The organism is Elizabethkingia bruuniana, assembly GCF_002024805.1.
Taxonomy (GTDB): Bacteria; Bacteroidota; Bacteroidia; order Flavobacteriales; family Weeksellaceae; genus Elizabethkingia; species Elizabethkingia bruuniana.
Genome location: NZ_CP014337.1, coordinates 2998916 through 3056586, shown reverse-complemented (window position 1 = coordinate 3056586; position 57671 = coordinate 2998916). Strand labels below are relative to the sequence as shown.

General features: G+C 36.0%; 54 protein-coding genes (2 of these 54 running past the window's edge). 26 read left to right on the top strand and 28 right to left on the bottom strand.

The features are described 5' to 3' along the window. From AYC65_RS14160 to sucC, 5 genes are all read left to right on the top strand, one after another. A protein-coding gene (locus tag AYC65_RS14160; protein WP_034870615.1) for an ABC-F family ATP-binding cassette domain-containing protein crosses the window boundary here: on the top strand, nucleotides 1-360 show its final stretch. Its footprint begins 1575 nt before the window's first position; 360 of the gene's 1935 nt are visible here — the last part of the coding sequence; its start codon lies off the left edge, out of view; the stop codon is at nucleotides 358-360. A 103-nt stretch (nucleotides 361-463) separates the two neighbouring features. After that, nucleotides 464-1792 (top strand): hydroxymethylglutaryl-CoA reductase, encoded by a 1329-nt coding sequence (locus AYC65_RS14155; RefSeq protein WP_034870597.1) that lies wholly within the window; start codon nucleotides 464-466, stop codon nucleotides 1790-1792. 11 nt (nucleotides 1793-1803) lie between these two features. Further along, nucleotides 1804-2193, top strand: a complete 390-nt coding sequence (locus tag AYC65_RS14150; protein ID WP_034870598.1) for a DUF423 domain-containing protein — start codon at nucleotides 1804-1806, stop codon at nucleotides 2191-2193. 9 nt (nucleotides 2194-2202) lie between these two features. After that, the gene (locus tag AYC65_RS14145) at nucleotides 2203-2760 is read left to right on the top strand and encodes a PsbP-related protein (RefSeq protein WP_034870599.1); all 558 of its coding nucleotides are present in this window, start codon (nucleotides 2203-2205) and stop codon (nucleotides 2758-2760) included. 78 nt (nucleotides 2761-2838) lie between these two features. Continuing rightward, nucleotides 2839-4032, top strand: a complete 1194-nt coding sequence (gene sucC / locus AYC65_RS14140; protein ID WP_009085002.1) for an ADP-forming succinate--CoA ligase subunit beta — start codon at nucleotides 2839-2841, stop codon at nucleotides 4030-4032. A gap of 54 nt (nucleotides 4033-4086) precedes the next feature. Here the strand turns inward: sucC and AYC65_RS14135 are convergent, their stop codons facing one another. The 3 genes from AYC65_RS14135 to AYC65_RS14125 form a co-directional block, all read right to left on the bottom strand. Continuing rightward, nucleotides 4087-4941 (bottom strand): mechanosensitive ion channel family protein, encoded by an 855-nt coding sequence (locus AYC65_RS14135; protein ID WP_034870616.1) that lies wholly within the window; start codon nucleotides 4939-4941, stop codon nucleotides 4087-4089. A gap of 71 nt (nucleotides 4942-5012) precedes the next feature. Further along, complete coding sequence (locus AYC65_RS14130) at nucleotides 5013-5597, bottom strand: outer membrane beta-barrel protein (protein WP_034870600.1); 585 nt, start codon at nucleotides 5595-5597, stop codon at nucleotides 5013-5015. A gap of 240 nt (nucleotides 5598-5837) precedes the next feature. Next, nucleotides 5838-8078 carry a TonB-dependent siderophore receptor gene (locus AYC65_RS14125; protein ID WP_034870601.1) on the bottom strand — a complete coding sequence of 747 codons (2241 nt, stop codon included), beginning with the start codon at nucleotides 8076-8078 and terminating at the stop codon, nucleotides 5838-5840. A gap of 219 nt (nucleotides 8079-8297) precedes the next feature. Here AYC65_RS14125 and AYC65_RS14120 point away from each other — a divergent pair, with 219 nt between their 5' ends. Both AYC65_RS14120 and AYC65_RS14115 read left to right on the top strand, forming a co-directional pair. Beyond that, on the top strand, nucleotides 8298-9353 hold the full coding sequence (locus AYC65_RS14120) for a Gfo/Idh/MocA family oxidoreductase (protein ID WP_034870602.1): 1056 nt from the start codon (nucleotides 8298-8300) through the stop codon (nucleotides 9351-9353). A gap of 74 nt (nucleotides 9354-9427) precedes the next feature. Next, nucleotides 9428-10573 carry a pepsin/retropepsin-like aspartic protease family protein gene (locus AYC65_RS14115; protein WP_034870603.1) on the top strand — a complete coding sequence of 382 codons (1146 nt, stop codon included), beginning with the start codon at nucleotides 9428-9430 and terminating at the stop codon, nucleotides 10571-10573. Nucleotides 10574-10641: 68 nt separating this feature from the next. On the opposite strand, the gene deoD is transcribed toward AYC65_RS14115, so the two are convergent. Both deoD and AYC65_RS14105 read right to left on the bottom strand, forming a co-directional pair. After that, nucleotides 10642-11349 carry a purine-nucleoside phosphorylase gene (gene deoD, locus AYC65_RS14110; RefSeq protein WP_034870604.1) on the bottom strand — a complete coding sequence of 236 codons (708 nt, stop codon included), beginning with the start codon at nucleotides 11347-11349 and terminating at the stop codon, nucleotides 10642-10644. A gap of 58 nt (nucleotides 11350-11407) precedes the next feature. Continuing rightward, complete coding sequence (locus AYC65_RS14105) at nucleotides 11408-13303, bottom strand: ABC-F family ATP-binding cassette domain-containing protein (RefSeq protein ID WP_034870605.1); 1896 nt, start codon at nucleotides 13301-13303, stop codon at nucleotides 11408-11410. Nucleotides 13304-13441: 138 nt separating this feature from the next. On the opposite strand from AYC65_RS14105, the gene AYC65_RS14100 reads away from it, so the two are divergent. The 3 genes from AYC65_RS14100 (at nucleotide 13442) to AYC65_RS14090 (ending at nucleotide 16002) form a co-directional block, all read left to right on the top strand. Next, complete coding sequence (locus tag AYC65_RS14100) at nucleotides 13442-14596, top strand: TlpA family protein disulfide reductase (RefSeq protein ID WP_034870606.1); 1155 nt, start codon at nucleotides 13442-13444, stop codon at nucleotides 14594-14596. After that, entirely contained in the window at nucleotides 14593-15111 is a 519-nt protein-coding gene (locus tag AYC65_RS14095) for a 5' nucleotidase, NT5C type (protein ID WP_234300349.1), read from the top strand. Before AYC65_RS14100 ends, AYC65_RS14095 begins: the two co-directional genes overlap by 4 nt. A 69-nt stretch (nucleotides 15112-15180) precedes the next feature. Beyond that, on the top strand, nucleotides 15181-16002 hold the full coding sequence (locus tag AYC65_RS14090) for a carboxypeptidase-like regulatory domain-containing protein (protein WP_034870607.1): 822 nt from the start codon (nucleotides 15181-15183) through the stop codon (nucleotides 16000-16002). Nucleotides 16003-16054: 52 nt separating this feature from the next. Here AYC65_RS14090 and AYC65_RS14085 read toward each other — a convergent pair whose 3' ends face one another. Continuing rightward, nucleotides 16055-16912, bottom strand: coding sequence for a GH25 family lysozyme (locus tag AYC65_RS14085; protein WP_034870618.1), 858 nt, complete (start codon nucleotides 16910-16912; stop codon nucleotides 16055-16057). 122 nt (nucleotides 16913-17034) lie between these two features. Between AYC65_RS14085 and AYC65_RS14080 the strand changes: the two genes are divergently transcribed. The 5 genes from AYC65_RS14080 to deoC are packed head-to-tail and all read left to right on the top strand — an operon-like array spanning nucleotide 17035 to nucleotide 21171. Continuing rightward, nucleotides 17035-18288: an NAD(P)/FAD-dependent oxidoreductase gene (locus AYC65_RS14080; protein WP_034870608.1), complete on the top strand. Its 1254-nt coding sequence runs from the start codon at nucleotides 17035-17037 to the stop codon at nucleotides 18286-18288. Beyond that, nucleotides 18285-18962: a tRNA (guanosine(37)-N1)-methyltransferase TrmD gene (gene trmD / locus AYC65_RS14075; protein WP_034870609.1), complete on the top strand. Its 678-nt coding sequence runs from the start codon at nucleotides 18285-18287 to the stop codon at nucleotides 18960-18962. The genes AYC65_RS14080 and trmD overlap by 4 nt, the downstream gene beginning before the upstream one ends. Nucleotides 18963-18972: 10 nt before the next feature. Continuing rightward, nucleotides 18973-19953: an endonuclease/exonuclease/phosphatase family protein gene (locus AYC65_RS14070; protein ID WP_059333850.1), complete on the top strand. Its 981-nt coding sequence runs from the start codon at nucleotides 18973-18975 to the stop codon at nucleotides 19951-19953. Beyond that, nucleotides 19950-20420, top strand: coding sequence for an Lrp/AsnC family transcriptional regulator (locus AYC65_RS14065; protein ID WP_009087955.1), 471 nt, complete (start codon nucleotides 19950-19952; stop codon nucleotides 20418-20420). Before AYC65_RS14070 ends, AYC65_RS14065 begins: the two co-directional genes overlap by 4 nt. A gap of 7 nt (nucleotides 20421-20427) precedes the next feature. Continuing rightward, nucleotides 20428-21171 carry a deoxyribose-phosphate aldolase gene (gene deoC, locus AYC65_RS14060; RefSeq protein ID WP_034870610.1) on the top strand — a complete coding sequence of 248 codons (744 nt, stop codon included), beginning with the start codon at nucleotides 20428-20430 and terminating at the stop codon, nucleotides 21169-21171. Between the two features lie 45 nt (nucleotides 21172-21216). On the opposite strand, the gene AYC65_RS14055 is transcribed toward deoC, so the two are convergent. Further along, complete coding sequence (locus AYC65_RS14055; protein ID WP_034868572.1) at nucleotides 21217-21576, bottom strand: T9SS sorting signal type C domain-containing protein; 360 nt, start codon at nucleotides 21574-21576, stop codon at nucleotides 21217-21219. A 104-nt stretch (nucleotides 21577-21680) separates the two neighbouring features. Between AYC65_RS14055 and hemB the strand changes: the two genes are divergently transcribed. Continuing rightward, a complete protein-coding gene (gene hemB / locus AYC65_RS14050) occupies nucleotides 21681-22670 on the top strand; it encodes a porphobilinogen synthase (protein WP_034868575.1) in 990 nt (329 codons plus the stop codon). Between the two features lie 51 nt (nucleotides 22671-22721). Here hemB and murB read toward each other — a convergent pair whose 3' ends face one another. Genes murB through AYC65_RS14035 form a run of 3 tightly spaced genes read right to left on the bottom strand, consistent with a single transcriptional unit; the run spans nucleotide 22722 to nucleotide 25431 of the window. Continuing rightward, on the bottom strand, nucleotides 22722-23741 hold the full coding sequence (gene murB / locus AYC65_RS14045) for a UDP-N-acetylmuramate dehydrogenase (RefSeq protein WP_034868577.1): 1020 nt from the start codon (nucleotides 23739-23741) through the stop codon (nucleotides 22722-22724). Next, nucleotides 23741-24220: a hypothetical protein gene (locus AYC65_RS14040; RefSeq protein WP_034868578.1), complete on the bottom strand. Its 480-nt coding sequence runs from the start codon at nucleotides 24218-24220 to the stop codon at nucleotides 23741-23743. The genes murB and AYC65_RS14040 overlap by 1 nt, the downstream gene beginning before the upstream one ends. Before the next feature lie 17 nt (nucleotides 24221-24237). Further along, nucleotides 24238-25431 (bottom strand): pyridoxal phosphate-dependent aminotransferase, encoded by a 1194-nt coding sequence (locus AYC65_RS14035; RefSeq protein ID WP_034868581.1) that lies wholly within the window; start codon nucleotides 25429-25431, stop codon nucleotides 24238-24240. 105 nt (nucleotides 25432-25536) lie between these two features. On the opposite strand from AYC65_RS14035, the gene AYC65_RS14030 reads away from it, so the two are divergent. Genes AYC65_RS14030 through AYC65_RS14020 form a run of 3 tightly spaced genes read left to right on the top strand, consistent with a single transcriptional unit; the run spans nucleotide 25537 to nucleotide 28554 of the window. Continuing rightward, nucleotides 25537-25983 (top strand): DUF1801 domain-containing protein, encoded by a 447-nt coding sequence (locus tag AYC65_RS14030; protein ID WP_078674676.1) that lies wholly within the window; start codon nucleotides 25537-25539, stop codon nucleotides 25981-25983. Between the two features lie 19 nt (nucleotides 25984-26002). After that, entirely contained in the window at nucleotides 26003-26557 is a 555-nt protein-coding gene (locus tag AYC65_RS14025; RefSeq protein WP_034868586.1) for a LemA family protein, read from the top strand. Between the two features lie 2 nt (nucleotides 26558-26559). Continuing rightward, entirely contained in the window at nucleotides 26560-28554 is a 1995-nt protein-coding gene (locus AYC65_RS14020; RefSeq protein WP_034868588.1) for a DUF2207 domain-containing protein, read from the top strand. 54 nt (nucleotides 28555-28608) lie between these two features. Here the strand turns inward: AYC65_RS14020 and murA are convergent, their stop codons facing one another. The 4 genes from murA to AYC65_RS14000 all read right to left on the bottom strand — a co-directional run bounded on the left by murA (nucleotide 28609) and on the right by AYC65_RS14000 (nucleotide 31557). Next, nucleotides 28609-29916 (bottom strand): UDP-N-acetylglucosamine 1-carboxyvinyltransferase, encoded by a 1308-nt coding sequence (murA, locus tag AYC65_RS14015; protein ID WP_034868590.1) that lies wholly within the window; start codon nucleotides 29914-29916, stop codon nucleotides 28609-28611. After that, nucleotides 29916-30575 (bottom strand): DUF4290 domain-containing protein, encoded by a 660-nt coding sequence (locus AYC65_RS14010; RefSeq protein WP_034868592.1) that lies wholly within the window; start codon nucleotides 30573-30575, stop codon nucleotides 29916-29918. Before AYC65_RS14010 ends, murA begins: the two co-directional genes overlap by 1 nt. Nucleotides 30576-30650: 75 nt before the next feature. Further along, a complete protein-coding gene (locus AYC65_RS14005; protein ID WP_236708674.1) occupies nucleotides 30651-31133 on the bottom strand; it encodes a thiol-disulfide oxidoreductase DCC family protein in 483 nt (160 codons plus the stop codon). Further along, nucleotides 31078-31557, bottom strand: a complete 480-nt coding sequence (locus AYC65_RS14000) for a heme-binding domain-containing protein (protein ID WP_034868598.1) — start codon at nucleotides 31555-31557, stop codon at nucleotides 31078-31080. Before AYC65_RS14000 ends, AYC65_RS14005 begins: the two co-directional genes overlap by 56 nt. A gap of 227 nt (nucleotides 31558-31784) precedes the next feature. On the opposite strand from AYC65_RS14000, the gene der reads away from it, so the two are divergent. Beyond that, nucleotides 31785-33095 carry a ribosome biogenesis GTPase Der gene (gene der / locus AYC65_RS13995; RefSeq protein WP_034868925.1) on the top strand — a complete coding sequence of 437 codons (1311 nt, stop codon included), beginning with the start codon at nucleotides 31785-31787 and terminating at the stop codon, nucleotides 33093-33095. 55 nt (nucleotides 33096-33150) lie between these two features. After that, nucleotides 33151-33795, top strand: coding sequence for a 4'-phosphopantetheinyl transferase family protein (locus AYC65_RS13990; RefSeq protein WP_034868601.1), 645 nt, complete (start codon nucleotides 33151-33153; stop codon nucleotides 33793-33795). Nucleotides 33796-33815: 20 nt separating this feature from the next. Here the strand turns inward: AYC65_RS13990 and AYC65_RS13985 are convergent, their stop codons facing one another. Genes AYC65_RS13985 through AYC65_RS13975 form a run of 3 tightly spaced genes read right to left on the bottom strand, consistent with a single transcriptional unit; the run spans nucleotide 33816 to nucleotide 39125 of the window. Further along, entirely contained in the window at nucleotides 33816-34658 is an 843-nt protein-coding gene (locus tag AYC65_RS13985) for a carboxylesterase family protein (protein WP_034868928.1), read from the bottom strand. Between the two features lie 16 nt (nucleotides 34659-34674). Next, complete coding sequence (locus AYC65_RS13980) at nucleotides 34675-35160, bottom strand: GNAT family N-acetyltransferase (protein ID WP_157757829.1); 486 nt, start codon at nucleotides 35158-35160, stop codon at nucleotides 34675-34677. 44 nt (nucleotides 35161-35204) lie between these two features. Beyond that, entirely contained in the window at nucleotides 35205-39125 is a 3921-nt protein-coding gene (locus AYC65_RS13975; RefSeq protein ID WP_034868606.1) for a Pls/PosA family non-ribosomal peptide synthetase, read from the bottom strand. A 109-nt stretch (nucleotides 39126-39234) separates the two neighbouring features. Here AYC65_RS13975 and upp point away from each other — a divergent pair, with 109 nt between their 5' ends. Then, on the top strand, nucleotides 39235-39885 hold the full coding sequence (upp, locus tag AYC65_RS13970; RefSeq protein ID WP_034868609.1) for a uracil phosphoribosyltransferase: 651 nt from the start codon (nucleotides 39235-39237) through the stop codon (nucleotides 39883-39885). Between the two features lie 5 nt (nucleotides 39886-39890). On the opposite strand, the gene AYC65_RS13965 is transcribed toward upp, so the two are convergent. After that, nucleotides 39891-40544: a ComF family protein gene (locus AYC65_RS13965; RefSeq protein WP_034868612.1), complete on the bottom strand. Its 654-nt coding sequence runs from the start codon at nucleotides 40542-40544 to the stop codon at nucleotides 39891-39893. A gap of 21 nt (nucleotides 40545-40565) precedes the next feature. Continuing rightward, on the bottom strand, nucleotides 40566-42071 hold the full coding sequence (locus AYC65_RS13960; protein WP_034868614.1) for a helix-turn-helix domain-containing protein: 1506 nt from the start codon (nucleotides 42069-42071) through the stop codon (nucleotides 40566-40568). 79 nt (nucleotides 42072-42150) lie between these two features. Here AYC65_RS13960 and aceB point away from each other — a divergent pair, with 79 nt between their 5' ends. The 3 genes from aceB (at nucleotide 42151) to aqpZ (ending at nucleotide 45903) form a co-directional block, all read left to right on the top strand. Further along, the gene (aceB, locus tag AYC65_RS13955) at nucleotides 42151-43716 is read left to right on the top strand and encodes a malate synthase A (RefSeq protein WP_034868617.1); all 1566 of its coding nucleotides are present in this window, start codon (nucleotides 42151-42153) and stop codon (nucleotides 43714-43716) included. Between the two features lie 38 nt (nucleotides 43717-43754). Continuing rightward, nucleotides 43755-45029 (top strand): isocitrate lyase, encoded by a 1275-nt coding sequence (gene aceA, locus AYC65_RS13950; RefSeq protein ID WP_034868618.1) that lies wholly within the window; start codon nucleotides 43755-43757, stop codon nucleotides 45027-45029. A 154-nt stretch (nucleotides 45030-45183) separates the two neighbouring features. After that, nucleotides 45184-45903 carry an aquaporin Z gene (gene aqpZ / locus AYC65_RS13945; protein WP_009087912.1) on the top strand — a complete coding sequence of 240 codons (720 nt, stop codon included), beginning with the start codon at nucleotides 45184-45186 and terminating at the stop codon, nucleotides 45901-45903. 90 nt (nucleotides 45904-45993) lie between these two features. Here aqpZ and AYC65_RS13940 read toward each other — a convergent pair whose 3' ends face one another. From AYC65_RS13940 to pfkA, 9 genes are all read right to left on the bottom strand, one after another. Beyond that, complete coding sequence (locus tag AYC65_RS13940) at nucleotides 45994-46545, bottom strand: GNAT family N-acetyltransferase (protein ID WP_034868621.1); 552 nt, start codon at nucleotides 46543-46545, stop codon at nucleotides 45994-45996. An 81-nt stretch (nucleotides 46546-46626) separates the two neighbouring features. Continuing rightward, entirely contained in the window at nucleotides 46627-47631 is a 1005-nt protein-coding gene (locus tag AYC65_RS13935) for a LuxE/PaaK family acyltransferase (RefSeq protein WP_034868623.1), read from the bottom strand. Nucleotides 47632-47678: 47 nt separating this feature from the next. Continuing rightward, nucleotides 47679-48599 carry an NAD-dependent epimerase/dehydratase family protein gene (locus tag AYC65_RS13930; protein WP_034868626.1) on the bottom strand — a complete coding sequence of 307 codons (921 nt, stop codon included), beginning with the start codon at nucleotides 48597-48599 and terminating at the stop codon, nucleotides 47679-47681. A gap of 59 nt (nucleotides 48600-48658) precedes the next feature. After that, the gene (locus tag AYC65_RS13925; RefSeq protein WP_034868629.1) at nucleotides 48659-49240 is read right to left on the bottom strand and encodes a Crp/Fnr family transcriptional regulator; all 582 of its coding nucleotides are present in this window, start codon (nucleotides 49238-49240) and stop codon (nucleotides 48659-48661) included. A 3-nt stretch (nucleotides 49241-49243) separates the two neighbouring features. Further along, nucleotides 49244-50011 (bottom strand): UDP-2,3-diacylglucosamine diphosphatase, encoded by a 768-nt coding sequence (locus AYC65_RS13920; RefSeq protein ID WP_034868632.1) that lies wholly within the window; start codon nucleotides 50009-50011, stop codon nucleotides 49244-49246. Nucleotides 50012-50016: 5 nt separating this feature from the next. Beyond that, complete coding sequence (locus tag AYC65_RS13915; RefSeq protein ID WP_034868635.1) at nucleotides 50017-50469, bottom strand: 6-pyruvoyl trahydropterin synthase family protein; 453 nt, start codon at nucleotides 50467-50469, stop codon at nucleotides 50017-50019. A gap of 142 nt (nucleotides 50470-50611) precedes the next feature. Then, nucleotides 50612-52846 carry a TonB-dependent receptor gene (locus tag AYC65_RS13910; protein ID WP_034868637.1) on the bottom strand — a complete coding sequence of 745 codons (2235 nt, stop codon included), beginning with the start codon at nucleotides 52844-52846 and terminating at the stop codon, nucleotides 50612-50614. A gap of 185 nt (nucleotides 52847-53031) precedes the next feature. After that, nucleotides 53032-54036, bottom strand: coding sequence for a type I glyceraldehyde-3-phosphate dehydrogenase (gene gap, locus AYC65_RS13905; RefSeq protein WP_009087903.1), 1005 nt, complete (start codon nucleotides 54034-54036; stop codon nucleotides 53032-53034). A gap of 32 nt (nucleotides 54037-54068) precedes the next feature. Then, nucleotides 54069-55055 (bottom strand): 6-phosphofructokinase, encoded by a 987-nt coding sequence (gene pfkA, locus AYC65_RS13900; protein WP_034868640.1) that lies wholly within the window; start codon nucleotides 55053-55055, stop codon nucleotides 54069-54071. Nucleotides 55056-55418: 363 nt separating this feature from the next. Here pfkA and AYC65_RS13895 point away from each other — a divergent pair, with 363 nt between their 5' ends. Next, nucleotides 55419-57671, top strand: the 5' portion of a protein-coding gene (locus AYC65_RS13895) for a SusC/RagA family TonB-linked outer membrane protein (RefSeq protein ID WP_034868643.1). It continues 735 nt past the right edge of the window; the window shows 2253 of its 2988 coding nt (coding positions 1-2253); it begins with the start codon at nucleotides 55419-55421; its stop codon lies off the right edge, out of view.

Sequence of the window (57671 nt, the reverse complement as noted above, 5' to 3'; positions counted from 1 at the left end):
AATATTGACGAGTATCTGGAATACAGACAAAAAGAAAGCATCCGTGAAGTTTCCATAGAGAAATCTAAACTGGCAGAAGCAAAGCAGGAAGCTCCGGCTCCAAAGGTTAAAGAAGAACCGAAGCCCGTTGAAACTAAAAAAGAGTTTGTAAGCAAAGAGAAAAAGAATATTCAGAATAAGATTTCTAAAACAGAACAGAAAATCAATGAACTGGAAAGTCAGATAGAAGAGATGGAGCAGGGGTTTGCTAAAGAAAATCCGACTGAAGAGCAGTTGGAGAAATACCAGAAACTGAAAGAAGATCTTGATCTTGCCTTACAGGAATGGGAATTTTTGGCAGCTCAGTTGGAAGCTGAATAAATGTGTATATCACTATAATCCATGATAAAAAGCAGATGCATCGCATCTGCTTTCTTTGTTTTTAATGTTGTATCTTTGGGAGGATATTTTATAAGATAAAATAATGAAACATCAGCCTATAGAAGGCTTTTCAAAGCTTGGCAAACAAAAGAAAATCGATTGGTTAGTTAGTACTTATCTGGAAGGCAGCCAACAATACACAGATATATTACAACAATACTGGAATGACAATGCAGACCTTCAGAAACTTCATGAAGAGTTTTCAGAGAATACCATTTCCAACTTTTATATGCCCTATGGTATAGCACCTAATTTTCTGATTGATGGAGAATTAAAAGCAATTCCAATGGCCGTAGAGGAAAGTTCTGTAGTGGCTGCAGCCTCCAAGTCCGCAAAATTCTGGTTAGATAAAGGTGGTTTCAAGACTACTGTAATCAACGAGAAAAAACTGGGACATACTCACTTTACATTTAACGGGGAAAGTGTAAAACTTCAGTCATTCTTTAACCATGTATTAAAGCAAAGATTATTTGACGATACTGAAGAGATTACAAAGAATATGCGTTCACGTGGTGGCGGAATTCTGGATATTGAGTTGGTAGATAAAACTGCACAAATGCAGGATTATTACCAGCTAAAAGCTTCTTTCAACACCAAAGATAGCATGGGAGCTAATTTTATCAACTCGTGCCTGGAGCAGTTTGGTAAAACCCTGAAAAAAGAAGTTGAACTATCTGATAAATTCACACAAGAAGAGAAAGATTCCCTTCGTGTTATTATGAATATCCTGTCCAATTTCACGCCAGATTGCGTTGTCAGAGCTGAGGTTTCCTGTAAAATGGAGGATCTTATCGATGATAGTGGGATTGCTCCGGAAGAATTCGCCTGGAAATTTAAGCAGGCTGTAAATATCGCAGAGATCGAACCTTATCGTGCTACAACTCATAATAAAGGAATTATGAATGGGGTAGATGCAGTTGTTATTGCTACCGGAAACGACTTCCGTGCAACAGAAGCTTGTGCGCATACCTATGCTTCCAAAGATGGGAGATATACGAGTTTAACGCATTGTTCAACGGATAACGGTGTTTTCAGATTCTGGTTAGACCTTCCTATCTCTGTAGGAGTTGTTGGTGGGTTAACTAATCTTCATCCGTTGGTGAAATTCTCATTGGCACTTCTAGGCAAGCCTTCCGCAACAGAACTTATGAGTATCATTGCTGTTTCTGGTTTAGCACAAAACTTTGCAGCACTTCGATCATTGGTAACTACAGGTATACAAAAAGGGCATATGAAAATGCATTTGTTCAATATTCTGAATCAGTTTGGAGCAACAGAAGCAGAAAAACAACATTTTGTAAATTACTTCAAAGATAAAACAGTGAGTCACCATGAGGTGATTGCTGAACTGGAGAAATTGAGAAAGAAATAAATTCAATAAGAATGAAAACAATAACTTTATTTTTCGGTGCTTTTTATGGAATGCTTTCAGTAATACTGGGCGCTTTCGGAGCACATGCATTTAAGAAGATTCTTTCAGTAGAAAGACTTGAAAGTTTTGAGGTGGGAGTAAAGTACCAAATGTACGCAGCATTATATCTCTTGATTATTGGATTTTTCCTGAAATTCGATACCGGAATTGAAAAAAGTGCTGGTTGGTTTATGATTGCCGGAACATTCTTGTTCTCAGTAAGTATTTATTTCCTTTCTTTTCAGGAAGTATGGAATACTAATCTGAAGTTTTTAGGACCTATTACACCTCTTGGCGGTTTATTTATGATCTTAAGCTGGCTAATGTTGATGATTATTATCTTTAAATCAAAATTTAACTAGACATAAAAAATGAAAAAATTACTTTTTACAGCAGCTTTAGTATTATCGGTTGGAGCTTTTGCTCAGAAGAATATTACTAAAACTGTTGGAGTTCCTTTTGAAATCAGCTACCCTGATAGCTTTAAGCAAGTAGAAGGTGAGCAGGAAAATGTTGTTTTCCAAATCTTTGACCAGCCAAATGATTTTACATTATATATTATTCAGGATCCGATAGAAGACTGGAGAGAGACTCCTTTGTTTGGATCGGCTGAAGATGTAATCAAGCATTACAACTCTACAGCAATTGAATCTTTAGAGAGAAATTCTGCTTTAAAGATTGGTGATATTAAAACCGAAGCTAAAAACGGAATGCAGTATGCTTACCAGAATTTTGAAGGAGATTATAAGTATACCGATTATGATGATAATGGTAAAGAACAGACTAAGTTTTCCAAGTATGCTTATGTTACTGTAGGTATTAAAACAGCTAAGTCTACCTATTCTGTATATTCCTTCTGCCCGGTAAAAGATAAGGCGAAATTTGAAAAAATATTCAAAACTGTAGTAGCCTCAATTAAAGAAAAATAAACATTTCACCCTTCTTTAGTTTCGGGTCTATTTTGTACATTTGTAAATCTAAAAAAATAAAAATATAATCAAAACAATATGAATCTTCACGAATATCAATCAAAAGAGATTTTAGCGAAGTACGGTGTAGCTATACAACGTGGTTTTGTAGCTAATAATGTGGATGAAGCAGTTGCTGCTGCTGAAAAACTTACTGCTGAAACCGGAGCACAAGGCTGGGTTGTAAAAGCACAAATTCACGCCGGTGGTCGTGGTAAAGGTGGTGGTGTTAAGTTCTCTCCAAACATGGATAAACTTAAAGAAAATGCAGGTAATATTATCGGTATGCAACTTATTACGCCACAGACATCTGCTGAGGGTAAAAAAGTTAATTCTGTATTGGTAGCTGAAGATGTTTATTATCCAGGAGAAACAGAAACTAAAGAATTTTATGTTTCTATTCTTTTAGACAGAGCATTAGGTAAAAATACTGTAGTATATTCTACAGAAGGTGGTATGGATATCGAGCACGTAGCTGAAGTTACGCCTCATCTTATCCACAAAGAAGTTATTGATGCTGCTTACGGACTACAAGGTTTCCAGGCTAGAAAAATTGCTTTCAACCTAGGATTGGAAGGAAACGCTTTCAAAGAGTTCGTTAAATTCATCGGTAGTCTTTACAATGCTTATGTAGGTATTGATGCTTCTCTTTTCGAGATCAACCCTGTGTTAAAAACTTCTGATAACAAAATTATCGCAGTAGATGCTAAAGTAACTTTAGATGACAACGCATTATACCGTCACAAAGACTTAGCAGAACTAAGAGATACAAGAGAAGAAGATCCTATGGATGTTGAGGCTGGTGAAGCTGGTCTTAACTTCGTGAAGTTAGATGGTAACGTTGCTTGTATGGTAAACGGAGCTGGTCTGGCGATGGCGACTATGGATATCATTAAGCTTTCAGGAGGTAATCCTGCTAACTTCCTTGACGTTGGTGGTACTGCTGATGCTCAGAGAGTACAAACAGCTTTCGGAATTATCCTTAGAGATCCAAACGTAAAAGCTATCTTAATCAATATCTTCGGTGGTATCGTAAGATGTGACAGAGTAGCACAAGGTGTTGTAGATGCTTACAAAGCTATGGGTAGCTTACCTGTTCCGTTAATCGTAAGATTACAAGGAACTAATGCTGTAGAAGCTAAGCAATTAATCGATGATTCAGGTCTTCCTGTACATTCTGCTATTACATTAGAAGAAGCTGCAAATAAAGTAAAAGAAGTTTTAGCTTCTTAATCACACATTTGCAATCGCATAAAAAAAGCCACTTCATTTGAAGTGGCTTTTTATTTATGATTCTTTTTCAATACTTATACTCATCGGAGTGCTTAGCAGGATATTTTCCTGATCAAGCTTTTCTTTTATTTTCACAAGAGCATCACTCTTGGTATCGGCAACATTAGATCCGATAGCAATCCAGAATTTCACCTGAATATTAAATGTTCCTTGTTTGAGAGAAGTGAATATAACATCTGCACTTTCCAACCGGTCTGCTTTATCCATAGTTTTAATAACTTCCAAAATACAATCTTTTGCTTTTTGTATATCCTGACTGGCCGGAATATCGAAGTCGAAAATAATTTTTCGCTGCGGAGAAGCTGTAATATTATAAAATGGAGCGTTAAAAATTGTCTGATTGGGAATATAAACCTTTTTTCCTTCGTCATTGATCAGTTTTGTGGTAAGGAAGCCAATCTCGGTTACAGTGCCGGAATGGGCGCCTAATGTAATGTAATCACCAACCTTAAAGGACTTATCTATACCCACTAGCATTCCGGAGAAAATACTGGATACAAGATCTTTTAATGCGACCCCGGCAATAACCCCGGCAACTCCTAAGCTTCCGATGAATTTCCACAAGAAACCACTGAAGTTCATTATTTCCAGAGAAATAAAAGTTCCCATCAGAATAATCAGAAAGCGGAAAACACCTACCAAGGCAACAGCTGTTCCCTGTTTACTGCTATCCGGGAAAAAGTTATTAACAATTTTTACCGTTACTTTACTCAGATACCTGCTGCCTTTTAAGAATAATATAAAAACAAGTATCCCAATAATTAGTCTTGGAGATAATTCAGCAAATTTTACATACCAGCTTTTTAATACAGCCAATACAATATCAATGTACTTCAATCCTTCGTTCATAATTGTAAATTTATGCAAAAATAAAAATGCCAGCCGGATTAGGGCTGGCATTTTGTATTAAAATGTAAATTTTATTGTGCTCCTCTTGTAACTTGTTTTACTTTAGATGTTGGAAGGTAAATCTGGAAACCTACATTGAAGCCAATGTTAGAAGTTGTACCATTATTTCCGAATCCGAAATCACCGTTGTATTTTACAAGACCCTCTACTGCAACGTTAGGTGTGATGAAGTAAGCGTAACCTGGACCTACACCTAAGTTAAGACCTGTTGTAGAATTACCACCTTTGGTTACACTTGTACCACCAATACCTGCATTTCCTTCTAAGAAGAATCTACCATGCTTCAGTAAATTGTCTACCTGGTCATTATTAAAATAATATCTAGCCATTGGACCTACACTGTATTTGTAAGTTGTAGGACCATCTTTGGTTCCTGCAAATCCAAAAGTAACCTGGCCTCCAAGTGCAAAGTTATCATCAATAAAATATGCAGCTTTAGGTTGTAGCGTGAAGTTGTAACCACCACCTGTGTTTAATCCGAAGCTGGAAGTAATGATGTTACCACCTACCATCCAGTTTCCTTTTTGCAGCTGAGCTTTTGTTACTGAAAATAGACCTGTTGCTAAAATTGCTGTGCTTAAAATTAACTTTTTCATTTTGTATTATTTTTTGTTAAAGAAATAAATTTTTAAATTTTTTTTATTTGGCTGTATCTTGGTTTGAGGTTTAAAACTCTACTGCAAATATATTTATATTTTTTTTAACGAAAATTATAAATACAATTACTATTCCATTTTGTTGTTTTTTTCGTAAACAGAGTTTGGTGCTGTAAATAAAAAAGCAACAAATTTAGAATTTGCTGCTTTTTGTAATTGATATAGGCCTGTAGACTCTATTTAGAGTCTGTAAGTCAATGTAAAGTAATAATTTCTAGGTGCAATAGGGTTTACAGAGTAGTTTTCGTGTACATTGTAATTAACCGTATCAAATAAGTTATTCACTTTTGCCTGAATAGAGAACTTCTTCCAGTCATATCCCAGAGATAGTGCTAAAGTTGTATAATCTTTTAATGTAAAGATTCTGGATACACCATTTCTGCTGTTGTTGGTTGCTTTAGTGTCATTCCATCCAGCTAAGCGCTCTCCGATATAATAGAAACTTGCTCCAACTTTAAGACCTTTTATATATTTTGGTAAAGTATAGAAAGCTGAAAGGTTAGCAGTTGTAGCCGGAGTTCTTACAATTCTCTGATTTTCTACATAACCAAAAGTGTCCGGAGTGTCTAAATAAACAGAGTTGTTATAAGAAATACCACCTATTAAAGAAAGGTTCTTCGAAGGGTTTCCGGTAATATCTAATTCTACACCACGGCTGCGCATTTTTCCGGCAAATTCTTTCATGTTTGGGTCACTATTTGGTTGTCCCCCTGCAGTAAGTTCTGCCGTCTGATAATAATTTTTATACAGAATTTGATAAGCGGAAAGATTAACTGCTATTGCATTGTTCCACAAATTCTTTTTTACACCTACTTCATACTGATCGATGGTAGTAGGTTTCAGTGTAGATCTGTTAATATCATAACCGGTATTGGCTGAAAAAGAATTGGTATATGTTGCAAATAATGATAAGTTATCATTCGGCATATATACTAACCCTACTTTTGGAGATAGTGCCTGATCTGAAGTTGAGGAATTGTCTACTAATTTTTTGGTATTGGTTCTGAAATTAGTATTTATGGTTGGCATATTCTGGATGTACGACCAACGTAAACCTGCTAAAACTTTAAATTCTTTAGTCAGACTTATAAAGTCCTGTACATATACTCCGACCCTTCTCGTTCTTATACGGCTTCTGTCCTGTGTTGCAGAGGCCGGAATGCTTCCACTGCTCCAGGTAGCTGTATCATCTAAATATAGTGCTCCATTACCTCCACCTGTTCCATAAATATAACCGGTACCATAAGTTTTATTGTTGGATGGGTTAAAGTAAGTATAAGAGTCTGCAGCACTATAATCACTGTCTGCACCGATGAGAACTTTATGATTAATTTTTCCGGTGTTAAATTCCCCATTTACATTTGCCTGAAAAGAAGTATAATTCTGTTCATTATATGTTTTGTTCAAAGGTCTTTTCCAGTTAAGTCTGTTATTCTTATCATACTCCCACTGTACTCTTTCAGTAGAGAAGTAATCTTTTGTGTAATTCTGGTATGAAGTAATTACATTTAAGGACCAATTGTTACTAATCTGGTGGTTGAATGTTATATTGGTTGAAGTCTGTCTTACGTCCTGATATTGCCAGTTTGCACCTAGAAAAGCATTTCTTGGAAGCAAATTGTTCATAGAGTAACTACCATCTTTATTGGTAATAGCTCCGATACCGAAATCTGGAGTGAAATTATTGATCAGGTAATCACCTTCTACAATCAGCTGAGATTTTTTTCCAATGTTGAAAAGTAAAGACGGATTGAAATAGATTTTTTCTGAAGAAACTCCATCTCTAAAGCTATCAGCAGTTTCATAAGCCGCATTTAATCTAAATGCAGCACTTTTGGAGATAGGACCATAAATGTCAAAGGTTGGTTTATAAGTATTCCAGCTTCCGCCGCTTAAACTAAAGCTTCCACCAGTTTGAAATCTTGGTTTTTTAGTTACCATGTTTATAATCCCTCCTGCGGCAGTATTCCCGTATAACATAGCATTAGCTCCTTTTAGAACTTCTACACGCTCCAAGCCACTTACTTCAGGAAATACACCACTATTTATTCTTGCACCATTCTTGAAAATATTATCATTTCCTAAACTAAAGCCCCTGCCTCCAAAACTATCCTGAGAGTTACCTCTGGAAGATGTTACATAGATTCCGTTTACATTCTGCAGCACATCACTTAGTTGCTTTGCCTGTTGTTGTTCTATGATTTCATGAGTAACAATGGCAATTGGTTGTGGGGTTTCCATTACCGTAAGGTTAGATTTGGTAGATAATGGTTTCGCCTTATTAGGATTTCCCGTTTTGTGGAGATTGATATCTTCTATCTGCTGAACTTTAATAGTATCAGTTTTGATAAATTTTCCTTTCTGTGCATGAGCAAAAGTAGCGCACAATAGGAGTCCCAGAGCAATAGTGCTTTTATTCATAAGTTGTTGAATTAAATCTATTTAGACTTATTTAAAATAATTTTGCAAAAGTAGAAATTTTTAGCATTAAAGCAATATTTTATTTAGAATTATTAAAAAAAAGAATGTTTTGTTTGTATTTATCTGATTTACAATGCTGTATTTTTCTTTATCGATAATTTTGTATCATTCTGTAATATCAGGCAATTGAATATGTAATATCTTTGATAAAAAATCGAGATGCAATTAGTAAAAGTTGGCCTTTGCGCATTTGGAATGAGTGGGAAAGTATTTCATGCACCATTTCTGAAAGAACATCCCGGATATTTTATGTCTGCGGTTGTTGAGAGATCTAAAAATGACTCAAATGAGAAATACCCTGATGCAATTATCTACCGTTCGGTTGAAGAAATGCTGAAAAATGCAGATATAGATATGGTAGTAGTAAATACACCCGTACAGACGCATTTCGAATACGCAAAAATGGCTTTAGAAGCGGGTAAGAATGTTGTCGTGGAAAAACCTTTTACAGTAAATACTTCCGAAGCCGAAGAGTTGGTAAAGCTGGCAGAAGAAAAAGGATTGTTTTTGAGTGTTTATCAGAACCGGAGATTCGATCGTGACTTTTTACAGGTGAAAAATATTATATCTGAAGGAAAGCTCGGAAATATAAAAGAAGTTGAGATACGTTTTGACAGATTCCGTACTACAGCAAGCGGGAAAGTACATAAAGAAAATCCCGACTTACCTGCATCCGGAGCATTACATGATTTGGGAGCTCATCTCACAGATCAGGCTATTCAGCTTTTTGGAACACCGGAAAAACTATTTGCAGATGTTTTTTCAATGAAAGGAACAGAGTATGCCAACGATTATTTTGAAATTCTTTTGTACTATCCGGATAGTCTTAGAGTGCGTGTAAAAGCCTCTGTATTTACCAAAGAAGACCATTATGCATATAAAATTCATGGCGACAGAGGAAGTTTTCTACAAGAAAGAACAGACAATCAAGAAGCAGAATTAGTAGCTGGTGCTATTCCTGAATATAACAAAGACTGGCAAAGTCCTCTTAACGGTGATGATAGTATTCTGAATTATCTGGATGAAAACGGAGATACAATTCGTATAACACAAAGTAGTAAAGCAGGAGACTATATGGATTATTATCAGGAAATATATGAACATGTAGTATTTGGTAATCCATTGCCATCTCCAGGCAAAGAAGTTATACAGAATATGAAGCTTATTGATAAAGCTCTGGAAAGTGCAGAATCCGGACAGATTATTAAATTCTGATAAAAAAACATTATTTCTTATAAAAGTGAATTAAAATGTTTCTATTTTTATATCAATAAATTATTGTAGTAAAAATGAAGCATTTTTTTTCTGTATCATTGCTTTTTGTAATGGTTCTATGCTTTTCTCAACAGAAAGTAACTGTTGTTAAAGCCAATTCCAATAAGGCCAAAATTTATGAAGAAGACAATATGGTATCTGGTTGGGGAATTAATCCAAAAGTGAATCCGGATATTCATACAACAGGTAAAATTACAAAGAGTAAAAAAGTTGTATTCAAAACCGATATAGATTCTATAGTAGTAAACCTAAAGCCCGGGGAGAAAAAAGATTTTATTGTACTTTTAAATGGTAAAGATTCTTGTTATACCAGAATTCAGGGACCGGAAATTAAAAACTTTGGTAAAGTGAAACCGGAAATTCATGATACACTTCCTTTTAGCCTGAATAAGTATAATACCAATCTCGTTAAAACTTTCTTTAACCATCAAGATTCTCTAACATTTAATTTTGATACCGGAGCTACGGAAATGTCTGTTACAAGGGATGCCCTGAAAAACAAAATAAAATCTAATCCAAAACTTTATAATACAGTTTACGATATACAGATTGGTAAAAGAACCTATAAAAGCGAAATCTACGACCATGAAATAGTGGGGCAGGAAGCAGATGGTTTACTAGGGTGGAATATTTTTGACGGACTGGTTGTAGAACTGAATTATGATACACAGAAAATGATGGTGCATTCTAAGATGCCTAAAGATATATTGAAAGATAAGGGCTATTCAAAGTTTAAAATCAGGTATTTTAGTAATAAACCTTTTATCGAGTGCGATATGTTGGAAAACGGAGTCTGGTATAAAGAGTGGTTTCTTTTTGACTCAGGGTACCAGCGTTCTGTAATGCTGGATAATGATTTGCTGAAAGAAAAAAACTTTCCTGTGGAGCAGATGAAAGTTATTAAGAAAACAATTGTGCGCGGAACAAGAGGAAATGAAATTCCGGTAATAACGGCTAATCTACAGAAGATAAAGATCGGAAAATCTGAGTTGGAAAATATTCCTGCCCAGCTTCTGACGGCAAACAAGCCTACGGGAACTGCTAAAATCCATATATTGGGAACTGATATGTTAAAACGCTTTAATACAGTTCTTGATTTTCAAAATAATATAATCTACCTTAAACCAAACACCTTATTCAGCAAAGAGTTATTAAACTAAGATAGAATCTGATATAAAAAAGCTGCATAACTCAGTTATGCAGCTTTTTTATTGTTGGTAACTATTGATTATAGTTTTATAGCTGTTTCTAAAGCTAATTCAATCATTGGTTTTAAAGCTCTTTCTCTCTCATTTGCAGAAATCTCTTCTCTGGTAGGGATGATATCAGAAACTGTCAATATAGTTGCAGCATTCTTTCCTAAATGTTGAGCATTGGCAAATAAAGCAAATGCTTCCATTTCTACAGCAGAACAGTTGTATTTCTCTGCAACAGCAGGAGTCCCCGGAGCCTTGCGGTAGAAAATATCACTTGTGTGGATATTAGTATTTTTAGTAATGATAGACTGAGCAGCAGCAGTTTCATTGATCATGTCAAAAACTTTACCTTGGTGCGAAAGTAGATCTCCTTCAATTTCCCACGCATATTTAGCATAGGTACTTTCACTTGCTGCATTCTCAACATTAAGAATATCGAAAAGTTTCAGATCTGTGTTGTAAGCACCACAAGTTCCGATTCGGATAATAGTATCTACATCATATTCAGTAAATAGCTCATAAGAGTAGATTCCGATGCTGGCACAACCCATTCCGCTGGCACCAACTGATATTGTTTTTCCTTTATACTCTCCGGTAAAGTAGAATATGTTTCGGGTTTTACTTACCAGTCTTACGTTTTCTAAAAAATTCTCCGCAATATATTGCGCACGTAACGGATCTCCCGGTTGTAATACAACTTTTGCAATATCTCCTTTATTAGCACTAATGTGAACGCTCATAATTTTATTTTTTGAAAAGACAAATATAGTGACTTTGATCGTATTGGGCTAAACAGAACTAGTTACCGGAAGCTTCCTGTAGCTCCAGCCAACGCAGTTCATAATTCTCTAGTTTTTCCGAAACTCTCTCTAAATCAGCAGATAATACTGATATATTTTCGTAGTCTGTTTCGTTATTTAATTTATCTAATATGATATTTCTCTGCTTTTCCAGTTCAGGCATTTCTTTTTCTATTGTTTCCAACTCACGTTGTTCTTTGAAAGAAAGTTTCTTTTTAGCAGGAGTCTGATTGTTGATGACAGGTTTTGGCTCCTGAGGCTGTACTTCCGGAATTTTGTCTGCTGTATCTTGTTTTTTATCCTGGTTCTTTTTCCATTCTCTGTATTCAGAGAAATTACCAATAAAGTCTTTAATTTTTCCTTCACCCTCAAAAGCCAAAACATGATCCACAATTCTGTCCATAAAGTAACGGTCGTGAGATACGATAATTAAACTTCCCTGAAAGTTTAATAAAAAGTTTTCCAGAACGGTAAGTGTTGGTAAATCCAGATCATTGGTAGGCTCATCGAAAATTAAGAAATTAGGATTCTGATAAAGCACGTACATCAGGTGTAGTCTTCTTTTCTCTCCACCAGATAACTTAGATATTGGTGAATACTGGGTTTGATCATCGAATAAGAACAAACGCAAAAACTGAGATGCAGAAATGGTCCGGCCATTAGCAAGCGGGAAATTCTCGGATATTTCTTTAATAAAGTCTATAACCCTTTCATCTTCTTTGTATTTTAAACCTTTCTGAGAGAAGTAACCGAATTTTATAGTTTCGCCGGTTTCTATTTCACCAGAATCTTTTGGTTCTAATTCCTGAATAATATTGAGTAGCGTAGACTTTCCGGCACCATTTTTTCCGATAATCCCAACCTTTTCACCACGTTGAAACTGATAACTAAAATCTTTCAGTAAAACCTTGTCTCCATAGCTCTTATTGATATCTCTTAGTTCAAGAATCTTTTTCCCCAAACGTTTCATATCAAAATCAAGCTCCAGAGCCTGTTTTCTGGTATCAGTTTTTGCCACCTTTTCGGTTTCGTAAAAAGAATCAATTCTGCTTTTGGACTTTGTCGTACGAGCCTTAGGCTGGCGGCGCATCCATTCCAGTTCTTTTCTGTATAGGTTATTGGCCTTATCAATAGTTGCTTCCAGATTGTCTTCGCGAATCATTTTATTTTCCAGATAGGTAGCGTATGAACCATTGTGAAGATATAGTGCCTGGTCTTCCATTTCCCATATGGTATCGCATACACTATCCAGGAAGTAACGGTCGTGAGTTACCAAAAGTAAAGTGATCTTGGCTTTACTCAGATAATTTTCCAGCCATTCTACCATATCCACATCCAGGTGGTTGGTAGGCTCATCCATAATAAGAAGCGTATGGCGGTGCTCTGCACGGGTTTCCGTAAGCAATTTGGCAAGTGCAACTCTTTTAATCTGTCCCCCGGATAATGTTCCCATTTTAGCATCAAGATCTGTAATCTTCAGCTGAGAAAGAATTTGTTTCATTTCGTTCTCCAGATCCCAAGCTTTATGAGCTTCCATTTCAGCAAGTGCTTTTTCTATAAAATCATGATCCGTGGAATGAAGTGAAGCGTGGTAATTTTTAAGAGCCATAATAGGTGCAGAATCCAGCGTCATCATAAACTCTTCTATAGTCAGATCAGACTCAAAGTCTATTTCCTGGTCAAATAAAACGACCTGAATGTCTTTGTTAATAACTACATTTCCACTGTCAGCAATTTCTTTTCCCATCAGGATTTTCAGCAATGTAGATTTTCCGCTTCCGTTTTTAGCAACAATAGCAATTTTATCTCCTTCATTGACGTTGAAAGAAATATTTTTGAATAAAACTTTAATCCCGTAAGATTTGGTAAGATTTTCTGCGGTAACGTAATTCATTCCTGATTCTAAATTTGAACTGCGAAAATACGAAAAATAGAAAGGTTCCCACGAACAGAATATTTTAACAGATATTTCTTGTATCACCTATATTTTCTTTGCGAAAATTTTTCAATATTTGTTGAAATATTTAAATAAATGAAGTGTCTCAATTCGTTCTTTCTTGTGATCTTGGGAATTTATGCTCAGGCACAAACATTTAATCTCAATACAACTTTTTATCAGAAAGATGGTAAGAAGATTAGCCTGGCCAGTGGAGTTGCCAGTGAAAAATACTTTGATGGTAACTTTACAATAATTAATGGCAAAGTAAAAGATCAGAAAATTCTTTTCAAAGTAAAGAGTGCAAAAGATAAAATGGTGTATCCTTTTAATTTTCTGATTACCGGCAAAGATCGGTTTTATTTTTCTGAAGATTTTTATCTGGATTCCCGTACTCAGTCTTTAACCATGGGTAGTGCAAAAGACTCAACTAACTATGATGTTAAATATGCTAATGAAAACAGTTTTGTTGCTAAAGAAGTGGAGAAGTATAAAATGTTTTATAAAGATTTACATACCAGAAACGATTCATTGAGAGCAGAGCAAAAGTTAATATTTGAGAAGTATGAAAGCTATGATAAAATACCTGCAGATTTTATCCGCAGATCTGAAAAGATTAGCAATGAGATAGAAGAACAGGAGAAATTACGTTTGTCGGAGTTTATTAAAAAGAACCCCAAATCATTTATAGGTTTCTGGCAATTGGTTAAGGATTTCCAAAGAAAAGGCTATAAACCTATTTTCGAAGAAATGTACAATCATCTTTCTTCCAGTTTAAAAGAAACTTATTCGGGGAAAGCTTTAGCTAAAGGCATTTACTCGGCAAAGATCCTTGCAGTAGGTCAGGTTTTTCCGGTTCCCAAAGTCACTTCAATCGATCAGAAGCCGGTCACTTTTAAAATGCCGGAAGCCAAGATTATCTTGGTAGATTTTTGGTTTAGCCATTGTAAGCCCTGTAGAGAAGAAATTCCTAAATTAGCAGAGCTTTATAATAAATATAAGAGCAAAGGATTTGAGATAGTAAGTATTGCCACTGATATTACAAAAGCCCTTCCACATTTGCAAAAAACTGTAAAAGAAGATTTTAATATGACATGGGCCAATTATCTGGATGAGAACAGGAAGCAGTCAGATGAATGGGTGGTAACTTACTTTCCGAGTAAATTTTTATTAGACAGCAATGGAGTTATCGCTCAAAAAGATATTTCGGTAGAAGATCTGGAAAAATTATTAGCAGAAAAATTGAAATGATAAAGAAACGAGTCTTAGTAGATATGGACGGAGTATTGGCAGATGTCTACTCACAGTTTATAAAATACGAACAAACAGAATCAGGAACGATCATTAGCATAGATAAAACCAAAGGGCTTGATGAAACAATAGCTTTTCCGAATGTGGATAAGCATTTACGTGAGCCTGGATTTTTCAGAGATCTACAGGTAATGGAAGATAGTATAGCAGTAATGGAATATCTTAATTCTAAATACGAGGTTTTCATTTTATCTGCGGCGATGGAATTTCCTAACAGCTTAAGGGAAAAATATGACTGGCTCGCAGAGCACTTTCCGTTTATTACATGGGAGCAAATTATATTCTGTGGAAGCAAGAAAGCTGTAACCGGAGATTATATGATCGATGATTATCCAAAGAATCTGGATACTTTTCAGGGAGAGAAATTGCTTTTTACACAACCGCATAACCAGTCTTTGAATAGCCCTGATTATAAAAGAATAGATTCCTGGAAAGAAATACGAACTATTTTGTAATAATTTGTTTTCGGACTGTAACAATGATTTTCTAACAACGACTATTTGGGTGTTAAATAAAATCTGATTATGAAAAAATACTATCTCTTACTTGGGATAATAAATACATTGTGTGTTTTTGCACAGACAATAACAGGAACAGTTTATTCTAAAGGCAGTCAGGAGGTTGTTCCTTATGCAAAAATTGGGATTGTTAATGAAAACATTGGAATCCAGGCGGACGAAAAGGGTCAGTATACATTAAAGCTGGATAATGTAAGTAGAGATAAACAGCTGATGATTCTTGTAGGTGGATATGAAACATACAAAGTCACTGTAGCTGATTTTATAAAAAATAATCCACATCCTATTTACCTGGAACCAAAAGTTATCAACATTCAGGAGGTTGCTATAACACCTAGCTACAAGGAAAAGAATATGGGGGTAAACAGCAAATCAAAAAGCATCATGTTTACACCAAATATGGAAAAGGGAAATGATGTTATTGAAGAAACAGCTGTCGGTTTTAAAACAAGCAAAAAGTTGAAGATTATGAAGATCAATATGAATTTTGCTCGTTTTGATTCTTCTACTCCTGTAAAAGTAAGGTATACTATTTACAGTGAAAAAGATGGTAAGCCGGATCAACTAATACTGAATAAAGAAATCATTGAAACAATCAGTCAGAGCCAGATTACAAATCAGACGTTTTCGTTGGATGTGAGCAAAGATAATATATGGATGCAGGGTAATTTTTATGTAGGCATTCAGTTTATAGGCCAGGCTAGTGCTAAAGTAGCTTTAAGTGGGGCCTTATTTCATTCCGGATTTTACCGTTCTTTTTACGGAGCATGGGAAAAGATAGGAATGGCTGCTCCGGCAATTAATATCGATGTGAAAATCAAAAAATAAAATAAAAGTGAAGCTGACTGGCTTCACTTTTTTCTTTTATAAATCGATTATTTTAATCCAGTGTAAGGCCTTTTAGTTGCCATATATTTCCATTGAAGACATTAACATCTACTTTAGTATTGATACCATTTACAATGCCTTTTTCTGTAAACTGCCAGAATCTCCATTCTGTTTTATCTGATGGAACATCTACATCATTGTAATTGGCCAGCCAGAGAGGATAGTCTTTAAAATCGTCCTGAAGATAATCTCTGTAAAAATAATAGTAGGTGTATATAATAGGCTTTTCACCATAAGCCTCTTCTACAATTTTCAACCAAACCTTTAGATCGCTTCTGAATTCGTTAAGGCTCTTATTCCGGGGGATTTTTTCAATATCCAGAACAGGACGCATATCTCCGGATTCTAATTTTACTGTTTCAAGAAAGTTATTGGCCTGTTGCACAGGATCTTCTTTTGGGCGGTAAAAGTGATAGGCACCGCGGATGAGTTCATTCTTTTGAGAAGTTTTCCAGTATTCATCAAAATGCTGGTCTTTACCATCTTTGCCCATGGTTGCACGAAGAAGTATAAACCTTATATCTATTGATCCATTGGCAATAGTCAGTTTTTTCCAGTTAATATCTTCTTTTCGCTGGTAATGGGATATGTCAATACCAAAAACTTTATCCGAGTAAAGCGAAACAATTCTGTTTATTCGTTCTTCTTCTGTTTTAGGGTTCCTTAGTGAATGTTTTTCTTTGCCTTTGAAATGCATGGCATAGTAAAAAACAACCTGATCTTTCATGTAGAAACCAATACCGATAAGAGACAGAAAAAGAATGATAAATAATACCCAAAGTTTCTTTCGGGCATCTGTACGCTTTTTCGCAATAGTTTTTCTTCGCTTTTGTGTTGCTTTTTTTGGCATAAATTCTGCTGCAAAACTATTAAAAGCTTTTTGTTTTTGGAAGTCTAAATAGTGATTTATTCTTAAAAACATCCTTTTTATTTTTGTAAATTTGATGCATATAAACAGTTTTTCCCCATATTATGAGTGAAAAAATCCTTATTATAGGTGGTGGCTTCGCAGGGCTTCGTCTTGCGAGAACACTAAACCAGAAAAGAGAAAAACGTATTACGGTGATTGATAAGGTAAATCATCATATGTTCCAGCCTTTATTCTATCAGGTTGCAAGTGGACGTATAGAACCTTCTAACATTTCGTTTCCTTTCCGGAAGATATTTCAAAAATCGAAAAATATTCAGTTCAGGATGACTGATATTGTAAAGATTATACCCGAGGAAAATAAGGTGGTTAGTGAAGATGCTGAATTCAAATATGATAAACTGGTTATAGCGACCGGATGCAAGACTAATTTTTACGGAAACGAAGTTCTGGAAGGAAATGCATACGGAATGAAAAATACTCAGGAAGCGATTAGTATCCGGAATCATGTGCTCATGACTTTTGAGCGTCTGATTATTGAAAGACAGAGGAGTGATGATGGTGACTGGAATCTGGTTATTGTAGGCGGAGGGCCTACAGGAGCCGAGCTGGCAGGAGCTTTTGCAGAAATGAAACGCGATGTTCTCCCACGAGATTATCCTAAAATGAGCTTCAAAAACCTGAATATTATTCTTATTAATGCTACGGAAAAACCCTTAGCATCAATGAGTACAGAAGCACAGGATAAATCCGAAGAATATCTAAAACAACTGGGGGTAATATTGATGAATAATACCCGAGTGGATGCTTATGATGGTGAAAATGTTACTCTCCACGATGGAACTATTATACCATCCAACAATGTTATCTGGGCGGCAGGGGTTACCGGAAATATTATAGATGGTATTTCTCAGGAGCATATTATGCGGAACCGTTACATTGTGGATGAATACAACAAAGTAAAAGGATACGATAATATATACGCTATCGGAGATATTGCCTATATGGAGACAGCAGAATATCCTCAGGGACATGCACAGCTGGCTAGTGTGGCAATTGATCAGGGAGAGCACCTTGGCAAAAATCTGTTAAAAACATCAGCGTGGGAACCTTTCAAATATAAAGATAAAGGCTCTATGGCAACAATAGGAAAACACAGAGCTGTAGTAGATCTCCGGGATTTTAAATTCCAGGGAAGGCTGGCCTGGTATTTCTGGATGTTTTTACACCTTATGCTTATCCTGAGTGTAAGAAATAAAATTGCCATTTTTTATAACTGGGCGTGGGCTTATATAAATAAAGATTCGTCTTTAAGACTTATTATCGTTCCGCACAAAAAGAATAATACCGAACAATGAGAATTGATATAATATCTGTTTTACCAGAGTTAATGGAGAGTCCTTTTAAGGCATCAATCCTTAAAAGAGCAATGCAGAAGGAAATAGCGGAAGTACACTTCCATCATTTAAGAGAATGGGGATTTGGTAAACACCGCCAAATTGATGATGAACCGTATGGAGGAGGAGCCGGAATGGTTATGATGGTAGAACCTATAGATAACTGTATTTCATCATTAAAAGCAGAAAGAAACTATGATGAGGTTATTTACCTGACACCCGATGGTGAGACATTGAATCAGAAAATAGCCAACACACTTTCCATTCAGGAAAATCTTATTTTCCTGTGTGGGCATTATAAAGGAATAGATCAAAGAGTAAGAGAGTTGCATGTAACCAAAGAAATTTCTATTGGTGATTATGTTCTTACAGGCGGAGAGCTTGCAGCATGTGTACTTGCAGATTCTGTGATTCGTCTTATTCCGGGGGTACTGAATGACGAACAGTCTGCATTGACTGACAGTTTTCAGGATGACTTACTCTCCCCACCAATTTATACAAGACCAGAAGAGTATAAAGGACTAAAAGTTCCTGATATTTTGCTTAGTGGCCATGCACAAGCCATAGAAGATTGGCGATATGATGAGGCGGTAAGAATTACACAGGAAAAAAGACCTGATTTATTAAACAAATAAAAAGCTTAATTTGGAATTATCCTCTGCAGTTTCGGAACTGATAATGTTTTATAATACTGAAAATTTTTTTTCTCCACAGGAAGAACGGTATCATCGGAATTATATTCCCAAATCTGGTTTAAAAAACTGGAATGAAGAACGTTATCAGAATAAAATATTTAAATTTTCCAGAACTTTTGAATATATTCGTGAAGAAATTGGACAATTTCCAATGCTTATAGGTCTTGCTGAAGTAGAAAATGACAAAGTACTTCAGCATATAACAGATCAGGAGATCTTTGAAGGGAAATACGATTTTGTACATTATGATTCACTGGACGAGCGGGGGGTAGATACTGCATTGCTGTATGATAAAAGTAAACTCGTACTGTTGCATTCCGAAGTCTATTCCGAAATATTTGATATTGAAGACGGACTGCCCAATACATTTGACACAACAAGGGATGTTCTGTATTGTCGGTTCCGATATGGAGTTACAGAGCTTAATGTTTATGTATTGCATTTGCCTTCCAAACGGGAAAAAGATGTAAATGCTCCTAAACGTAAAATTATTCTGGACAAACTGAAGAAAAAAATACAGGATAAACTCTCTCAGAATCCTCAGGAAAATATTTTGGTGATGGGAGATTTTAATGAAAATCCTGGCGATGCTAATGTTCAGAGCTTTATACATTCCGGTGAAGGAAATGAAAAAATATTAGTAAATTCTTTTGAAGAATTATATAATAAAAAAAAATATTCTACGTTTCATAGAAGCGAAGGCCTATTATTTGATCAAATAATTTTATCGCCTTCATTTTTTAACTTAGAAAGTGATGTTAAGTTTATAAACGCTCAGGTTTTTAATTCAGAACATCTTAAAGAAAGAAGCTATCGATATCGGGGTCGCCCATTTAGGACATATGTAGGAACCCGTTATCTGGGAGGGTATAGTGACCATTTTCCGGTGTTGGTAGCGCTAAAGTTGACAAAACAAATAGGAAATATATGAAAAATCTAGCAAGCGCAGGATATCATCTTGATGCTATTGACAAGGAAATTATCTACTTATTGATGGATAATGCCAAAACTTCTTTGGCACACATTTCATCTCACGTAGGTATTTCTACAACAGCAGTACATCAGAGGATAAAAAAATTAGAACAGGCAGGTGTAATCGAAAATTCGATTTCTTTCCTGAATCCGAGAAAAGTAGGGTACAAAGTAACTTCTTATATGGGAGTTTATCTTGATCAGCCTAGCCACTACAATGAAATTATCAAGTCTTTAGAACAAATTAATGAGGTTGTTGAAGCTCATTATACAACAGGAAACTACACTGTATTCCTTAAAGTTCTTGCAAAAGACAATGACCATTTAATGGAGATCTTAAGCAAAATTCAGAAGCTTAAAGGTGTGATGAGAACTGAGACTTTCATATCTTTGGAGCAAAGTATTTCAAGACAGCTTAAAGTATAATAACATAATGAAGAGCATAAAAGATTATTTAGATTCCACTTATCTTAAAACACCTCAACAATCTGGTCTTACAGAAGAGCAAACCCGTGAAACTGTACACAACCTTACACAAGAGGCTATAGATCATCAGCTTTTTGCAGTAATGATCCGCCCTGAATATGTAAAAGAAACAAAAGAGTTTCTTCAGCAGCAGGGAGCATCTGTAGTAGTAGGAACTGTTATTGGTTTTCATGAAGGTACAGCTTCGGTTGAGGAGAAAGTAGCGGAAGCCCAAAAGGCAATTGAAGACGGAGTAGATGAGCTGGATTTTGTAATCAATTATGAAGCTTACAAAAACGGAAATATTGATTTGGTACAGGAAGAAGTAATTACTTGTACCAGATTAGCATTAGAAAATGGTAAAATTGCAAAATGGATTATTGAAATTGCTGCATTAAGCAATGATCAGATTGCAGATATTACTAAAAAGATTGCTACATGGACAGAAGAAAATTTTTCTGAAAATGCAGATAAAGTTTTTGTAAAATCCTCTACAGGTTTCTATAAAACCGAAGGCGGAAAGCCTAATGGTGCAACTGTAGAAGGTATCCAGATTATGTTGGAAAATGCAGGGAGATTACCAGTGAAAGCTGCCGGTGGAGTGAGAACTCCTGAGGAAGCTGAAAAAATGGTAGAGATGGGAGTTCAGCGTATCGGAACATCTTCAGCTTTAGCATTAATCGGAGAAAATACTTCGAAAGGAGATTATTAATATCCGTAAAGAATAAAAAAAGCCGCTTCATAGAAGCGGCTTTTTTTATTCTTTCACAAGTTGTATTACCTGATCAATATTGTTACTAAGCGTATACTTTATAAGATACTTTCCTGGTTTCAGTTGCTCTGTTGGTAATTTTACCATATTCAGATTAATATTCTTTAATTCCATCACTGGTTTACCTATTATAGCATATATGGTAACCGATTTTACCTTGAAATGGGAGTCTTCGATTTGTAAATTTAGTTCATGATTGCCTGTAGGGATAAGATTAACAGGGACACTTCTTTTTGAAGAATCACTTAGTGAAGATGACTGTTGTTTCTCAGGATCACTATATGCCAGATGTGGCACAAAGGATAAAACGGCAAACAGAAATAAATAAAATAAAAATGCTCTCAAATGTCATGTTTAATTATGACGAAATTAGAAAAAACAAATCACAAAATAATAGGTTTACGGCTCTGGTATAGTTAAATTTGTATTAAATTTTAAATAATTCATTCATGAATTTTAATAGAAACAGAAGACTGCGTACAAGTCAGTCTGTTAGAGATTTAGTGCGTGAAACTACACTAACTACCAACGATTTTGTGCTTCCTATTTTTGTAATGGAAGGTAGCGGAAAGAAAGAACCTATAGCTTCTATGCCAGGTGTGTTCAGGCACTCTTTAGACCTTTTAAAAGAAGAGATAAAAGATCTTTATAAGCATGGTATAAAAGCGGTTAATGTTTATGTTAAAGTAAGCGATAACCTGAAAGATAATACAGGAAAAGAATCGTGGAATCCGGATGGGTTAATGCAGGCTGCAATTAAGCTTATTAAAGATACTGAACCTAATATGATTGTTATGCCGGACGTTGCTCTGGATCCATATTCAGTTTATGGTCATGACGGGATTATAGAAAAAGGAGAGGTTATTAATGATGCTACAGTGGATGCATTAGTAAGAATGAGTCTTTCTCATGCCGAAGCAGGTGCTGATTTTGTAGCTCCGTCTGATATGATGGATGGTCGTACTTTTGCAATACGTCAGGCTTTTGAAGAAAACGGATTTACCAATATAGGTATTATCTCTTATGCGGCTAAATATGCAAGTGCTTTTTACGGACCGTTCAGAAGTGCTTTGGATAGTGCTCCGGTAGATAATCAGGAAATTCCAAAGGATAAGAAAACCTATCAGATGGATTTTGCAAACTCTCGTGAGGCTATCCGTGAGGTTTTGGATGATGTGGATGAAGGTGCTGATATTATTATGATCAAGCCAGGGATGCCAAATCTGGATATTGTAGCAAAAGTAAGAGAGATTATTACTCAGCCAATTGCTGTATATCAGGTGAGTGGAGAATATGCAATGCTAAAAGCTGCTTCTCAGAACGGATGGTTAGATAATGACAAAGTTATTCTGGAAAGTTTACACAGCATTAAGAGAGCAGGAGCAGATTTAATCTTTACATATTTTGCTAAAGAAGCTTCATTGCTTTTGAATAAATAAATCTGAGATTTTAAGATAAAAAAAGCTGTTTCATTTGAAACAGCTTTTTGTTTATAGAATGTTAACTTCTCTTTCTAATTCTATTCCGAATTTTTCCTTTACGGAATCAATAATCTGTGATGAAAAATCGAATACTTCTTTTCCCGTGGCATTTCCTGTAGCATTAATAATAACCAATGCCTGTTGCGGATGGCAGCCAACATTATTAATTATTTTGCCTTTCCATCCACATTGTTCGATTAGCCAGCCAGCTGGCACTTTTACTTCATCTCCGTTAGGATAGTTAGGGATATTTTCAAATATTATTTTCAGGCTGTTGAATTGCTCAGCCGGAATAACCGGGTTTTTGAAAAAACTTCCCGCATTTCCTGTTATAGCAGGATCTGGAAGCTTGCTCTGTCTTATGGAAATTACAGCATCCGAAATATCTTTGATAGTAATTGTAGTAATGTTATTCTTGTCCAATTCCTGCTGAATAGCTCCATAAGTTGCGGAAATTTTGTGTTCGCGAGTTGTAAGAAGGAAACTTACTTCCAGAATAATATAACGTCCTTTTGCAGTGCTTTTGAAGATAGAGTCACGATAACCAAAATGGCAGTCTTTCAGATGTAGTGTTTTTACACTGAAATCTTCAGTATCCAAAACTTTACAAGAGTGGAAAGTATCTTTTATTTCAGTGCCATAAGCACCAATATTCTGAATAGGTGATGTACCCACATTACCCGGAATCAGCGAAAGGTTTTCCAGTCCGCCATAATTTTTGGAAATACAATAGAGAACAAACTGATGCCAGTTTTCACCTGCTTTTGCAGTAACCAGAATATGGTTTTCATCAGCTTTTTCTTCTGTAATTCCCTTCAGACGTAAAGCAATGATCAGACCTTCATAATTCTTGGTTAAAAGCATATTGCTCCCGCCGCCAAGAATCAAATAGGGAATGCTTTTCTCCTTTGAAAAAAGAAGTGCCTCTTTTAGTTCTTCAACGGAATGAACTTCTGTGAAAAACAAAGCCTTAGCTTCGACCTGAAATGTGTTATATTGTTTTAATGAAAAATTTTCCTGTAGCTGCATTATTTTTTTTGGATTAATTCTTCTAGCTGAGAATATACTGCTTCTAAAGATTTGTAATTATCTATATCCTGTTTTCCGTTAATAATACGATAAGTATGGGTTGAAGTTTTTATTTCCCATATATCATCGGTTCCGTCAAAAGGTTGATAGCTTGGACCATTTTTAATTTTTGATACTGAGGATAGATCAATTTCCGAAATTAATCTATTCCATTCTGTTGGTGTAATTGCTCTTTTGCGAGATTTATTCAGACTGTCAGTACCAAATTGTCTTTGTATAGATGAAATAGAATCTTTATTTACCCGGATATTTCTGAAATAGCCTAAACCGCCGCCTTCAGTCGTAATATTTATAGATTCTATTTTCTCAGAAGAGATAGCTGTATCTTTTGAAGTTTTCTTTTCCTTACATGAAAAAAATATCAGCAATAATGCCGTTAATAATATGATTTTCCATTTATAAAGCCTTATTGCTGACATCTTAAGTTTTATTTAAATTAATCTTTGTAAACCTGAAGAGCATTTCTAAGAACCTCAACAGATTTTCTAAGATCTTCTTCTTTTAGCACATATGCCATTCTTACTTGCTTTTTGCCTAATGCTGGGTCAGAATAGAATCCGCCAGCTGGAGCAACCATAATGGTTTCACCATTGAAGTTATAAGATTCTAGTAACCATTGTGCAAAATCGTCAGTATCTTTCACCGGAAGCTCTACCATACAATAGAAAGCTCCTTTAGGATTTGGACAGATAACACCAGGGATACTGTTTAACAAATCAACTAGAAGGTTTCTACGTTTTGTGTATTCTTCACGAACAGAACGGATATATGCATCGTCATCAACGTGTGCAGCAGCAGCAATAACCTGACCGATAAGTACCGGGCTAAGTCTTGCCTGTGCAAACTTCATTGCTGCATCTAAAATCTTTTGTGAACGGGTAACCATAAAACCAATTCTTACACCACACATGCTGTAACGCTTGGATTCAGAATCGATAATGATGCAGTTGTCTGCAAGCTCAGGGAAAGCAAGCATAGACACTTGGCTTTTTCCATCGTATACATATTCACGATAAACTTCGTCGGAGATTACTACAATATCGTGTTTCACTGCAATCTCTGCAAGTTTAGCAAGCTCTTCTCTTGTGTATAGATATCCGGTAGGGTTACCAGGATTACATATAAGAATAGCTTTAGTTTTATCAGTAATTTTCTTTTCAAATTCTTCAATTGGGGGCAATGCAAAACCTGTATCGATAGAAGACGGAATAGATTTTACTACCACTCCTAATGCATTGGAAAAGCCATTGTAATTTGCATAATAAGGTTCAGGTATAATAATTTCATCATCCTGATCGCAAAGTACAGAGATAGCAAAATTTAAAGCTTCAGATCCACCATTGGTAACAATAAAGTTTTTTGGTGTGATGTCTGCAAAACCGATTTTGTTGTAATATTTTGCTAATTGTTCACGGTATTCAATATTTCCTTCGGAAAGAGAATATTCCAGAACTTTTAAATGAATATCTTTTAGAGCATCCAGTGCAGATTGAGGCGTTTCAATATCCGGTTGTCCAATATTAAGGTGATAAACTTTTATTCCTTTTTGCTTGGCAGCAATAGAGAAAGGAACTAATTTTCTGATTGGTGAAGCCGGCATATGTTCGGCTCTGTTCGATATTTTTGGCATTTCTAAGATTTATTTTTCGAGTAACAAATTTACTAAATTTTAAAGGAAAAACTTTTCATTGTTCAACGAAATAAATTTGTTTATTTTTAGGAAAAATAAATGATGATGAGTAACCTGATACAAACATATCTGGAAAAAGTCCCTGACGAGAGAAAAATAGCTTTTGAGAAATTGTTTAATGCAATTCATGATAATCTGCCTGCGGGATTTCAATTAACTGAAGCTTACGGAATGCTTACATGGGTTGTTCCTTTATCTTCATATCCTGCGGGTTATCATTGTACTCCGGGTACACCTCTTCCTTTTCTTAGCCTGGCCAGTCAGAAGAATTTTTTGGCATTTTATCATATGGGTATATATGCCGATAAAAATCTGTTGGAATGGTTTCAGGAAAGTTATACACAACATGCAAAATATAAACTGGATATGGGGAAAAGTTGTGTGCGGTTCAAAAAAATGGATGATATTCCATACGGTATAATTGCCGAATTGAGTGCTAAAATATCACCGGAAATGTGGATTGAAAAATATGAAACTGTTTTTAAAAAATAATTAAACTAAAAATAATCTTATGATTGCACTTATTGTTATTATAGCACTTGTTGTTATCGTTTTGTTGTATGGAGTTTCTGTATACAATAAGCTGGTTAAATTCAGAAATCTGGTTCAGGAAGCCTGGAGTAGTATTGATGTAATGCTGAAAAAGCGATACGATCTTATTCCAAACCTGGTCGAAACTGTAAAAGGATATGCTACACACGAAAGAGAAACATTGGATAGTGTAACACAGGCCAGAACCATGGCAAAAAATGCCAGTTCTGTACAGGAGAAAGAAGCTGCTGAGAAAAACCTTAATCAGGCTATGATGAATTTATTTGCTGTGGCCGAACAATATCCGGATCTGAAGGCTAATACTAATTTTCAGCAACTGCAAAATGAACTTTCCTCTCTGGAAAGTGACATTGAAAAATCCAGAAGATATTACAATGGCACAGCGCGGGAGAATAATACACTTGTAGAATCCTTCCCAAGCAATATTATTGCAAATATGTATAAATTCGAAAAAGCACCTTTCTTCGAGTTACAGAATACCGCTGAAAGAGAAGTTCCTTCTGTAAAATTTTAAGAGTGAAGCGGTTATTTATATTTGTATTATTCTCTTTTTTTCTGCTTTTTAAAGCCCAGGAACAGGCTACAGCTGCAGCGGCGGCTGCAAATGCAGATGCAGTAGGAGATAGTGCAACAACAGAAAAAACAGAACCGACTGAACGGATTTTATCTTTTCATTCAGATATTACAGTTCATAAAAACTCATCGCTTACAGTTACCGAAACTATAGTTATCAACAGTCTTGGGTATAACTTTAAAAGAGGGATTTTCAGAACATTTCCCTCTGTGAGAAATCTGAACGGGAAGACGAAAAAAGTTAAGTTTAAAATACTTTCCGTTAAGAAAGACGGTGTGACAGAGCATTATTCTACTACATATGAGAGTAGTCAAAAGACAATATATGTTGGGAATGAAGATGCTTATTTGGATCCGGGAAAATATACTTATCAGATTACATATGAGACACCAGATCAGGTAGGGTTCTTTCCTAAGTATGATGAGCTATACTGGAATGTAAATGGTATGGCCTGGGACTTTCCTATAGACAAAATTTCGGCAACAGTTCACTTGCCTCAGGGGGCTAAAATATTACAAAATGCTTGTTATTCAGGAGTAGAGGGAAGTACAGCACAAAACTGTTCTTCAAAAGTTATTTCTGATAATGAAATCGAATGGCAGGGTGGAAGTCTCTTAAGTCGGGAGAACCTGACTATTGCTGTTGGATTTCCTAAAGGAATTGTAATGCCACCACCACCTCCATCATTCTTAGAAAAATATGGTATCAGTATATTTCTGTTATTGGTCTTTGGAGGTTTGTTGCTATATGGATATAATTCTTGGAAGAAGTATGGAGTAGATCCGGAAAAGCCTGTGGTTTATCCACAGTTTAATGTACCGGAAGACATGTCTCCTGCAGAATTAGGATATATACATCATGAAGGTTACAATACAAATTACCTTACGGCGTCACTTGTAAACCTTGCTATAAAGAAGTTTGTTGTAATAAAAGAAATTACAAAGAAATCCCTTTTAGGATTGTCTTCCGGGAAAGAATATGAAATTACCAAGCTAAAGGAACCGAGCCCGAAATTGGCTAAAGAAGAGATTGGACTAATGAACGATCTTTTTGGTAAGTCTTCTACAATAACGTTGGATGGTAGTTATAGTAGCAAAATAGAGAAAGCTGTGGGCAACTTTACTCACAATATGACCTTTCAGTACAAAGCTTTTATTAAAGAAGGGAACAATGCAAATAAAGTTGTGCTTCCTGCTATAGTAGTTTTTGCAGTTTTTATATTGACCTTTATTGTAAGTAGTATTATAGGAGATTCTACAGAGCAATTGGTAATCGGAATGTTCGGACTAATCTTCGTTATTATTTTCTTTGCGGTTACAATGGTTCTTATCTCTAAAATGGAAGGACTGAATAAAGGATGTATTATAGCTTTTATTGCAATATTTTTTCTCCCGTTCTTTATTGGTTTTATAATATTCTTTATTACAGGGAATTTTGATCAGAATACAAGATCCAGTTTTCTTTTTCTGATCGCTGGTATAGGTTTTCTTTTTGTATACCGGTACCTTATCAAAAGACCTTCTGAAGAAAAATTACGCAAACAGTCGCTTATAGAAGGATTCAAAATGTATATGGGAGCAGCGGAAAATGAGGTGATTAAGTTTCACAATCCTCCGCAGATGACGCCGGCTATATTCGAAACCTATCTTCCATACGCAATGGTATTGGGTGTGGATAAAATTTGGGGTGAAAAATTTCAGGATATGCTGCAGCAAATGTCTGTGGATTATACCAACGACTGGTATACCGGAAGTACAATTGGATTTGCCAGTCTGGGGCATACACTCAATTCCAGCTTAACCAACTCTATCTCCTCAGGCTCAACTCCGCCTTCAAGTAGTAGTTCATCAGGAAGCAGCTCTAGCTTTAGCAGCGGTTCCAGTGGTGGTGGATTCTCCGGCGGCGGTGGCGGCGGCGGCGGTGGTGGCGGCTGGTAGCTTCACATATAAAAAAAGCATTCAGAATTTTCTGAATGCTTTTTTATTTTGTTATTATATTCTTTGAATGTCTGCTCCCAGAGCTTTTAATCTTCCGTCTATATTTTCGTAACCTCTGTCAATCTGTTCTATATTGTGAATAATAGATTTTCCTTCGGCTGATAAAGCTGCAATAAGCAGTGCGTTTCCGGCACGAATATCCGGCGATGTCATTGTTGTACCTCTTAGCGGAGCTTCATGGTTTAGTCCTACTACTGTTGCTCTGTGCGGATCGCAAAGGATAATCTGTGCTCCCATATCGATTAATTTATCCACAAAGAACAAACGGGATTCGAACATCTTCTGGTGAACCAGAACAGTTCCTTTTGCCTGAGTGGCAACAACTAAAACAATAGACAATAAATCCGGAGTGAAACCTGGCCACGGAGCATCGGTAACTGTAAGGATAGAACCGTCAATAAACTTCTGTATCTTATAATGTTCCTGTGCAGGAATGTAAATGTCTTCTCCGCTTCTCTCCAGTTGTATTCCCAGCTTTCTGAAAGTATCAGGGATAATTCCTAATTGATTCCAGTTAACATTTTTAATAGTGATTTCAGACTTTGTCATAGCTGCAAGTCCGATCCATGAACCTATTTCTACCATATCCGGAAGCATTGTATGCTCTGTTCCATGAAGATGATCAACACCTTCAATAGTTAATAAGTTTGATCCTACACCGGAAATGTTAGCACCCATTCTGTTCAGCATCTTACAAAGTTGCTGAAGGTAAGGTTCACAGGCCGCATTATATATTCTGGTTTTTCCTTTTGCCAGAACAGCAGCCATTAGAATGTTAGCTGTACCAGTTACGGAAGCTTCTTCCAGTAAGATGAACTTACCGTGAAGTTCTTTGGCTTTTAATGAATAAAAATATTGTTCTTCATCATAATGAAACTCAGCTCCTAATTCAACAAATCCCTGAAAGTGAGTATCTAGTCTTCTTCTTCCGATTTTATCACCACCCGGTGTTGGCATATAAGCTTCACCGAAACGTGCTAAAAGCGGACCTAAAAGCATAACAGAGCCTCTTAGCTTTGCTCCGTTCATTTTGAATTCCGGAGACTTGATATAATCGAAATTAATGTTATCTGCTTTGAAGGTGTAATCACCCTTACCATTTTTTGTAATAATAACGCCCAGGTCTCTTAAAATGTCAATAAGCTGATTAACATCTTTAATGTCCGGGATATTCTTAATTCTTACTTCATCACCTGTTAAAAGCACGGCACAAAGAATCTGCAATGCTTCGTTTTTAGCACCTTGTGGAGTAATTTCTCCGGATAAAGGCTTTCCTCCTCGTATTTGAAATGCGTTACTCATTAATTCTTTCGGTTGTTTTTATGATTATTCTGGAAATTTCTTCTTTTCTGCTGGTTGTTTTTATTATTTTGATTCTGGTTCTGATTTTTGTTTCTGTGATTGTTGCCAGAATGATAAATCTTACTCTTTTCTAAAGAGTCAACACCTGTAATATCTAATTGTTCGTTGGAAAGCGTTTTTAAATGTCTGAAGATTACTTCGTCCTGTACATGCTCTTTGTTATAAACATTATAAGACTTCTTCATATTGTTGGCAATAACCTGAATCAGAGCCTCTTTTTCTTCGCCTTCCGGAAGAGAAATAGCTTTATCTATAAGTTGCAGAATACTTTTACCATAAAACTTATACTCGTTATCATAAGATGGGTACTCCAGTTTTTTAGGTTTCTGCTGTAATTCTTCAGCGGTCGGAATCGGGTAAGGAGAATCTACATCCAGATTATAATCTGCAAGGATAAAAAGGTGATCCCAAAGCTTATGATTATAATTTTCTTCATCCCGAAGATGTGGATTTCTTTGCCCGATGAAAGCGATAATAGCATTTGCCATTTCGTTTCGTTCTTCTTTGGTAGGAAGTGCTTTGCAATGCTCTACCAGAGATTGTATAAGGCGCCCGTATTCAGGCATATATAATGGTGTTCTTTCAGTATTGTATTCCATTGATAGACGGATGTAAAATAAGGGTCAAAGATAGTGTTTTTATTTTGGTTTTTATATTTCCAAAAGTATTCCGACTTAGGTCAGAAATGGCTCAGTTATAAACTTTTTTCTCTCCTCAATGGTCAGAATAGGGCAGGTTTCAACGTCTACTTTTTTCCGGTTTCGGGAAACAAAATCATAAATGGTATCAGAAATAAATCCAGGTATAAACTTCATCCATGATAATGGACGATATATACCACCCAATAAAGAAAAGATCTTAAAGATTGCTTTAGATCTTACCAGATAGTATTGCTGAGGTTTTAAAAGGTAAATTGTATTGAATTCGGTATGATTCAGATTTCTTTTTTTTAGAAAATCCTGTCCGAAATCTGATTGGAGTGCGGCAAACATAAATTTGTTTTTATCGTCGCGTTTCAGAATAAAATTTACCCAGTAATTGCACATCGGACAATCACCATCATACAGAACAATATGTTTATTTTGTATATGCATTTTTTTGTTACGGCTGTTCCTGTTCAGTCGTGTTGTATCTGATTTCGGTATCTGTTCTGGCATTTTTCAGATATTTGATCAGCATCTTTTTATCTGTGTCACTAAGTCTGGCATTTTGATGAGCCAGAAGGTAGGTTTCCAGAGGCATTTTATCTTTTTCAATCATTTCCACAGACTCGTCCAGCTTTCGGAGTTGTCTTTCTGTGTCATAAAGTGCAAAGGTAGAAAAATTAAGATGTTTTCTGCCATCAATAATATGATCTTTCATCCACCAGGATACAGGAGCAATATTACTGTACCATGGATATTTAGTTTCATTGGAATGACAGTCATAACAGGAATTTCTAATAACCTTGCTGACTTCTTCGGGAGTTTTCTTTATAGTAAGAAAATCCATCCTTTCATTCACGGGTGGGTTGACTTTATCAATCGGAAAGAACTGAATGATAATGAAAGCAACCAGTAGTATAACCAAAAATTTTTTCATTGAAAGTGAAGTTTCCTTATCAAATTTATAAAAAATATTGCTTATATGCTCATCTTCAATATATAAACTTATATCGCTGTAAATATAAAACTGGTAACAACAAACTAAATTTGTATCTTTGCAGAAATTTTTGGGCTCGGAAAGACCGGGTAACCCATTCTTTAACGTCTTCTTTTTCGCTCAGATTATACTATACACTGAGTGAGGCCGAAGAGAAACAAAATTTTATGTCAAATATTGTTGCAATCGTTGGGCGTCCCAACGTTGGAAAATCCACTCTGTTTAACAGACTTTTAGAGAGAAGAGAAGCTATTGTAGATTCTACAGCCGGAGTAACCCGTGACCGTCATTATGGTAAGTCGGAATGGAACGGAGTAGAGTTTACTGTAATCGATACAGGTGGTTATGATGTAGGTACTGATGATGTATTCGAAGAGGAGATTCGTAAGCAGGTACAGCTTGCAGTAGATGAAGCGACTTCCATTATCTTTATGATGAATGTTGAAGAAGGTCTTACAGATACAGATTATGAAATCTATCATTTGCTAAGAAGATCGAATAAACCTGTTTATATTGTTATAAACAAAGTAGATTCTTCGAGAGAAGAGCTTCCGGCAACGGAGTTTTATCAATTAGGAATTGATAAGTATTTTACACTTTCATCTGCTACTGGTTCCGGTACAGGAGATTTGTTGGATGATGTGGTAAGAGACTTTCCTACAACAGAATACAAAGACCCGTTTGAAGGTCTTCCTAAAATTACAATTGTTGGTCGTCCGAATGTTGGTAAGTCTACAATGACCAATGCTCTTTTGGATAACGAACGTAATATTGTTACTGATATTGCTGGTACCACAAGAGATAGTATCCAAAGTTTGTATAACAAATTCGGACATGAATTTGTGTTGGTAGATACTGCAGGGATGCGTAAAAAGAACAGAGTTTCTGAAAACCTGGAGTTCTATTCTGTAATGCGTTCGGTAAGAGCTATTGAGAATTCGGATGTAGTAATTATTATGGTAGACGCTGAATTAGGATGGGAGGCTCAGGATATGAGTATCTTTGGAATTGCACAGCGAAACAGAAAAGGTATTGTAATCCTTGTTAATAAATGGGATTTGGTTGAAGATAAGAAAACCAATACAATGCGTGATTTTGAACAAGCTATCCGTAATAAGATTGGTCAGTTCTCTGATGTTCCAATTCTTTTTGTTTCTGCTCTTACAAAGCAAAGAATTTTGAAATCTGTAGAAACAGCAATGGAGGTTTATGAAAACCGTCAGAAGAAAATCAAAACTTCTAAGCTTAATGAGGTGATGTTACCAATATTCGAAGGAACGCCACCACCAGCTATAAAAGGTAAGTACATAAAGATTAAGTATTGTGTACAGTTGCCAACACCTTCTCCACAGTTTGTATTTTTCTGTAATCTTCCACAATATGTGAAAGAGCCTTATAAGAGGTTTACCGAAAATCAGCTGCGTAAAGAGTTTGGCTTTACCGGAGTTCCGATAGAAGTATATTTCAGACAAAAATAATAAAGAAACCCTTGTTGAGATCACTCTTAGCAAGGGTTTTTAAAATCTGCCAATAATGGAGGTTATACTTTTTTATACCTTTATTTCTCAAAATACACCCGAAGAAATAGATACCTTTTTCCGTACGCTTCCGGAAGAACTAAGATTGTCTATATCTCAATACCAGAATCAGAAAGATAGACAGGCTAGGGTATTGTCTAAATTTTTAACTGAAAAGTTATTTCGTCAATTTTATCCGGATCATCAGCTAGATTGGAAAAAACTTAAAAAAGATGAGAATTCTAAATCTTATCTGGAAGGCTATCATTTTAATTTTTCATCTGCACATAGCGAAGACCTGTGTATTGTCTGTGCTTCTGTAAATGATAAATGCGGCGTTGATGCGGAGATATTAAAGCCTCTGGATGTTTCAGTTTTTAAAGATTTTCTTCACTCTAAAGAGCAAGATTATCTATTGAATGACCAGAATTCTGTGAATGATTTTTATAATATATGGATAAAAAAAGAAGCCATATTAAAGGCTTCTGGTTTGGGGATTTCTAAAGAGCTAAATGAAGTAAATACTTTGCCGGATTGTATACAGGTCAGTGGTCAGAAATTTTTCACAAACGAAGTTTTTATCTCAGAACTTTATAAAGTTTTTGTAGCATCAGAAAATCCATCTGTAAAAATTAGCGTATACAACATATCAATTGGCTAAACTTCGTCCGAGGGTAATCGTTATTTTCTTTTTTCAAATAACCATTTCGGAATCTCATCATTCAGTAGAAAAGGAATCATAATATTATTATGGTTAAGATATGTATAAGTGGTAAATAAAAGATTTTTATTCCCGCTGAGTTTTTTGTAAAGCACCTCGCTTCCGGCGTATGGATTGTCTTTGTCCTCACCTCCGTGGATAAGCCAAATCTTTTTGTTTCTTATTTTATTAAGGTTCGAAAAATTCGGAACAGCTGCAATAGAAACAATGGCTGCAAATGTTTCGGGAGCAATATTTAGTAAATCCTGAGCTGTAGAAGCACCCATAGAATAACCAACCAAATATATTCTGTTCTTATCGATTTCCGGATATTCAGTTGTTATTTTTTTAATGAGTTCTGGTAATGCCAATACATCTTCAGAAGGTTTTGATACAAGAGTGCCCTCGTTGTTTTCAGTATAATTAGATGAGCGTTCTCCAAATTGTGGTGCTATGACAAAACAATTGTATCGACTATAAATATCGTTCCTAAGCCATATTCTTGCAAGGTGCTCTAACTGATTTTCGTTGTCGTGGCCAATTCTGGATGAATTGTGAAATGTAATAACCAGAGGGTACTTCTTTTTGTTATTGACATTCTGAGGTAAAAGAAATCTGTAAGGCAATTCTTTGTCTTTGTAGTTGAATATCTTTTTTTGGTAATTCTCTGTAGAAAGATTATTTAATGCTTTTCTGGTATTGACAAATGTAAGACTGTCTACTTTGGTATTGTTGTATAAATGTGTTTGTCCCCACATTATCCCTGATGTGGAGAGGTAAAGAAAAGTGATTCCCTGAATGATTCGGAAATAGAGTTTGATCATTTTTTTTGTATTGTAATTATATCCATTTTTCATATAAAAGTCTTACAGGCTGATAGCCTTGTGAAGCTAGCCAACGTTGCATCGTTTCGTTGTTGCATAAAGTGAATCTGTAGATTTTACGGATTTTATATTGCTCCAGGTACATTTTTTCAAAAGCTTTATTTAGCGCGGTATATATTCCGTTCTTTCTGAATTCTTTTTTTACATAACCTTCAGAAATATACAGATCATCAGCATCACCCAGCTCAAAATTACTGTCATCTTTCTCGTCAACATAACCGAAAATAAAGCCTATAGCTTTGCCATTTATTTCAGCGATAAGAAAAGAGCCGTCATTCTCATCTTCACAGTCCTCCATGAACCGCATATAATTTTTCCGGATATGTTTCCAGTCTGCAGTATGTTCGTTCATCTCTCTTTCTGATAAATGGAGTTCGCCCACAAGCTCATCTACTATAGGTAGATGCTCGCTGATTTTTATTTTCCTGATCTGATATTCCATTTTGTGTTTTATGAAATTTGTCTGGTGAAATAGGTTTTCAATATTTACTTCCCCCTTACCGGGCTTCCATGCCATGATGTATTATCGGAAAGAACTTCTCCCTTCATCACTAAAGATAAAGCATCTACATGTACATTGTCTCCGATTTCAGTATCATAAAGAATAATACTTCTGGAGCTAATGGTAGTCTGCTTTCCTATTTTTACACTGCCGATTTTCATAATCCGGTCCTCAAACAAGTGTGTTTGTGGTCCGCATTCTTCATTCAACATAGCTTCGTCTCCAATAGATACCATATCAAATTCTGTAATGTCTGTTGTGTTCAGCCATACTCGTTTTCCGATTTTAACACCCAGAAATCTCATAAAGATTGGGAGCCACATTGTTCCGCGTAAAGCATCAAGGAAAAAAGGAATAGCCAAAGCTTCATATAGCGTAGTAATTCCCTCGCTTAGCCATACTCTCAGACTGTACATCGGGATTTCTGTCTTTTTATATTTTCTTACAAAAATCCATTTAAGAAGAACGGTAAAGAAGAAAGCGGGCAATGCAACGATTCCAAGATAATAGAATGGTGATAATGCTAATAATAATGGGATTCTGCCTTCCAGATAGATACTTGTGTATGCTATAAAAAGTACACTGCATATAATGATAATGGTTTGTGGCAGAATAATTCTTATACCTTCAACAATAGCACGGGCGAATTTTAAAGATGCCGGTGGGTTATAAGTAAGGTGATCATTGAAAATATTGGATTTCTGTCTGGAGGGCAGTCCGATAGGTGGAGAACCAAACCAGTCTTTCTCTGCGGAATTGGCTAGTTGCTCCTCAGTCGGTGTTTTACTTAGAACACCAATAAGCATATTATCTCCTAATTGATACCCTTGTGGTATCAGTCCACTATTACCTACAAAACTATTGTTGCCAATTTTTGTTTTAGCCAATATTAGCTGTTCATTTCTTACATCATGTTCTCCCAGAATCACAGCATCAGCAATAAAAGAACCTTCACCAATTTCCAGTAAGTTGTGTGATACATCACTCGCAGTAGAAATTTCTGAGTTTTTCCCTACTTTGGCTCCCATCATTCTGTAAAATTTAGAAATATAGATGGAAGCAAATAAAGGATGTAATACCACCAGAGATATGTTGAATATCTGATCTTTTACCCATTTTCTGTAGTAGGTAAAACTGTATACCGGATATACACCGGGTTTCATTTTGATTTGTAGTAGTCTGGTCAATAAACTTACAACCAGAATAAACAACAAAATGTAAACGGTAGAAAGTATTGGTGCCTGCCACAAATAATAGAAATTGTAATCCGATGAACGTTCATCCAGATAGTATAATGTATAAAGGGTAGGAGCTAGCGGTAATACGATAATCAACGGGAAGAAAAACAGTGATATAGCATAGAACAAAGAGAATAAACTTCTCTTTCCGGCGGAAGTTAATTTAGGTTGTTGTGTTTCTTCTGTTGTTTTTGTTCTGGTTTTTTGGGCCGGGCTTCCGTTCCATACTTCTCCGTAACCTACTTTCTCACCTTCATTCAGACAACTCAGATCCTGTAACTCTCCAAATTCCTCTATAGTAGTTTCGCCACATACTACAACAGAAGAACCTATATAGGAATGTGCCTTCAGGTGTACTCTGCGTATTTTTAATATTCCGTTTTCCACAGAAGCATTGTCTATGCAGCATCCGGAACTGGTTGTTACATTTTCATCTATGGTTACAAGATCTTCGGCCGCAATTGGTAATAAGCTTAACTGAGCGGACGGATGTACTTTTACACCTAATAAGCGCAAATATTTGGGATAAAGAGGAGTTTCTACAATAAACTCAGATGGCATTAATCTTTTTACAGTTTTCCACAGCCACCATCGGAAGTAATACCATCCCCATAGTGGATAATCTCCTTCTTTTATTCGTCCGATAACCAGCCATTTTGTAATGAGGATGATTAAAGAATAGACCGGAGGAATAAGAGTGTACAATAGCATAGCACTTAGTAAAGCGTAGTGCAAACCGAAACCGTTTAGCTGGAAATAATAGTAAGCGAGATATGGAAAAAATATCTGAATACTTAATAGGCCATATATAACCAGTAAACTTAGTGTCTGTGCTAAATTGCATAGATAGTATTGCAAAGTAGACACCTTTTGGAAAGGTTCTTTACGTTCAGCTTTGGTATCTTGCTTTTTCTGTAGAACCTCTGTAAATGCTGAAAGCGGGCGGTTTTCATATACATCTTTAAGAGAAGCATAAGGGATTCCGGCTTTCTGCCTTAAGTGAGAAACCAGAGTGGCTGCCAATAGGGAATGTCCGCCAAGGTCAGTGAAGAAATCCTGAGACAGGTTAATGTCTTTTCCGGGAAATACAATGTGGAGAACTTTTATAAGTTTTTCATCTACAGAATCATTTTCCCCAATTTCGATATGACTTGTACTTTCCTGTACTAAGAAGCTATCAGGTAAGGGTAGTTTTTTTCTGTCTATTTTGCCACTTGGCATTCGTGGCATTTCTTTCATTTTTATAATGGTGATCGGAACCATGTAAGGAGCCAGAAATTTAGCCAGCTCTTTGCGCATTTCGTTTTCATTAAAATCTGCATCAGATTTCATCACAGCATAGCCAACCAATTGCCCCTGCTGGTTTGCATCTTCTTTTACCGTAACAGCTGCAGAGGAAACACCTTCCAGTTGGTTTAGGCGGGTTTCTATTTCACCTAGTTCAATACGATAGCCTCGCAGCTTGATCTGATCATCGATTCTTCCCTGAAAATCAATAAAGCCATCTTCTCTGAAAGCAACAGCATCACCCGTTTTATATATTGTATCCCCTGGTAATTCGGGGAAAGGATTAGGCAAAAATTTTTGTGCAGTAAGTTCTGGCAAATTAAAATATCCGTTGCTTACACCTGGCCCGGAAATAATCATTTCGCCACGTTCGCCATGCGGAACAATATTCATGTTTTCGTCCACAACGGCAATATGATAGTTGGGCAATGGTGGGCCAATAGTGAGTTCCTGAGAGGCATTTAGTATTGCCATATTAGAAGAAACGGTAGTTTCGGTTGGTCCATAGCTGTTGATAAATGTGCGGTATGGTTTTGCCCATTTTTCCTGAACCTGCTTAGTACAAGCTTCACCGCCTGCATTTACAAGTCGTAAAGCCGGAACTTCATCTATAATGGCTAAAATACTTGGAACAGCATGAAGAACAGTAATTTTATTTTCTATTAAAACAGTGCTGAGTTCGTCAATCGCTTTAACAGTCGTAGCATCTGCTATCCATATTGTGGCTCCTGCAAAAAGACTTATCCACACTTCTTCGCACCACATGTCGAACGATACAGAAAAGCCCTGATAGACTTTGTCGGTATCTTTAACGCCAATAAAATCTTCTTCGGAACGGATCAGGTGGCATATATTTCGGTGGGAAATCGGTATGCCTTTCGGATTTCCGGTACTCCCGGAGGTGAAAAGCACATATGCCCAATTATCCGGATTAATTTCAACTTCCGGAAGTGAAACTTTTTCTGTTGGTTGCTCCGGAATAGTAATGGGGCTGCAATGGATGCCAGCATCTGTATCAGAAAAATAAGTTTTCACATTGATATCTGTAAATACCATTTTGATACGGTCTTCAGGCATTTCTCTATCCAGAGGGATGTAGCATGCTCCTGCTTTTAGTATTCCTAAGATGGCAACCGGAAGTTCAAGACTCCTGGGATACCATACGCCTACGCAGTCCCCTTCCTGTACGCCTTCTTCTTTTAGCCGCAAGGCTATAGCATTACTCCAGTTGTCCAATTCTTCATAAGTAAGAGTCCTGTCTTTAAAAATAAAAGCAGGTTTGGTTTTATATTTTTCAAAAGTGGGAATTAATAGCTCCGGTAAAGTTTCGTTTTTAATAAATTCCGGTGCTATTTTGCCTAAAATAAAGCTTTTGTTCATAAAGTTCTGGTGGGGAAATAATTAACTAAAGGTAATATTTTTTTGTATCCGTAAAGCTTTTGATTCAGTTTTTTTAATCGTATTTTTGTTTAACCCAAAATAAAAATTCATGCTTTATATTTTATCAGAAAACTTTTCCCTTGTCAATTCGTGGATTAATGATTTAAGAAATGTTGATGTTCAGGGAGATAGGATGAGGTTTCGTAGAAATATGGAACGTATCGGAGAGATAGCAGCATTTGAAATTAGTAAGCAGCTTGAACAAAAAGAAGTAGAGATTGTAACACCATTGGAGACAATCATATCAAAAGAAATTGCAGTACAACCAGTGATTACTACAATCCTGAGAGCCGGAGTTCCATTATTTCAAGGGATTCTGAATTATTTGGACAAAGCTGATTGTGGCTTTGTGGCAGCATACAGAAAACATGATGCAAACGACTATTTTTCTATAAAGCAGGATTATCTTACTTGCCCGAATTTAACAGGTCGTCCGTTAATTATTGCGGATCCTATGTTAGCAACCGGAGCATCACTTATTGAAGCTATAAAAGATCTATTGACCCACGGAACACCATCACAAATGCATATTGTAGCAGCGATTGCGAGCAAAGAAGGAGTTGAGGTTATTCGTAAAGCTTACCCTGAAGCACATCTTTGGGTAGGTGTTGTAGATGCAGCCCTTACATCTAAAGGTTATATTACACCGGGGCTAGGAGATGCGGGTGACCTTTCTTATGGGGAAAAATTACAACGATAAGCAAATTAATCAATTGCCATAACCAAAACGCTCAGCTTATTGCCGGGCGTTTTTAGTATTTCCCAGGCGCATGATGCTAAAGTACTTCCGGTAGTGCATACATCATCAATAAGAAGAAAATGGTTGTTCTCAATAGGATTAGGAACTGTAAATATATTGCTGTTCTCCTTTCTGTGTATTAGTTTTTTTCTGGCTTGAGCAGTGCTGTAAGATGTTCTTTTTAAATAATGATGATTATATGGAATATTCCATTCCTTTGATAATATTTCTGTAAAACGATGTAACTGATTATAGCCTCGTTTTTTTAGTTTTTTGATATGTAGCGGAATATTAATCAGTATATCGGGTTTTGATTTTAGATTTATTTTTTCTGCTGTCCATCGGGCTAATGTATCTCCTATAATTTCGCGATTAGCATATTTGAGATTGTGGATTAATTTTCTGCTAAGACCCTCTTTCTCAAAATTCATCAGAGCATAAGAATTTTCGATAGGGAAAAGAGACGATAATTTGTGTTGCAATGGTGTCTCCGTTAATGATTCCCAATGGGTGAAATCTACTTGATCATAACATTCTTCACAAATAATATCTTTTCCGCCAATAATGTGATTGCATTGAAGGCAACGGTTTGGAAAGAATATGTCTGTATATAAATTCATAACTCATATTGAGTCAGTAATTTACGCTTTGTTTTTCATTTCTCTCAGTTTCTTTTCAACAGAGAATTGTATTTTTTCATTAAGTTCCTGTTTTTCCAGCTTTATAGCTGGAGCCTGACGTACTTCACAATCTTTTATAGAGCAGCTTTCACAGGTAACACCTACGCTTTCTCTGGATATGTTCTTTAGAAATTTTATTTGTTTTGTCGTTTCGGGATTTAGTAAAATTCCCAGACAATAGCTTCTGTTATTGCCATCAGCAAAAGGATTTTTTTGAGATGTGGATATCACCAGATAATTGAGACCGGAATTTTCGTACTCCGATATCTGTATAGCTGTCAAACTCTTGGAGTCGGAAAGGTTCTGCATATTTTTTATAGCAATCCATCGGTGGCAATAATGTTCGTTGGTTGTATTAGCGTGCGGAGCCTGATGTCTGTTGAGGTGCAATTCTTTCAGAATATCTATTTTATCACTGTTTTTTCTTTTTACAAAACACAGATAAAAGATGTCTTTCATCCCGAAAAATTCAGGAAGAATGTTAGTAAGTCTGTAAAAAAGTGTTTCAGGAGACTGTGTGTAGTTTTCTATAAGGTGATCAAACTTTTCATTATCCCATTCCTTATCAGAAAATATACTTTTTGTTTCCTGTATCAGCTGATCTTTAGGGATAAGAAGACAGCCTGCAAAATAAGATGCGTAAAAGTTATTAACAAGACTATCGAAGTTGGTAAACTTTACCCAGGTATAAGTATTTGGCCGAGGTTGCAGATTTAAATACTGAAATCCGATTTCCTTTGCCAGAATAAATAGCTTTTGCTGTTCTCCAAGTTTCTGGTTAATGGAAAGAATTTTATGATCTGCGGAGTATAAAGAGCGCAGATGCTTTAGCTGCCCCTGTTCTTCGTAGTCTTCATAGTAAATCTGATAACCTGATTCTTGCTTCAATATATCTTCTAAAATCTGAATACTAATTGTAGTAAGTCCATATTTTTTTTTGAATTCGATGGCTTTTTCTTCAATTTCCGGGAAGTAATTATTATAAAGTTCCTGGAAGGATCGTAGTACCGAAAGATAGAAATGATCTTTATCAAAATTATAAGTCTGTGCAATTTCTATAAGAGTGTTGATAAAAGCATTTACTTTTTTTGGGGCTTCACTTACAATGTTGATAAGTGAATTTTTATTGATTCCGAAAAGTTCCAGAGGAAGTTCTCTAAAGAAATCTTTTTGCATCAGTTCTCCAATTGGAGCCAGGTTTTTATCGAGCTGAATAGAGACCAATTCATCGAAATTACAATCCAGAGCATCTGCCAGAGCTAATATTTTGTCGTGCTTGGGATACTTTTTTCCTTTTTCTATTTCGTTCAGGTAAGATTTGGACATACCTGTTTTTTCAGAAATTTCCTGTAGTGACCAGTTTTTCTGCTGGCGGAGCTGTCTCAGCTTTACCCCGAAAATAGTACGTATATAATCGCTCTCGATATTCATAAAATAAATATAGAAAATAAAAGCGATTATTCGCATAATAATTTATTTTTAATTTTAGCGAAAATTCGCTGTTGGTGAAAATTTATTTTTTACATTAGCAAAAAAAATCAGACTCATGGAAAAATTTAGTATTCAACATTCAAAAAAGTATGAAGAGATCTACTCTGCTGAATTACAATTGTTTTTAACAGAGTTGCATGAGCATTTTAATGCTGAGAGACAAGCTCTTTTAGATAAAAGAAAGGTTTTGCAGAAGGAATTTGATCAGGGAATTTTACCTCGATTTTTGAAAGAGACCGAAGAAATCAGGAATGGAAACTGGGTGTGTGAACCGCTGCCAGATTCTTTACTGGACAGAAGAGTAGAGATTACAGGTCCTGTTGACCGTAAGATGATTATTAATGCTATGAATTCTGGAGCTAATTGTTTCATGGCTGATTTTGAAGACAGTAATTCTCCAACCTGGGAGAATGTAATGGATGGACAGGTGAATCTCAGAGATTTGAATAACAGAAATATTGATTTTGAAATTAAAGGGAAGCAATATGTTCTGAATGAAAAGCCTGCAGTTTTGCTGGTACGCCCCAGAGGGCTCCATCTAAATGAAAAGCATATCCTTATTAATGGAGAGCAGGCATCGGGTTCTTTAATTGATTTTGGAATCTTCCTTTTTCTGAATGCTAAAAAGCAATTGGAAAATGGGGTTGGACCTTATTTTTACCTTCCGAAACTGGAAAGCTATCATGAATCGGCATGGTGGAATAAAGTTTTTGTATTCTCGCAGAACTATCTTGGAATCCCACAAAATACAATTAAGGCAACTGTTTTAATAGAAACTATTACAGCTGCTTTTCAGATGGATGAAATTATTTATTCTCTGAAAGAGCATATGGCGGGTCTGAACTGTGGACGCTGGGATTATATTTTTTCATTTATTAAAAAGTTCAGAAAACTTCCTGAATTTATATTACCGGACAGAGATCAGGTGACAATGACTATTCATTTTATGAGTTCGTACTCAAAGCTTCTGGTAAAAACCTGTCATAAAAGAGGCGTTTCGGCAATGGGAGGTATGGCTGCGCAAATTCCTGTAAAACATGATGAGAACGCAAACGAAGTAGCTTTTGCAAAAGTACGTGCAGATAAAGAACGGGAAGTAAAGAACGGTCATGATGGAACGTGGGTGGCACATCCGGCTTTGGTAAGTGTTGCCAAAGAGGTTTTCGACGCCGGAATGCTTACACCTAATCAGATTGACCAGAAAAAAGAAGAATACAATATTGCTGAAGCAGATCTGCTGACTGTTCCACAGGGGACAATTACCGAAGCAGGTGTACGCAAGAATATTAATGTAGGGATTCTTTATATCGAATCCTGGTTAGTAGGAGTTGGTGCTGCAGCTATTTACAATCTGATGGAAGATGCTGCGACAGCAGAAATTTCCAGAACTCAATTGTGGCAGGTATTCCATTCACAAAAACCTTTAGAAAACGGACAATATCTTACAAAAGAAAATTATCTGAAATGGCAGGATGAAGAGCTCGAGAAGATAAAAGAATATGTAGGCGCTACACGATATGCCGATGGGAACTTTGCACTGGCAACACAACTGTTACAGGATATGGTTTTTGAAGAAAATTTTGAAGATTTTCTAACATTAAGAGCCTATAAATACATCTGAAATCAAAAAATAAATCAAACCGAAAAATAAATATTATTATGAAAACTATTCAGGAACTACAACAGGACTGGAATGAAAACCCAAGATGGGCTGGAATAATCCGGCCGTATACACCGGAAGATATACTCCGGTTACGTGGAAGTTATAAAATAGATTATACCATAGCACAGCTAATGGCTGAGAAGTTTTGGAACAAAATTAATAGCCAGGAGTACGTAGCTGGATTAGGTGCATTAACCGGAAATCAGGCTGTGCAGGAAGTAGATGCCGGGCTGGAAGCAATTTATCTGAGTGGCTGGCAGGTTGCTGCAGATGCAAATCTTTCCGGAGAAATGTATCCAGATCAGTCATTGTATCCTTCCAATTCTGTTCCGGCCGTTGTGAAAAGAATTAATAATGCCTTGTTGCGCGCAGATCAGATTCAGTCTGTTAACAGAGTAAACGGAGATCAGTCAAAGCAATATCTTGTTCCTATTGTTGCTGATGCTGAAGCAGGGTTTGGAGGGAATCTCAATGCTTATGAACTAATGAAACAAATGATAGAAGCCGGAGCAGCAGCAGTACATTTTGAAGATCAGCTTTCTTCTGCAAAAAAATGTGGACATTTGGGCGGCAAAGTATTGGTGCCAACTCAGGAAGCGATTAATAAACTAATTGCAGCGAGATTGGCAGCAGATGTTTGTGGTGTATCGAGTATTATTATAGCGAGAACGGATGCTGATGCAGCAGATTTGCTGACTTCAGATATCGATGACCGAGATAAGCCTTTTATAACCGGAGAGCGTACTTCCGAAGGCTTCTTTAAAGTAAATGCAGGTGTACCGCAGGCAATCGCCAGAGGATTGGCTTATGCACCATATGCAGATTTGTTATGGATGGAAACCTCTCATCCTGATTTAGAAGAAGCGAGACAGTTTGCTGAAGCTATTCATGCTGAATATCCCGGAAAATTATTGGCATATAATTGTTCCCCGTCTTTTAACTGGGCTTCTAAGTTAAGTCAGCAGGAAATGGAAACATTCCGTGAAGATTTAGCAGCATTAGGATTCAGATTCCAGTTTATTACACTTGCCGGATTCCATGCGCTGAATTATTCTATGTTTGAATTAGCAAGAGCGTATCGTGAGCATGGTATGGCAGGATATTCTCAGTTACAAGAGAAGGAATTTGCATTGCAGCAAGAAGGTTTCCGAGCTGTAAAACATCAGTCTTTTGTGGGAACAGGTTTCTTTGACGAAATTCAGACTATTGTTACAGCCGGAGAAGCAGCAACGGTAGCTCTAAAGGGTTCTACAGAAGCTGCTCAATTTTAAAAAAATATGTGAGGGTAATGCCATCATTTCATGTAAGATAGGTTTTGTAACAAAAGCAAAAACACTATGGTTTGAATGTTAAAACAGCATAACATCTATCAGGATTGCAGAATATTTTTTACATTTGATAAACAAATATTAAAATATTAATGAAATGAAAAAATTATTCGCTGAGTTTTTTGGTACCTTTTGGCTAGTATTCGGAGGGTGCGGTAGTGCAGTATTTGCAGCCGGTGTTCCAGACATTGGTATAGGATTATTAGGTGTAGCATTAGCCTTCGGCTTAACAGTTGTTACAATGGCATATGCCGTTGGTCATATTTCCGGAGGACATTTTAATCCTGCTGTTTCTTTCGGGCTTTTAGCTGGTGGAAGATTTAGTGCAAAGGATCTTGTTCCTTATATTATTGCTCAGGTATTGGGAGCGGCGGCGGCAGCTGGTTGTCTTTACATCATCCTGAATGGTGCTGGTGCATTCTCTGCTGAAGGACCGGGAGCATTTGCAACCAACTTCTACGATATGCCAGGCTATAACGGAAGAAGCTATTCTATGGGAGCAGCTTTTCTTGCGGAGTTTTTACTAACAGCTTTCTTCCTGATTATTATTATGGGAGCAACAGATAAATGGGCTAATGGCAAGTTTGCAGGATTGGCAATTGGTTTAGGTTTAACATTAATTCACCTGATTTCAATTCCAATTACCAATACTTCTGTTAACCCGGCAAGATCTACTTCTCAGGCTTTATTTGTAGGTGGAGTAGCATTACAGCAACTATGGCTGTTCTGGGTAGCACCAATCCTTGGTGGTATTGCCGGCGGACTGATCTATAAGTTCTTGCTTCAGCGTGATGGTGGAGAAGAAATTGCTAACTAAGAGTAACAAAATATTGAATATAAAAAAAGACCTTCCGAAAAGAGGGTCTTTTTTACAATGTATTTTTATGAATATCAGGGTGAGCGATATTTATATTTTATTTAGTTTTGAATAGATTATTGTATCTATAAATTGACCATTATAAAATTCATTTTCCTTAAAATGACCTTCTTTAATAAAATTACATTTCTCTAAAACTTTGGCTGATGCTAAGTTTTCAGGATCAATTAATGCCTCAATAGAGTGCAGACCTATTTTTGTAAAACCGTAATTAATGATCATATTAATTGCTTCAGTAACATATCCTTTTCCTTGAAAATCCGGAAGTAACATATATCCGATTTCTGCTCGGTAATGTTCAGGTTTAATATGGTAATAACCTATTGTTCCAATCAATTGGGAATGACCTTTCAGTGTAATTGCCCAGTTAAAGATCTCATTAGCATTTATTTTTTCATCAATTGCTTTGATAAAATCCAATATTTCTTCATGTGTTGTAGCTAACGGTCTAGGGATGTATTTCATTATTTGAGGGTCGGAACGCATCGCAAATAATTCATTTACATCATTTAAATCAACACGTCGTAGTTTTAGCCTTTCTGTTTCTAATTCAGAGAATCCTAATGAATCTATAGTAAGCATTATTAATTTTTGTTTTCCTGTGAAGATATAGTTTTTCTTATATATTTCACTATTGATAGAAAAAAAAGAATCAAATATCTTTTAGCTTACCAAAAGGCTGCAACCTCTGATATCTGAATGGTCAATTCTTCCCAGAACCTGAAATTTTCTTTTACCAACAGAGTCGATATCAAAACGACCTAGATCTTGTGTGGCAATAAATGCACAGCTATGCTTATTAGCTAAATCAATAATATTAATGGCTCCGGTGCGCCCTTCATCTACATACGAAAACGGATCTTCTGTATTACGAATAAGAATCCGCATCCAGCTCGGTGTTTCGTATTCATTATTCCCTTTTGAATAAGCTTGTGATAATAATTCAGTCATGCTATATTCAGAGTAAATTTTTTCAGTACCAAAACCTGTTTGCAACTCCTGAAGAAGCTGATCTTTTGTGATCTCTTCTTTTCTTCCCTTCATTCCTCCGGTTTCTATAACAATACCATTAGGAATTTTAAAGTTGGTTATACTAAGTTGTTGCAGCGTGTCTAAGAAGTCTAATAAAGCGAAAGAAACTCCAAATACAATGTACTTTTTCTGTTCCTTTTCCAGATGCTGAATCTGTTTTAAAAGGTCTTCATGATTATATAAGAAGTAACCATTCTCAGGCTGATTAGAAACTTTCATCAGGTAATCAACCATATAGACCAAAGAAGAGTTTTGTCTTTCCAGATAGTTAGGCAGAAGTCCCAGGAAAACAAAGTTTTCAGGCTTACCAATGAATTGTTCAAAACTTTTATAAAGACTTTCTTCGTATAACCCGGCGTCACAAATCCAATGTTTAGAAAGGTTCATTTGTGTAGTGCCGCTGCTTTGAAAATAAAATTGAGGTTTTTTGTTTCGGTCGACTACTGTATGATTTTTAAACATTTCTATTGGTAGAAAAGGAATGTCTTCTACCTGAGTAATTTCCTCGGGTTTGATATTCAGATAATCTGTAAATTTTCTGTAAACTTCAATATTTTGATACTGATAACGAAATGTTTCCAGACAAGCCTGTGTGAAATCCTCTTCTGTTTTTATATTAAAAATGTCTAACTCCATAATACTAATGTCAAAAACGCTACAAATTTACGAAGTTTTTGCGGGAGCTATGAGCTTTTTAGAATTTCCTTTATTCCTTGTTTGTAGGTTGTTGGTGTAAAGTTGAATTCCTTAACGAATTTTTCACTGTTAAAGAAATAGTCTCTGTCATTCTGGTATTGCATCTCTATAAGCTCTTTTATTGTTTTAGAAAATAAGCCTGCCAGTCTTAGCATAAAAGAGGATAACAGCATATATCTGGGCTTTGTATTTAGTTCTGTAGCTACAAGTTCTATAAATTGTTTGCCGTTTAACCTTTCTGTAGAAGTTGGGAGATGCCAGTTTTGCCCGTATGCGGAGGCTGTATTACCTAATAACGCAAGGCCTTTGGCTGCATCAATTGTATAGGTGAAAGAATGAATTTTGGTAGTGTCAGATTGCCATTGTGCTTTTTTACCTTTTTTAAAGTTATCTATAACTAAAAGATTCAAAATACCATTTTTTGCATCTGGTCCATAGAAGTCAGCACTTTTAGCAATAATTAATTTTAATCCGTTATTTTTTTCTGCTTCATGGAGCTTTTTTATGAGCTGTTCCCTTATTTTTCCTTTTTTAGAAGGAGGATTAATGTGGCTGTCTTCGTGCATATTTCCGATCTCTTTTTCAGAGTATGCATATACATTGTCCAGAAAAACGAGTTTTGTACCATGGGTAAGACATGCTTTTATTACATTTTGTATAATAACAGGCCATTGTTTCTCCCAAATTTTATAATCATAAGGAAGACCCACGGTAAGATATGCTACATCTGTATTTTCCAGAGCCTGAATAACATTTTTTTCATCAAGTAAATTGGCGGCAAATAATTCATCATCCTGATTTACTTTTTTGGGATTTCGGGCAACAAGTCTGACTTTGTCAGTATATCTTCTAAGTTCTTTTGCTAATGGAGTTCCTATATCTCCGCCGGCACCAAGTATTGTCTGCATATTTTTTTTGTAAAAATATAAGCAATGTTGTACCTAAAACGATGACTTGGGTTAAGGTTTTAGGATTGTATCAGTCTTTTCCTGATTCTGCTCAGGCTTTCCGGGGCTATTCCCAGATATTGTGCAATATATCGCTGTGGAATTCTCTGCAGGATTTGTGGTTTCTCCTGTATCAGTTCCAGGAATTGTTTTTCCGGAGAAAAGGAGAGTAGTGATTTTGTTCTGCGCATACTTTCTGTAGCTACATTTTCAACAATAACTTTAAAGAAAGTTGCAATATTCTCTGATGCTCTCATTGCATTTGCAAGATTGACGCAACTAGTAACAAGGCAGGTAGTTTCTTCTTGGGTAATAATAAAGGATGTGGCCGGAATCTGTCTGGAAAAACTTTCCAAATCAGTCAGAAATTCATTTTCAAAAGCGAAATAACAGACTCTTTCATGCCCTTCTTCATTGATGTAGTATTGGCGTAAAGCTCCTTTAGTAACAAAAAAGGCTTCATGAGCTGTTTTTCCGGCTTCCAGCAGAAGCGTATTCTTTTTAAATTTTTTCTCTTCAAAAACAGATAAAAACAATCTGATATCTTCCTCCTCAAAAGGTGTTGTTTTGTTGATAACTTCTATGAGGGGATGATTTTCCATGTTTTATCCTTCGTAAGTTTTTAATTCAAAATGATCTCCATCGAAAACACCATAAGTGAAATAGCCAATCCAGTCACCAAGGTTAATGTATTTTGATTGCCCGGCATTCAGATCCAATACCATTGGCAAGTGGCGGTGGCCAAAAATGAAATAATCGATCTTTTCAGTTTTTAATTTCTCCTTGGCGTAGATAATCAGAAACTCTTTGTCCTCACCCAGGAATTCTTTGTCTTCTTCACCGCTGATCATCTTATTTTTCTGAGAAAGATATAATGCTATTCTCATGGAGATATCAGGGTGCAGCCATTTGAAAAACCATTGTGCTACAGGATTGGTGAAAAGTTTTTTCATTCTTTTATAGCCTTTGTCTCCGGGGCCTAATCCATCGCCATGGGCTAAAAGAAAGTTCTTGCCGGCAATTTCGTAGTATTTCTTAGTGAAATAAACCGGAACTTCCAGTTCGTCTTCAAAATAAGATTTCATCCACAAATCGTGGTTGCCTACAAAAAAGTAAAGCTCGACTCCGCTGTCTTTTAGTTCGGCAAGTTTTCCTAAAAGTCTTACATAGCCTTTAGGAATTACATGTTGCCATTCGTGCCAGAAATCGAAAAGGTCACCCATCAGAAAAAGCACCTGTGCATCCTTTTTTATCTCATCCAGCCAACGGATGAATTTTGCTTCACGGACTTTGCTTTCTTTAGGAGTAGGAGCTCCAAAATGCTGGTCGGAAGCGAAATATATTTTTTTACCTTCTTGTAAATCAATTTTCATAAAAATCAATTTTCAGTTTGATCCTCAGCAAACCATTCTCCATAGGAGTTTTCGGTTTCATGGAGCTTAAGATAAGCAAGAGAAATTTCGGAAGGAAGCTTTGCTTGTATTTTTGCTGCAACTTCATATAACATATTTTCACATGTTGGCTGAAAACTGCAATAAATAACTTTATGTCCTCTTCCTTCAAGCTCGTTCCCCAGCTCCTTGTGTGGAGAATTTGCATTGATTAGTACCGCATGATCCCATATGTTTATAATTTCTTCGTTTACAATCTTTTTGATATCGCCGAAATCTACAACCATACCATTTTTAGGATTGTCTAAATCGTTAACAGGTTTCCCTTTTACGGTAACAAATAACTTGTAGGAATGTCCATGCATGTTTTTACATTTACCATCATAATTGTAAAGTACATGAGCAGTTTCAAATGTGAAAATCTTAGTAATACGAATCATGAGGCAAAGATACGAATATGAGTTGAGAGTTGACAGTAAAGCCTGTAAGTTACATGAAAGTGTTGCCCTGAATATAAGGGCGGGGTAATGTCATTTGATTTTTCATGTATTCGGACCCACTGTCAACATCAACTCGCTCAAACTAATAACTGAAAACTAACTTCAAAGCAAAGTTCCTTCCCATATTATAAATGCCTCTGTGTCCTGTATTTATGGTTTCCTGTGGTTCGAAATATTTTAGTCTGCTAAGATGTGACTGATAGGCTCTGTCAAAAACATTGTTTACCTGTAAATTGCACATCAGACTGCTTTTGTTTCCTACTTTCCATTCTGATGAGATTCCGATGTTCATCAGAAAATATGAAGGGGTATAAGATTCAGTCTGATTGAGTCCAAGATATCTGTTCTGTGCAGCATTATATTCTGCTTCTACCATTGGAGTAATATTCTTCCAGTTATTTTTTCGGAGTGTAAAGTTCTTCTCCAATTTACCCAGCCATTTTAAAGGCGCTATTAAGGGAAGATACTCTCCATTTGTACCTTTGTCTTTGAATTCCGGGTTTTTATTAAAACCATATACCAATGCGATACTATTGCTTAGTGTCCATCCTTTTAAAGCTTGCGGATGCAGGGCAAAGTATGCTTCTAATCCATATAGTCGGGCTTTTGCCTGTTGGTATTGGTAAGTACGGTTTCCTTGTGCATCGGTTTGAGGTTTCCCATCTTTGTCCAATAGCATGGTTAGATAAATAAAATTATCCATATTGTTATTGAACGCATTAATTTCTCCGGAGAAATCACGATAACTGGCAATAAGGCTTAAATCCTGCTGGAATGAAAATTCGGGATCGAAGTTTTTATTTCCTAAATAAATAATGTGAGCACCCGGATCCAGACCATTTGAAGCCATTTCTGTAATATTTGGTGCACGGTATGCTCTTCCAATATTGGCTTTTATATACAACTGTGAAGCCAGTTTGTAACTTGCCCCCAAACTAGCGGATACACCATTGAATTTTTTCTGGTAAGCACTAAACTGATGATTTGCATCCGGAGTATTTGCAGAAACTTGTCTGTCAAAACCTGTAGCAGGATCAGCTGCAACATAAAAATCGTTCCAACGAAGGTTTCTATGATCATAACGGACACCTCCGCTTATGTTCCAACGGTTTTTGGACCATTTAGCAAAAGCAAAAATACCTGTGTCTGTAAGATTGTAATTGGGAATAGGGAAATCTGTTGCATCTTTATTTTTATTATTTTGTAGCATTCCGTTAGCACCAAAGCTAAATTCAAAGTTTCCGGTATTGTTTGGTATAAACCTGAAACTGTAATTTAAAGTATTCAGTCTTACAAACATTCCGGCTTGTGAAGTCTGAGTCGGGTGATTATATTCTATTCTGTTATTTTGCTGATAACCGACATTGGCATAAAAATCCCCAATTGAGGTCTCATAATGGTTATTTGTGTAGATTCTCAGATGCCGGATATTCTGATGTAGCGGAGACAAGCTGTAAGAGTTCAGTTCTTTGTCGCTTACAATTGGTCTGTTTTCCATTACATCTTCCTCTGCCTCATGGATTTGTTTTGTAAACTTTCGGGTTTCAGGATTTCTGCTGCCATCAGGTATTCCTTGTTCATTATCGTAATAAGTAATATTGAAATGAGAATAATTATTCCCTTTCTGATAACCTAATAAGAAAGAGAAATTTTTTTCATTAAACCCGGTATTGTAAACTCTTCCGTCTACACTGTTTCTGTAGTTTTTTGCAAATCTTAATGAAGTTGAAGTGGCAATAATCCAGTTGTTTTTGTTAGCTGCCCAACGGAAACCTGCGCCCACCATTCCATTGTTGGTCTGATATTCTGATGTAGCTTTCAGTGACTCTGTATTAGGTGTAACGGGAATGTAGGGGAAGAAACTAATGATTCCGGCTATAGCATCGGATCCGTACATTAGACTGGATGGTCCTTTGATAACCTCAGCCTGAGCAATATTATATGAGTCTATTTCTATTCCGTGCTCATCTCCCCATTGCTGTCCTTCTTGTCTGTGTCCATCATATAGAGTAAGTACTCTGTTATAGCCTAAACCTCTTATAAAAGGTTTTGATACATTCGGTCCGGTTTTTACGGCTACCAGTCCGGGAGTATTTTGTACCAATGCATCTATAATATTCGTCTCATTTGTTTTCTCCATCATTTTAGCTGTAATTCTTTTGATAGGTAATGGATTATCTTTTACAAATGTTTTTTTAGAAAGTCCTGTCATTACAACGGCATCTATACTATTTTCTTTGAGACTGTCTTTTACAAAGCCTTGCGAAAACACATATTGGCTGCATAATGCCAAAACTGAAACATAAAACTTCTTCATTGTTATATCTGTGTAGTTAAAAAGTTAGACAAATCTAACAAAAATATTTTAAAAGAAAAATTTAAAATGTTTTTAATTTGAAATATTGAGATATAAAAAGAAGAAAACGGCTTTGAAAACTTTGTTGTATGAAACAAAAAAACGCTTCCGAATGGAAGCGTTCATTATCTGAATTCTGATCTTAATTATAAAGAAGCAGAGTGGATTAACATATCTGTTAACTTGTTAGAGTAACCAGTTTCATTGTCATACCAAGAAACTAATTTTACGAATGTTGGAGATAACATGATACCAGCATCTTTATCGAATACTGAAGTTCTCTTTTCTCCTACGAAATCCTGAGATACAACAGCATCTTCAGTATAACCAAGGATTCCTTTTAATTCACCTTCAGCAGCAGCTTTAATAGTAGCACAGATTTCGTCGTAAGTTGTAGCTTTATCTAATCTTACAGTTAAATCTACTACAGAAACGTCAGCAGTTGGTACTCTGAAAGACATACCTGTAAGTTTTCCGTTAAGAGAAGGAATAACTTTACCTACGGCCTTAGCAGCACCAGTAGAAGAAGGGATAATGTTGTTCAGTGCAGAACGTCCACCTCTCCAGTCTTTCATTGAAGGACCATCAACAGTTTTCTGAGTAGCAGTAGCCGCATGTACCGTAGTCATTAGACCTTCAGCGATACCAAAGTTATCGTGGATAACTTTAGCTAAAGGAGCTAAACAGTTAGTTGTACAAGATGCGTTTGATAAGATTTTGATATCATCGGTTAGTTCGTTGTGGTTAACACCCATTACGAACATTGGAGTATCATCTTTTGGAGGTGCAGAAAGAATTACTTTTTTAGCACCAGCGTTAATGTGAGCTTGTGCACTTTCTTTAGTTAAGAATAAACCAGTAGATTCTACGATATATTCAGCCCCAACTTCATTCCACTTAAGGTTGTTAGGATCTTTTTCAGCAGTTACACGAATTCTGTTTCCGTTTACAACAAGGTCGTTGCCTTCTACAGAAATCTCTCCTTTAAATTGCCCGTGTACAGAGTCGTACTTTAACATGTAAGCCATGTACTCTGCATCGATAAGGTCGTTGATACCAACTACCTCAATATTGTCTCTTTCAGTCATTGCTTTGAACACAAGACGTCCGATTCTACCAAATCCGTTGATACCTACTTTGATTTTTGACATTTTAAAATAAATTTAATTGATTAGTAAATAATTTATATGGCAAGGATTTCGGCGATTTTCATTAAATCGCCATTCATTTCATTATGTTTTCTGATGGCTTCCTCTATAGGAGTATAAACCAGTTCGTTGGCTCTTATACCAGCCATTACATTGGTGTGCCCCTGCATAAGTCCTACTACAGCACCATATCCTAAGCGGCTTGCAAGAACTCTGTCAGCACAGCTTGGAGAACCACCTCTTTGGATGTGTCCTAAAGTTGATACTCTGATGTCGAATTCCGGAAATTCATCTTTTGTTTTCTGGGCAAGATCATATATGTTACCCAGTTTTTCTCCTTCAGCAACAACTACAATACTTGAAGACTTTCCTGTTCCTTCAGCTTTTCTGAAGTTTTCAAACAGGTCTTCAATCTTATCTTCTCTTTCAGGAATCAGAATGTCTATAGCTCCGGTAGCAATACCACTATTTAGCGCTATAAAACCAGCATCACGTCCCATTACTTCTACAAAAAATACTCTATTATGAGAAGTTGCGGTATCTCTGATCTTATCTATAGCTTCCATTGCAGTGTTTAGTGCAGTGTCATATCCTATAGTATTATCGGTACCGAAGATATCATTATCAATGGTTCCTGGTACACCGATTACTTTTATCCCAAATTCTTCACAAAAGATTTTTGCTCCGGTAAAAGTACCGTCGCCACCGATACAAACCAATCCGTCGATACCAGCTTTTTGACATTGTTCAAAAGCTCTTTGTCTTCCTTCCTTAGTTTTAAATTCCAGAGAACGGGCAGATTTTAAAATAGTACCGCCCTGGTTGATGATATTTTTTACGGAACGGGCACCCATTTTGGTAAGGTTGCCTTCCATTAAGCCTGAATAGCCTTCACGGATTCCGAAACATTCTAAATGATAATAATTAGCAGTTCTGACTACAGCACGAATAGCTGCGTTCATTCCCGGAGAATCACCTCCGGAAGTCAATACTCCGATTTTTTTAACCTGTGATTCAGTCATAAAAAAATATATAATGCGAATTTACGGATAAAAAAGGAATTTTTTTACACATTCCTTTGTCTATTTTGATGATTGTTTCGGTAAATATAGTGAAACTTAATTTATATACAAAAATATAAAAGTTTGGGTTTTGTATTGTCTATATGGCATTTTTGGGGATTTATTTTTTACTAAAATGCATAAAATTGGTAAAAAACAAGAATATATGAAAATTGGGATATTGTTTTTTACGCCATTATTTCAGGGGTTTGAATTTTACTAAAACGTTTTCGTAAAAAGTTAACGTAATGTTAATATTGGGGTTCGAATTTATTTAGATTGCGTTTAAAATTAACAAACTAATTAACCTAAAATTAACGAATTATGAGAATTCACCCAATGGTGCCTTCAAATTATCTGAAGGTTGCTATCGCCTTTTTTCTCTCTACTTCAGGAGTTCATATGGCCGTGGCTCAGCAAACTCCTAATCGAAAAGAAAGTGCTAAAAAGTCAGACACTACTACTAAATCTAAGACCATAGATGAGGTAGTTGTCGTCGGATATGGAAAGCAAAAAAAGACTAATTTAACTACCGCAGTTTCTACAATTGATAGTAAAATGTTAGAAGACCGACCGTCACCAACAGTTGCTAATATGATACAAGGTGCTGCGCCAGGATTGACGGTAACCAGGACGTCAGGAAAAGTTGGAGGACAAGGATTGAACTTGCAGATTCGAGGTGTTACCTCTGCTAGTGGTAATGTCAGTCCATTATATGTAATAGATGGTGTTGTCAGCTCAGAATCAACCTTTGTTTCTCTAAATCCGGATGATATTGATAATATCAGTGTGTTGAAGGATGGGGGGGCAACAGCTATCTATGGTGCACAATCAGCTGGCGGTGTAATAGTGGTTACAACAAAAAGAGGGAAAAGCGGGAAAGCAAGAATTTCTTTTTCGAGTAATACAGGGTTCCAAAAACCGATGAATCTTCCCAAGCGTTTAACGCTAATAGAAGAAATGGAGTACATGAATCTTGCAAGAAAAAATGCAGGATTGGCACCAGAGTATAAAGATGATGATCTTGATTATGCTCGTAGGGGAATAGAGTTTGTTCTAGATCCTACAAATAACTTGTGGAGAACATATAATCAGCAAGACTTTATAAAAGCTACGCTAAGAGATGTTTATACATTGACAAACAATAATATACAAATTTCCGGAGGAAATGAGAAAGTTACCTATATGGCTTCCATTGGTAATATGCAACAAAATGGAATTTTTAAAGTAGGTGAAGATTTATTTTCCAGATGGAATGCAAGAATTAATGTTTCTGCTAAAGTTAATGATTATCTTAAATTTGATATCAGCAGTGCTTATACATCCCAAGCTACGGATAATCCACAAGATGGAGGTAATGGACTAGAAGGTGGTGGAAATAGTATTTTTAGACAAATGTATAATTCAAGATTAAGATTTCCTATTTTTAATCCTGACGGAAGTTATTATATCAGTGGTACCTCATCTTATTTTGGATATGCTTTACTTAAAGATGGAGGATTTAATAGAGACAGAAAAGAAAATTTCTTTAATAACATTACTGCCACTATTACGAATTTAGCTAAAGGTTTAGATTTTAAATTGGTATATGGTAGAGAAACTACAGATCAGGAAAATAAGAACTTTAGAAGAACACTTTCTTATTATGCAGGACCAACAGCCAATTCTATAAAAAAACTAAATGACCCTAATAATTATTCCGTTACTAATTATAAAACAGTTACTGAAAACTTTCAGGGTATGGTCGATTATGATTTGAAATTACAAGGAGGTCATAATTTCCACCTATTAGGAGGTTACCAATTACAGAAATATAGATATAGCTATTTACAAGGAAGTACCAAAAATTTATTTGTTAATGATAATCCAAGTTTAGGATTTACATCTGATGCTGCGAATAAGTCTAATGCGGAGGGTGTAAACTCGGATATTATGCAATCTTATTTTGGTAGATTTAATTATAACTATAAAGAAAAATATTTATTTGAAGCTACCATAAGAAGTGATGAAAGTTCAAGATTAACAGATGGAGATCGAATCAAAATTTTCCCTTCATTTTCATTGGGTTGGAATATAGCAAAAGAATCATGGTTTGATAAAATTTCTGGAAATATATTGAATGAATTTAAACCAAGGGTATCTTGGGCAAAAGTAGGTTCTAATGTTGGTATAGGTTATTATGATTATATATCGCAATTATCTACAGGAACAAGTTTGGTTTTAGGAAATGGTAGACAAACTTATGTGTATCAAAATAGTCTTCCGGCATTATTATTAGGCTGGGAAACCGTTGAGACAAGAAATTTAGGAGTCGATTTTTCATTATTCAATCGTAAATTAACTGGTTCTTTTGATTATTATAATAAATATAATAATAACATGCTAGTACCTGTAAGTTTACCTGCAACAATTGGTATTAGTACTCCAAAACAAAATGCAGGAAGACTGAAAGTATGGGGATGGGAAGCGACTGTAAGCTATAAAGATAAAATAGGAAAAGATTTTGGGTACAGTATTACAGCAAATGTATCCGATAGTCAGAATAAATTACTTTGGTATGGGGGCACAAGCAATTCA

Bases quoted from the DNA above. Each gene is read 5' to 3' on its own strand.
- upp (WP_034868609.1), top strand. From the start codon at position 39,235: ATGCTTTATATTTTATCAGAAAACTTTTCCCTTGTCAATTCGTGGATT.
- der (WP_034868925.1), top strand. From the start codon at position 31,785: ATGTCAAATATTGTTGCAATCGTTGGGCGTCCCAACGTTGGAAAATCC.
- AYC65_RS13925 (WP_034868629.1), bottom strand. From the start codon at position 49,240: ATGGAAAATCATCCCCTCATAGAAGTTATCAACAAAACAACACCTTTT.
- AYC65_RS14025 (WP_034868586.1), top strand. From the start codon at position 26,003: ATGATTGCACTTATTGTTATTATAGCACTTGTTGTTATCGTTTTGTTG.
- AYC65_RS14095 (WP_234300349.1), top strand. From the start codon at position 14,593: ATGATAAAGAAACGAGTCTTAGTAGATATGGACGGAGTATTGGCAGAT.
- AYC65_RS14010 (WP_034868592.1), bottom strand. From the start codon at position 30,575: ATGGAATACAATACTGAAAGAACACCATTATATATGCCTGAATACGGG.
- hemB (WP_034868575.1), top strand. From the start codon at position 21,681: ATGAATTTTAATAGAAACAGAAGACTGCGTACAAGTCAGTCTGTTAGA.
- AYC65_RS13960 (WP_034868614.1), bottom strand. From the start codon at position 42,071: ATGCGAATAATCGCTTTTATTTTCTATATTTATTTTATGAATATCGAG.
- AYC65_RS14080 (WP_034870608.1), top strand. From the start codon at position 17,035: ATGAGTGAAAAAATCCTTATTATAGGTGGTGGCTTCGCAGGGCTTCGT.
- AYC65_RS13990 (WP_034868601.1), top strand. From the start codon at position 33,151: ATGGAGGTTATACTTTTTTATACCTTTATTTCTCAAAATACACCCGAA.
- AYC65_RS13965 (WP_034868612.1), bottom strand. From the start codon at position 40,544: ATGAATTTATATACAGACATATTCTTTCCAAACCGTTGCCTTCAATGC.
- aceA (WP_034868618.1), top strand. From the start codon at position 43,755: ATGAAAACTATTCAGGAACTACAACAGGACTGGAATGAAAACCCAAGA.
- deoC (WP_034870610.1), top strand. From the start codon at position 20,428: ATGAAGAGCATAAAAGATTATTTAGATTCCACTTATCTTAAAACACCT.
- AYC65_RS14065 (WP_009087955.1), top strand. From the start codon at position 19,950: ATGAAAAATCTAGCAAGCGCAGGATATCATCTTGATGCTATTGACAAG.
- murB (WP_034868577.1), bottom strand. From the start codon at position 23,741: ATGCAGCTACAGGAAAATTTTTCATTAAAACAATATAACACATTTCAG.
- deoD (WP_034870604.1), bottom strand. From the start codon at position 11,349: ATGAGCGTTCACATTAGTGCTAATAAAGGAGATATTGCAAAAGTTGTA.
- AYC65_RS14000 (WP_034868598.1), bottom strand. From the start codon at position 31,557: ATGAAAAAATTTTTGGTTATACTACTGGTTGCTTTCATTATCATTCAG.
- AYC65_RS13975 (WP_034868606.1), bottom strand. From the start codon at position 39,125: ATGAACAAAAGCTTTATTTTAGGCAAAATAGCACCGGAATTTATTAAA.
- AYC65_RS13940 (WP_034868621.1), bottom strand. From the start codon at position 46,545: ATGCTTACTATAGATTCATTAGGATTCTCTGAATTAGAAACAGAAAGG.
- AYC65_RS14145 (WP_034870599.1), top strand. From the start codon at position 2,203: ATGAAAAAATTACTTTTTACAGCAGCTTTAGTATTATCGGTTGGAGCT.
- AYC65_RS14085 (WP_034870618.1), bottom strand. From the start codon at position 16,912: ATGCCAAAAAAAGCAACACAAAAGCGAAGAAAAACTATTGCGAAAAAG.
- pfkA (WP_034868640.1), bottom strand. From the start codon at position 55,055: ATGACTGAATCACAGGTTAAAAAAATCGGAGTATTGACTTCCGGAGGT.
- AYC65_RS14130 (WP_034870600.1), bottom strand. From the start codon at position 5,597: ATGAAAAAGTTAATTTTAAGCACAGCAATTTTAGCAACAGGTCTATTT.
- AYC65_RS13915 (WP_034868635.1), bottom strand. From the start codon at position 50,469: ATGATTCGTATTACTAAGATTTTCACATTTGAAACTGCTCATGTACTT.
- AYC65_RS14035 (WP_034868581.1), bottom strand. From the start codon at position 25,431: ATGCCAAAAATATCGAACAGAGCCGAACATATGCCGGCTTCACCAATC.
- AYC65_RS13980 (WP_157757829.1), bottom strand. From the start codon at position 35,160: ATGGAATATCAGATCAGGAAAATAAAAATCAGCGAGCATCTACCTATA.
- AYC65_RS14155 (WP_034870597.1), top strand. From the start codon at position 464: ATGAAACATCAGCCTATAGAAGGCTTTTCAAAGCTTGGCAAACAAAAG.
- AYC65_RS13930 (WP_034868626.1), bottom strand. From the start codon at position 48,599: ATGCAGACAATACTTGGTGCCGGCGGAGATATAGGAACTCCATTAGCA.
- murA (WP_034868590.1), bottom strand. From the start codon at position 29,916: ATGAGTAACGCATTTCAAATACGAGGAGGAAAGCCTTTATCCGGAGAA.
- AYC65_RS14105 (WP_034870605.1), bottom strand. From the start codon at position 13,303: ATGAATTACGTTACCGCAGAAAATCTTACCAAATCTTACGGGATTAAA.
- AYC65_RS14115 (WP_034870603.1), top strand. From the start codon at position 9,428: ATGAAGCATTTTTTTTCTGTATCATTGCTTTTTGTAATGGTTCTATGC.
- AYC65_RS14040 (WP_034868578.1), bottom strand. From the start codon at position 24,220: ATGTCAGCAATAAGGCTTTATAAATGGAAAATCATATTATTAACGGCA.
- AYC65_RS14005 (WP_236708674.1), bottom strand. From the start codon at position 31,133: ATGCCAGAACAGATACCGAAATCAGATACAACACGACTGAACAGGAAC.
- trmD (WP_034870609.1), top strand. From the start codon at position 18,285: ATGAGAATTGATATAATATCTGTTTTACCAGAGTTAATGGAGAGTCCT.
- AYC65_RS14150 (WP_034870598.1), top strand. From the start codon at position 1,804: ATGAAAACAATAACTTTATTTTTCGGTGCTTTTTATGGAATGCTTTCA.
- sucC (WP_009085002.1), top strand. From the start codon at position 2,839: ATGAATCTTCACGAATATCAATCAAAAGAGATTTTAGCGAAGTACGGT.
- AYC65_RS13920 (WP_034868632.1), bottom strand. From the start codon at position 50,011: ATGAAAATTGATTTACAAGAAGGTAAAAAAATATATTTCGCTTCCGAC.
- AYC65_RS14090 (WP_034870607.1), top strand. From the start codon at position 15,181: ATGAAAAAATACTATCTCTTACTTGGGATAATAAATACATTGTGTGTT.
- AYC65_RS14135 (WP_034870616.1), bottom strand. From the start codon at position 4,941: ATGAACGAAGGATTGAAGTACATTGATATTGTATTGGCTGTATTAAAA.
- AYC65_RS13910 (WP_034868637.1), bottom strand. From the start codon at position 52,846: ATGAAGAAGTTTTATGTTTCAGTTTTGGCATTATGCAGCCAATATGTG.
- aceB (WP_034868617.1), top strand. From the start codon at position 42,151: ATGGAAAAATTTAGTATTCAACATTCAAAAAAGTATGAAGAGATCTAC.
- aqpZ (WP_009087912.1), top strand. From the start codon at position 45,184: ATGAAAAAATTATTCGCTGAGTTTTTTGGTACCTTTTGGCTAGTATTC.
- AYC65_RS13985 (WP_034868928.1), bottom strand. From the start codon at position 34,658: ATGATCAAACTCTATTTCCGAATCATTCAGGGAATCACTTTTCTTTAC.
- AYC65_RS14125 (WP_034870601.1), bottom strand. From the start codon at position 8,078: ATGAATAAAAGCACTATTGCTCTGGGACTCCTATTGTGCGCTACTTTT.
- gap (WP_009087903.1), bottom strand. From the start codon at position 54,036: ATGTCAAAAATCAAAGTAGGTATCAACGGATTTGGTAGAATCGGACGT.
- AYC65_RS14100 (WP_034870606.1), top strand. From the start codon at position 13,442: ATGAAGTGTCTCAATTCGTTCTTTCTTGTGATCTTGGGAATTTATGCT.
- AYC65_RS14030 (WP_078674676.1), top strand. From the start codon at position 25,537: ATGAGTAACCTGATACAAACATATCTGGAAAAAGTCCCTGACGAGAGA.
- AYC65_RS14120 (WP_034870602.1), top strand. From the start codon at position 8,298: ATGCAATTAGTAAAAGTTGGCCTTTGCGCATTTGGAATGAGTGGGAAA.
- AYC65_RS13935 (WP_034868623.1), bottom strand. From the start codon at position 47,631: ATGGAGTTAGACATTTTTAATATAAAAACAGAAGAGGATTTCACACAG.